The organism is Parablautia sp. Marseille-Q6255 (genome assembly GCF_951230155.1).
Classification (GTDB): Bacteria; Bacillota; Clostridia; order Lachnospirales; family Lachnospiraceae; genus Choladousia.
Genome location: NZ_CATNVD010000021.1, coordinates 1 through 57137, shown reverse-complemented (window position 1 = coordinate 57137; position 57137 = coordinate 1). Strand labels below are relative to the sequence as shown.

Genomic DNA, 57137 nt, shown 5'->3' with positions numbered 1-57137 from the left:
ACACTGAATTTCACTATTTTTGGCGTGGAGACGCGTCCGGCAAATCGTTCTATAGAATTTGTCAGCGAGACGACAGGGCAGACAGATCCGGCGCAGAATATCAAGCTTGTGGCAAAGACGGATCAGAATGTCGGCTACCTGGCGCAGGTGCAGTCCCCGCATCAGGGGCTGTCGGCAGTGCTCTGGAAAAATATCTATTACGACGGTGTTCTTTCTGAGACAATACAGGTGAACAGCAGCAATTATCAGGCGTCTCCGGCGATCTATGAGGTCGGAGTTGTGACAGATAATCAGGCGCTCGCAACGGCACTCTACGGGGCGATCGGGCAGAACAACCTTTCTCAGGTGCAGAGCATTCTGGCAAATGGCGTACAGCCGCAGACAGAAGCGCCGCAGTCAGAGACGACACAGACAGATGCGCCTCAGACGGATGCGCCTCAGACAGACGCACCACAGACCGAGGCGCCGCAGACAAACGCGCCTCAGACGGATGCACCTCAGGCAGATCCGCCGGAGGTATGGGATGAAGGCGGCGTGACAGTGATCGGCTAGGGCAATACAAAGAACAGAGCGTGCCGGAAAGGACCAACAGGGCGAAGCGTGTTTGCCCGGGCGAGGATACAGTAAGGGATGGGTGAGAGCATGCGGACAGGAAAGCTTGCAGAGGCAGTGCTTTTGCACAGCATTTTGAGACAACTGGATACAGAGACAGCGGATCATGCAGACCGGTATGGAGCCGACTGTGCGTTTCTTCCGCACAAAGGCGGCTGCGTATCTGCATATACAGCGGTGAGCGCGGTGCCTGGACTTGCATACAGGCCGGGTGCGCTTGCGGTTGCGGCAGCGAATAACCTGTCTGCTGCGGGTGCGCAGCCGGAGGCGCTTATGGTCCATGCAGTGCTTCCGACAGACTGCAGCGAGGCGGTGCTAAGGGAAGATATGCGCGGGCTGATCCGGGCCGCAAAGGCAGAAGGGATGCAGGTGCTCGGAGGGCATACACAGGTGTCCTCCGGTGTGAAGCGTCCCATGTACCATGTGACCGGGATCGGAAGCGCAGCGCAGCAGGGAGAGTGCGGCAGTGCGTCTGACCTGACCGGGGTGCGTCTCCTCAGGCCGGGAGATGCGCTTGTTATGACAAAGTGGATCGCGCTGGCCGGGACGGCGGCTCTCGCACTTTCTCATGCGGATGAGCTTGGCAGGAGATTCCCTGTCTCGCTTTTGGATCATGCCAGAGCGTTCGAGCAGCTGATGTCTGTGACAAAGGAGGCAAGAGCCGCCGGCAGCTTCGGTTCGTGTGCGATGCATGATCTGTCACAGGGCGGTATTTTTACGGCTTTGTGGGAGATGGCGCACAGAGCGGGCGTCGGGCTCGAGGTGGATCTGAAAAAGATCCCGATCCGGCAGGAAACCGTAGAGCTGTGTGAATATTTTGATATCAATCCATACAATCTGTATTCGGCAGGGGCTCTGCTGATCGGTACGGCGCAGCCGGAAGGACTCATTGCAGCGCTTGCAGAAGAGGGAGTGCCGGCAGCAGTGATCGGAAGGGCGACAGATGAGAACGGGCGCGTCATCCGAAATGGCGCAGAGATGCGTTTTCTTGACCGGCCGCAGCAGGATGAGTGGTACAGGAGGTTTGAGGAATGAGAGAACAGATTTTGACATTTCTGGAGAAAAACAGCAAGATCGATCTGCAGGAGCTGGCGATCCTGCTTGGGTCAAGCGAAGAGGTGATCGCAAATGAGGTGGCAAAGATGGAGCAGGAACAGGTCATCTGCGGCTATCATACACTGATTGACTGGGAGAAGACTTCCTCGGAAAAGGTGACGGCACTGATCGAGGTCCGCGTGACGCCGCAGAGAGGGCAGGGCTTTGACTCTATCGCAGAGCGGATTTACAATTACCCGGAGGTACAGTCCGTATATCTGATCTCAGGCGCATACGATCTGCTCGTGATCCTGGAGGGCAGGACACTTCGCGATGTCTCTGCATTTGTGAGCGACAAGCTCTCTACGCTTGATACGGTACTGAGCACAGCGACACATTTTATTTTGAAAAAATACAAAGACTATGGCACGATCCTGGGAAAGAAAGTCAAAGATGAAAGGATGCTGGTGACACCGTGAGAAATCCATTATCACAGAAAGTAATGTCTATTGAACCGTCCGGTATCCGCAAATTTTTTGATATTGCAAATGAGATGGAGGATGTCGTCTCTCTTGGCGTAGGGGAACCGGATTTTGATACGCCGTGGCATATCCGCGATGAGGGGATCTACTCTCTGGAAAAGGGGCGCACCTTTTACACCTCCAATTCCGGGTTAAAGGAGCTGCGCCAGGAGATCAGCCGCTATCTGAAGCGCCGCTGTCATCTCGACTACGATCCGCTCCATGAGATACTTGTGACGGTAGGAGGCAGCGAGGGTATCGATATTGCGCTGCGTGCGATGCTTGACCCCGGCGATGAGGTCCTGATCCCGCAGCCGTGCTACGTATCCTACCTGCCGTGTGTCGTGCTGGCGGACGGAGTGCCGGTGACGATAGAGCTGAAAGAAGAAAATCAGTTCCGGCTGACAAAAGAGGAGCTGCTTGAAAAGATTACAGACAAAACAAAGGTGCTGGTGCTCCCGTTTCCGAATAATCCGACAGGAGCAGTGCTGCGCAGAGAGGATCTGGAGGCGATCGCCGAGGTAGTGATCGAGCATGATCTGTTTGTGCTTTCAGACGAGATCTACTCAGAGCTTACCTATGGGGAGGATCATGTATCGATTGCAAGTCTTCCCGGCATGAAGGAGCGGACGCTGACGATCAATGGCTTTTCAAAGTCATTTGCAATGACCGGATGGAGACTTGGATATATCTGCGGACCGCAGGTGATCGTGGAGCAGATGACAAAAATCCACCAGTTTGCGATCATGTGTGCTCCTACGACGAGCCAGTATGCTGCTGTGCAGGCGCTGCGTCACGGAGATGAGGATGTGGCGCGCATGCGCGAATCCTACAACCAGCGCAGACGGTATCTGATGCATGCGTTTGCACAGATGGGGCTGAAATGCTTTGAGCCGTTTGGCGCATTTTATGTATTTCCGTGCATCAGGGAGTTCGGCTTAAGCTCTGATGAATTTGCAATGAGACTTTTGGAGGAAGAGCATGTGGCAGTCGTTCCGGGTACAGCATTCGGCGCCTGCGGCGAGGGATTTTTGCGTATCTCCTATGCATATTCGATCGAGGCGCTGAAAGTGGCCCTGGAGCGTCTGGAGCGGTTTATCCGCCGGCTGAGGGCGCAAAAGCAGGAGTGTTAGAAAATGGGACTGAACATTGTACTTTATGAGCCGGAGATACCGGCAAATACAGGAAATATCGGGCGCACCTGCGTAGCGACAGGCACCAGGCTCCATCTGATCGAGCCGCTGGGGTTTCAGCTGACTGAGAAAGCCCTCAAGCGGGCGGGAATGGATTACTGGCCGCAGCTTGACGTGACGCGCTACATAGACTACCAGGATTTTCTGGAGAAAAATCCCGGTGCAAAGGTCTATATGGCGACGACAAAGGGGCGCAGGGTTTATACAGAGGTGGCTTATGAGCCGGACTGTTTTTTGATGTTCGGCAAAGAGAGCGCCGGGATTCCGGAGGAGATCTTAAAAGAGCATCCGGGTGAGGCGATCCGCATCCCGATGCTTGGTGATACGCGCTCGCTGAATTTAAGCAATGCAGCAGCGATCGTACTTTATGAGGCGCTGCGGCAGAATGGTTTTTCACAGATGAAGCTGCATGGAGAGCTGACAAGATACAGCTGGGACTGATCCAGGAAGATGACGGCCAGGAGACGCGGTGCCAGAGAGGCGGAGCAGCTGCAGCAAGGAGACACAGCGCCAGGGAAGCGGAACAGCTGCAGCAAGGAGATACAGCGCCAGAGAAGTGGAGCAGCGGCAGAGAAGCGGAGCAGCGGCAGAGAAGCGGAGCAATATCAGATAAAGGGTAAGGTATCAAAAAGGAGGAAACGGTATGGAACTTCCACGGGAATTTCTTGAACGGATGAAAAATCTGCTTGGAGCGGAGTATGGAGCATTTCTGGCATCCTATGAAGAACCGCGCAGGTTTGGTCTTCGTGTAAATACACTCAAGATCAGCGTGGAAGAATTCATAAAGCTCGTACCGTTTCACCTGACAAAGATCCCATGGCTGGAGAACGGTTTTTATTATGAGAAAGAGGATGATCCGGCAAGACATCCTTTTTATTATGCCGGGCTGTATTATCTCCAGGAGCCGAGTGCGATGACGCCGGCTCACATCCTTCCGGTCACGCCGGGAGACTATGTGCTCGACCTGTGCGCAGCGCCCGGAGGCAAGGCAACCGCACTGGCGGCAAAGCTTCAGGGACAGGGGCTTCTTGTGGCTAATGACATCAGTGCATCGCGCGCAAAGGCGCTTCTGAAAAATATCGAGGTATTTGGTACAAAAAATGCATTTGTTACAAACGCTGTTCCTGCAAAGATGGCAGAACAGTTTGAAGAGACGTTTGATAAGATCCTTGTTGATGCCCCGTGTTCGGGCGAGGGTATGTTCCGCAAGGATATAGCAAATGCGAGGGCGTGGAGCCTGGAAAAGGTCGCATCCTGTGCAAAGATTCAAAGAGACATCACACAGCAGGCAGTGCGGATGCTGCGCCCCGGAGGATGGATGCTGTATTCTACCTGCACCTTCGCTCCGGAAGAAAACGAGGGGACGATCGCATACCTCCTGGAGCACTGTCCGGAGATGGAGCTCGTGGATATTCCCTGGCAGGAAGGTTTCGTACATGGCGGCGCCAGATGGCTAAATGACAGCTTGCAGGAGGTAAAGGGAGTGTCTGATCTGCAAAAATGTGTGCGTATCTTTCCACACAGGATGGGCGGCGAGGGACATTTCCTTGCATTGCTGCGCAAAAGGGGAGAGCTTTCCGGCATCCATACACAGGTGCAGCGAAAGGGCGGAAGACCCTCCAGAGAAGAAAAGGTACTGTGCGACTTTTTCAGTGATGTGACAATGGACTGGAAAATGGAGCAGATCGAGGTGCGTGCCGGTCAGGTGTACTTTGTGCCGCAGCCTCCGCATATGATGGGAAAGCTTCCTTTCCTGAGGAACGGACTGTATTTAGGCGAGATAAAGCGCGGACGTTTTGAGCCTGCGCAGGCATTCGCGATGGCGCTGCGCAGCAGCGAATACGCTTCGATCCTTGATTTTGACCAGAAAGACCCGCGTGTACGCCGCTACCTGAGCGGTGAGACCGTGGAGGCAGACGATATGTCGCCTGCCCGGACAAAGGGCTGGCAGCTGGTATGCGTCAACGGCTATCCGCTTGGCTGGGGGAAGCTTGTGAACGGTACGCTTAAAAATAAATACCATCCAGGCTGGCGAATGGTACAGTGATGGTTTTTGCGCAGGGGAGACGGTTTGCTGCCAGAGCAGCTTCCGTCTGCTGCCTGTACTGAGCTGCTGTAAAATCCTGTTGAAAAAAACTGCAAAAAATAAAAAAAATTTAAAAAAGTGCTTGACTTTTCTGGAAAGGAATGATAAACTAAACAAGCTGAAACGTGAGAGACACAAAACAGCAAAACAAAATAACGATGCGTGGCTCAGCTTGGTAGAGCGCTGCGTTCGGGACGCAGAGGTCGCAGGTTCAAATCCTGTCGCATCGACTTCATTTAGGAAGTGCCGGAAATACTGATTTTATCAGTGTTTCCGGCGTTTTTCATATCTTTCTTTCGATGATATAAGTCCTCCGGTTCTCATCTTTTTCAAGGCGTTACCCAAAACGTTACCCAAAAAACTAATCAAATAAATCTGCCGTAGCCAGAGAAATTTCCGGACGACCAAATTTTATCATTGCCTTTCTGAAAAGATGATATATGTAATCCGGTCAATATAAAGTGCCATCTTCCCACGTGAAAACATACCCAGCCGTATTTTATAGGCATTTTTGAAAAATGCTTTGTTTACTTCCTGCTCCTGCCGGATTTGCAATAAGCATTTTCTGGCTGTTTCAAAAAGAACAAGATCCCGTTTGCCTGCAACTGTTTTTGCAGAATCTTCTGCATGAATCTGTTTTACAGATGTAACGGTATGCTGAATGTGAAGAATGTCTTTCTGAAAATCAATAGCAGACCATTTTAAGCCTAAAATTTCGGAACGCCGTAACCCATAATAAGCGGCCATAAATGCGATTCCTACTAAACGCGGATAGTGTTCTGACAGAAAATGCAGAAGATCCGCGATTTCTTCTTCCGTCATGAACAACAGTTCTTCCTGATAATCCTTATCTTTATGCCCGTGAACGGATACATTGTCAACCGGATTTATTTGGATCAGTCCGTCAACTACAACATGTTAATAAATTGGACAAAAGAAAGCGAGCCTCTCGGTCCATTCTTTTGGGGGTATTTTTGAGTTTTTATAAAATTATTGACGAGGGAATAATAATAACATATAATAAAAGTACGAAAAACAATACGATTTTTGATACGGAAAGGAGTGCTTTATATGTTAGCTGTAAAGAGCATGGATGTTAGAGATAATTTCAAGAGTTTATGCGATAAAGTTTTTAGAGGCGAAACATTGATTATATCAAGACCCAAAAATGAAAATGTTGTCATGCTGTCTGAACAAGAATACAATGAAATGATGAAAATCAAGAGAAATGCAGATTATCTTGCCATGATAGATAAATCTATGGAAGAAGCCGAGACAGGCGGATTTATTGCAAAGACTATTGCAGAGTTGGAGGCTTGCAAGTAAATGAACATAGTATTCACGCCTACTGCGTGGGAGCAATACACCGAATGGCAGAAAGAAGATAAAAAGATAGTAAAGCGGATCAATGAACTTATCAAAGATATTGACCGCAGTGGACTTTTGAACGGTATTGGTAAACCTGAGCTGTTAAAATACCGTAAGGCGTGTAGCAGGCGCATTACAGATGAGCATAGGCTAGTATATAATATGGATAGTAATCAAAACCTGATTATATATGCGTGTAAATATCATTATGAGGATTAGGACAAAGAAAAACCGGAAATCAAAGATTTCCGGTTTTTCTTTGTCCTGATCCAGGATCGCCAAATCATTTCAAATCACCGCCGTACCCCAAGAATTGTATTCCTCTCCTTCAAGAGATACAGCGGATATTATGGCTGTTTCGGTTACCGGTCTTTGATCTCCAATAGCTCCTCCAAAGAGATTCCTATCATACTGGCTAATTCCAGATCGGAGAAAGTTCCTTTTTCGATATTTTCTTTATCACGCATTAGCAATATCATATATTCTTGCCTTCATTCCCCGTTACGCTTTGCATTTTTTCTATCTGTCAAATCAATCTGGAGAAGCGAGCGAGCCAAGCTTTTCAGTAATCGCTTTTCCGGTCTCTGTTACAATTGCAATGTTTTTTTCCATGTTTTCCAGCATACGGGAAGAAGGCCCCGAGATACTGATTGCAGCAATCGCCTGACCGTTATGGCTCAGGACAGGAGCAGCAACACAGATCAGGCCATATTCACTTTCTTCGTTATCAATAGCATATCCCCGTTTTTTGATTGTTTCCAGTTCGACGAGCAGCTCCTTTGCAGAAGGGATGCTGTGGCGTGTCATGGAGGAAAATGGAACATTTCGGACATAATTATCCCGGGTTATTTCTGATCCATAGGCAAGGAGGACCTTGCCGCAGGCTACGTAATGTGAATGGCGGAAAAAGCCGGGGTGAGAGTCCATATGGATAGTAGCGCTGCTGACAACCTTATCAATAAAGCGGACATAAACTGCCCGGTAAGGAACTGCCAGATGGGATGTCTCGCCGGATCGCTCGGTCAATGTTTCCAGATAAGGGTGTCCGTATTTGATCAGGTTATTCTGCTCCATGGCTGCCTGCCCCAGATAGGAAAGTCTGATATCTAACGAGTAACGGGCAGACTCTGATTTCTGCACATAATTTTTTGATTCAAGAGTGGCAAGGATACGAAAAACAGAACTTTTTCCCAAGCCGGATTTTTCAGAAATTTCAGGAACGCTCAGATTCTGCTGTTCTGCAAGAAGGTCAAGAATATCTAAAGTATTTGCAACTGACTGCAAAATATATTTTTCGTTTGTTTCCATCGTAACTTTTCTCCCTCCCTTATTGATTTCTACGGAATTACCATTTTTAGAATAGCATATTTATTTCTCTGTGTGAAGCAAAAAGAAATGGATGAATAGTTCGTATAGAGAAAAGTAAAATTCAACAAAAATAAACTTGACGATTTGTAAACTACTTATAATGACAAAATATGGTTTTATAAGTATAATACAGATCATAGTATTTCTATATACGAAGTAAATAATTCATATAAAGAATTAAAGGAGGAAGGAAAATGAAAAAAATTAAATTTTACGGGATAGGAGGGCAGGGTGCCGTTACAGCCGCCAAGATTTTGTCGATCGCTGTATCGCTGCATCAGGACGAGTATGCCATCACAGTTCCGGCCTATGGGCATGAGAGAAGAGGAGCACCTGTCTATGCGCATATTATTGTGGATGAGAAACCGGTGCTGCTTAATTGTTATGTATATGAGCCGGATATTATTGTTGTTTTTGATGAAAATCTGCTCGATATGGGAGTCGATGTGAAAGAAGGGTGCACACAGGAGACGGTTCTCGTTCTGAATACATCGAGCAAAGAAATGGCAGAGCGGTATAAAAAGGCGTGTGGCCTTAAAACGGTATATGCGTGTGATGCGACAACAGCAGCGCTGGAGAATATCGGCTTGAATATTCCAAACAGCGCCATGCTTGGAGCACTTGCAAAAAGCGGAGTAGTAACACTGGATGCGATAGAAAAGGCTGTAACAGAAAGTTTTGGAAAGGTTGGTGAAAAGAATGCAAAAGCAGCAAGATATGCATACGAGCACACCTGGGAAGCGTAGAGTACTTGGACCGTGTTCTCACATTTTAGTGGCGTACAATACAGGAAGCTGGAGGCTGGTCAGACCAGAGGTTGACAATGATGTCTGCATCCGGTGTGGAATCTGTGAAAAATACTGCCCTACTGCCTGTATTACGGTGGACAAAGATAAAAAAACGCTGGAGTTTGACTGGAATTACTGTAAAGGCTGTGGGATTTGCGCCAATGAATGTCCGAAGCAGGCGCTTACCATGGTGCCGGAAGGGAGTGAAAAGTAATGGCGATCAAAATGTTTGATGGTAATGGTGCAGCGGTGGAGGCGATCCGGCTGGCGCGCCCGGGTGTGATAGCGGCTTATCCGATCACACCACAGAGTTCAATTGCGGAGCATTTGGCGGATGAAGTTGCGGAAGGAAGAATCCAGGCAGAATATGTGCGTGTAGAATCAGAACATTCTGCTATGTCTGTTTCGATCGGAGCGCAGCTGACAGGGGTGCGTGTTGCTACGGCGACCGCATCGGTAGGTCTGGCGCTGATGCATGAGGTGTGCGGCGTGGCGGCAGGCTGCCGTGTTCCGATCGTTATGCCGGTCGTGAACCGTTCTCTTGTGGCGCCGTGGTCCCTGTGGTGCGATCATTCTGACACAATGGCTGAGAGAGATACAGGATGGCTGCAGTTTTATTGCTCTACAGTACAGGAAATTCTGGATCTGCAGTTATGTGCATATCGTATCAGTGAACACGAGGAAGTAATGACGCCGTCGATGGTCTGCTTTGATGGATTTTACCTGTCACATTCCATGCAGCGTGTGGATACGCCGTCTGATGAAGAGGCATGGGATTTTGTCAGGCCGTATGTGCGTAAAAACATGTATCTTGATCCAAAAGATGTCATGTTTATCAACGATTTATGCCCGACTGTGGAGCATACAGAAATGAAATACCAGCAAAAGACAGGATTTGATAAAGCGGCAGTTGTAGCGAAAGAGGTATTTGCTGAATATGAGGAACGTTTTGGCAGAAAGCTGCAGGCTGTAGAAACATATCGTCTGGAGGATGCCCAGGTTGCAGTGGTGACAATTGGTTCAATGTCCGGTACTGGAAAATATGTCGTAGATCAGCTTCGTGAAAAAGGAGTCCGGGCAGGGCTTCTCAGGATCTGCATGTTCCGCCCGTTCCCGGCAGAGGAGATAAGGGAAGCGCTCAAAAATATCCCGGTGATCGGTGTAGTAGATCGCTCCAGTGGTCTGGGAGCAGCTCAGGGACCGGTCTGTACGGAGGTAAAGGCAGCACTTTGCGGTCTGCCGGCAAAGGTGTTTGGATTTCACGGAGGTATTGCAGGACGTGATATTTCCGATGGCTCTTTCCATAAGATATTTGGAGAATTGTTTGATGTATACCATGGAAAAGCGGAGCAGGTACATTCCTGGTTTGATGTAAGACCGGATGCGATGGATATCAGGGAGGTGGAAACGTATGTTAACGTATAAAGTTCAGCCAAAGGGGGCAGTGTCTCCTGGTATCAATACATGCCAGGGCTGTATGATCGATGTGATTTTCAGAAATGTACTGGATATTATGGGGGAGGATACTATTCTTGTTATTCCGCCAGGATGCGCGGCTCAGTTTTCTGGATGCGGACCGGAATCCTCCGTAACAGTGCCCGGTATCCAGGGAAACCTGGAAAACTCAGCGGCGATCGCGGCAGGTATTGCGGCAGGATTGAAACATCAGGGTAACGAACATACGCAGGTCGTAGCGATTGCCGGTGATGGGGGAACAGTGGATATCGGTATTCAGTCCTTAAGTGGAGCGATGGAGCGTAATGATAACATCTTGTACATCTGTTACGATAATGAGGCGTATATGAACACGGGGGTACAGGGAAGCAGCTCGACGCCACTGGGGGCAAGCACGACAACAACGCCTGCCGGTAAGCCGGTAAATAATAAGGATCTGATTCAGATCGTGATGGCTCATCATGTGCCGTATGCAGCTACCGCATCCGTTGCCAACCTTTCTGATCTGAGAAAGAAGGTACAGAAGGCAAAAGAAGTAAAGGGATGCCGTGTGCTTCATATTATGAGTCCGTGTCCGACTGGCTGGGGATACAAAATGAACAAGACCGTTGAAGTGGCGAGAGAGGCGATTGAGAGCGGAGCCTGGGTTTTATTGGAATATGAAAATGGAAAAATAAAACTTGGGAAAAAGCCGTCAAAACTTGGGGATATAGAAAATTATTTTTCTCTGCAAAAGAGATTTCGGGGTGCTTCAGAAGAAGAGAAGCAGGCGACCAGAGAACATCTGATTTCCCGGTATGAATACCTGGAAAAGCTTGCTGCCATGTAGCAAAGTTTTGAAAAGAGGGAGGTTTTACTTAAGTATGAAGAAGTCTGCAAAAATATATATTGAGTTGCTTGTAGCAGTTGCTTTTTATCTTATTTTTTCAAATATGGCGCCGCCGTTCGGATTATCAGAAAATGGATGGAAAGCCTTGCTCCTTATGATCTGCTGTGTTTATACGTGGGTGACGGAATTTATCCCGATCGGGATTTCCTCCTGTTTTTTGCTCTTTTTACCGGGATTTCTTGGCATTGAAAAAACACCTGCGGTTCTGGGCAATTTTGGTATCGCGACCATGTTTTTTGTTATGGCATCACTGATTATCGCGAAGGTATTTATCAGCAGCGGGCTTGGCTATCGTATTTCCCTGTATATTACTCCGCTGTTTGGTGCGAAAAGCAATATGGTCCTTTTAAGTATCATGCTATGCGGATGTCTGATCTCTTCTGTTTTGGTAGATATTCCGACGGCGATCATTCTGGCCGGGATTGCACTGCCGCTTTTAAAAGAGAGCGGATGTGAACCGGGGAAGAGTAAATACGGAAAAGCGGTCATGATCGGCATTCCGATCTCAGCGGCTCTTGGGGGTATTGCGACACCGGCGGGAAGCGGACTGAATATTTTGACGATCAACCTGTTGAATAATGTAGCAGGAAAAAATATTACATTTTTGCAGTGGACTGCGATTGGCTTTCCGATGGCAATCGTTTTGGTGCTGATTGCATGGTTTGTCATCACTCTTGTATTTAAACCGGAAATTGAAACGGTAAAGGGTCTGGATGATATTAAGGCCAAGAGACGTGAAATCGGACCGATGACAACAAATGAAAAAAAGTTTCTGGTCATTTTTATTATTGTTATGGTGCTTTGGTTTACGCAGTCAATGACTGGGATTGAGACGGCATTTGCATCTTTGCTGGCAGTTTGCGTCTTTTTCCTGCCAGGTATGGATCTTATGGACTGGAAAACTGCAAAAGATGCGATCAGTTGGGAGTCTGTTTTGCTGATTGGGTCTGCGAATGCGATCGCAATGATATTAAGCACACAGGGAACAGCCGAGTGGATTTCGAACAGTATATTAGGGTCTGTGGAAGGCGCGTCCCTGATCGTATTACTTATGGTAGTGACAGCGTTTGGAATTTTCAGTCATCTGCTTGTTCCGGTAGCGAATGCCGTTTTGGCAGTTTGCGTACCGATCGTAACCGTACTTGCCACCTCGATCGGCGTAAATCCGCTTTATCTCGTACTGCCGCTTGGATTTACAGCGTCTGCCGTATTCATTATTCCGCTTGACCCGATTCCGCTTACCACGTACGGATACGGTTACTGGAAGCTTGGCGAGATGGCAAAGCCGGGTATTATTATTTCACTGATCTGGATTCCAGTCTGCGCATTATCTATGCTGCTGGGTAAGTCAATAGGGATCATCTGACGAGGAGGAACGTAAATGAAAAAAATTGTAGCAATTAACCTGGGCTCAACGTCTACGAAGATTGCTTATTATGAGGATGAAAGGTGCGTTTTTAAGGATAATATCAAACACGAGGCATCCGTCATCCGCGCTTTTGACAGTATCTGGGATCAGCTGGATTACAGGACGAAGCAGATTGAGCAGTATCTGGAGCAAAAGGGGATCAAAATAGAAGAACTGGATGCGGTAGCGACAAGAGGCGGGCATACGCAGCCGATCACAGGCGGCATCTACCGCGTGACGGAAAAAATGCTGGAACAGTCAAGGAGTGAGAAATATGGGAATCATCCGACCGACCTCGGTCTGCAGATTGTAACAGAATTTGCAAAAAGAGGAGTTCAGGCATTTACCGTTGATCCGCCGTCTACGGATGAATTTGAACCGCTGGCCCGTTACAGCGGTATCCCGGGTATGGAAAGAAGAAGCAGTTTCCACGTACTCAATCACCGTGCAGTAGGCAGACAGTATGCGAAGGATCAGGGGAAAAGATATGAGGATCTGAATCTGATCGGCGTACATATGGGAGGCGGCATCAGTGTTGCGGTGCATAAAAAAGGAAAGTTGGTGGATGCAAATAATGCTCTGGATGGAGACGGCCCGTTTTCTGCAAACCGCTGCTGTACGGTTCCGGTTGGTGAGCTTGTGAGACTTTGCTATTCAGGAGACTATACCTATCCGGAGATGAAAAAGCTGATCAATGGAAATTCAGGATTAGTCGGATATCTTGGAGAAAATGATGCAAAGACGATCGAAGAACGAGCCAAGGCAGGCGATGAGATGTGCCAGGAAGTGATGCAGGCCATGTGCTATCAGGTTGCAAAAGAGATTGGAGCGGATGCAACGGTACTCAAAGGAGAGGTAGATGCCATACTGTTTACGGGAGGAATGTCTTATTCTGAGTGGATTGTCGGTATGATTGCAGATGCAGTCAGGTTTATTGCACCGATCGCCGTATATCCGGGAGAGTACGAGATGCAGGCACTCGGCCTTAATACACTTGCCGCTCTGAATGGCGAGATCGAGATCAGGGAACTGAAATAAACAATTTCAGAACATGTAGAGCAGATTACGATAGGAGAGAACGATGTTTCATTGTTTTAAAGAAATCGAAGCATATATTTTAGATCAGAAAATCAAAAAGAGGCTTGTACTTGCGAATGCGCAGGATGAGGATACACTTTCTGCTGTTGTCATGGCAGCGAAAAGAGGCGTTATTGAGCCGGTACTCATTGGCATTCCGGAAAAAATCGCGGATCTTCTCGAAAAAATGGGGGAAGATCGGAATGCGTATGAAATAATCGAAGAAGCAGATGAGCGGAAAGCCGGTATGCTGGCCTGCCAGATGGTGAAAGACGGAAAAGCGGATATGCCGATGAAGGGACTGATGCAGACAGCGACCTTTATGCGCTGTATTCTGGATAAGGAACGATATGGTTTTGTCCCGGACGGAGCGCTTTTGAGCCAGGCAACGGTGATGGAGTTTCAGGATCGGATGATGATCGTGACAGACTGCGCAGTGAATGTGACGCCGGACTATAATGACAAGCTGAAGCTGATTAAAAACGCAGTCAGGCTGGCAGGTGCACTTCATATTGAATGCCCGAAGGTGGCAGTTGTCTGCGCTCTGGAAACAGTCAATCCGAAAATGCCATCCACGGTAGATGCGGCGCTCCTTGCAAAGGCCTGTGACAGAGGCCAGATCAGGGGCTGCATCGTAGACGGACCATTCGGGCTTGATAATGCGATTTCGCAGGAGGCTGCCAGATGTAAAGGAATCCACAGTCCGGTTGCAGGAAAGCCGGATATCCTTCTGATGCCGGATCTGTGCGCCGGAAATATCTTTACAAAATCAATTCACTATTTTGCGAATATTGTATCCTCTGGAACGCTTTGCGGTACGACGGTTCCTGTTGTTATGACGAGCAGGACGGACTCTCCGGAAGATAAATATTATTCGATTCTGACCGCTATTATGCAGTGCATGTAGCTGTAAGGGAGAGGCGGCGCCTCTCCCTTTTCAGACTGGAGTACGATAAAATCACATACAGTAAAAAATCAGCAGAAAAGGAAAAATCATAATGAAAAAAAAGGTAGATGATTTAAGAAGTGCGCTGGAGCTTTTGCGGAAGCTGGATGGGGAGCTGCTTGAGACAGAGATTGAAGTGGATCCAGATGCGGAGCTTGCAGGCGTATATCGATACATAGGTGCCGGAGGGACCGTAAAGCGACCGACAAAAGAGGGACCGGCTATGCTTTTTCACTGTGTAAAGGGGCATCCGGATGCGAAGGTAGTCATTGGAGTGCTGGCGAGCCGTAAACGTGTAGCGGCGCTTTTAGACTGCCCGCCTCAGGATCTGGGGAAAAGATTGCATGCCTGTCTGGAACATCCGATACAGCCGGTTGTGACAGAAGAAAAGGCACAGTGTCAGGAAGTGATACATCTGGCATCTGATGAGGATTTTGACCTGTATAAGCTGATCCCGGCACCGACAAATACACCGGACGATGCAGGGCCTTATATTACGATGGGGATGTGCTATGCCACGCACCCGGAGACAGGGAAGAGCGATGTGACGATCCATCGTATGTGTATTCAGAGCAGGGATGAACTGTCCATTTACTTTGTGCCAGGTGCAAGACACATCGGAGCGATGGCAGAGTGTGCAGAAAGAAGAGGAGAACCGCTGCCGATTTCGGTCAGCATTGGTGTGGATCCGGCTATTGAGATTGGGTCATGTTTTGAGCCGCCGTCTACACCGATGGGGTATGATGAGCTGGCGATCGCAGGAGCTCTGCGGGGAGAGCCGGTGAAGCTGTGCCGCTGTATGACGGTACAACAGCGGGCGATTGCGAACGCAGAATACGTAATCGAAGGGGAAGTTGTCCCAAATGTCCGGGTGCAGGAAGATCAGAACAGCCACAGCGGTTATGCGATGCCGGAATTTCCCGGGTATACGGGACCGGCAAGCGGCCAGTGCTGGCTGATTAAAGTAAAAGCGGTGACCCATCGCAGGCATCCGATCATGCAGACGTGTATCGGACCAAGTGAGGAGCACGTTTCGATGGCAGGCATTCCGACAGAAGCAAGTATTTATGGGATGGTGGAAAAAGCAATGCCCGGAAAGCTAAAAAATGTATACTGTGCTTCATCGGGAGGCGGGAAATACATGGCTGTTTTACAGTTTCAGAAAACGGTACAAAGTGATGAAGGACGCCAGCGTCAGGCTGCCCTTTTAGCATTTGCTGCTTTTGGAGAGCTGAAGCATGTCTTTCTTGTCGATGAGGATGTGGACTGTTTTGACATGAATGATGTATTGTGGGCGATGAATACAAGATTTCAGGGAGACGCTGATATCATCACAATCCCGGGAGTGCGCTGTCATCCCCTGGATCCGTCAAATGATCCATCCTGCTCACCATGGATTCGGGATCATGGTATTGCATGCAAGACAATTTTTGATTGTACCGTACCATTTGATCAGAAGGAACGGTTCCGACGCGCTGCTTTTCTGGAAACCGATGTTTCCAAATGGCTGCAACAAAGCAGATAAGGAGAATTCTGTATGAGGATCATAGTAGGAGTAACGGGAGCTACCGGAGTAGAAATGAGCTATTATCTGGTAAAAGCATTAACATGCGAAGCAGGCTGTCAGGCAGACTTGATCGTAAGCAACGGGGCAAGAACGACCTGGGAGCTGGAAAGTAAAATCCCATTTGAGGAGCTTTTAGAGCTGGCAGATTCCGTTTACCGCGTAGAGGACATGGCGGCAGATATTTCCAGCGGCTCCTGTGTGACAGATGGCATGATCATTATGCCATGTACAATGAAAACGCTGGCGGGAATTGCAACCGGATATGCGGAGAACCTGATCTTGCGTGCAGCAGACGTCTGCCTGAAGGAGGGACGTAAGGTGGTACTTGTACCGCGGGAGATGCCTTTTGGAAAAGTACATATCCGAAATCTGAAAGAGGTATCAGATCTGGGCTGTGTCATTGTTCCTCCTGTGCTGACTTTCTATAATCATCCGAAAACAGTCGAGGATATGATCTGGCATGTCGTAGGAAAGGTTCTGCTGCAGTTTGGGATTACCTGCGGTCGTTTTGTGCCGTGGACGGGGATGGAGGCAGAGGATGACAGTTGAGCTATTTGATGGTTATATTCTGACTTGTGATGTGATTCAGATGGGAAGGGATTATACACTTGCCGTATATGGGGGCAGCTGTCCCCACATAGGGAGCACAGTTTTATCCGTAGCCCGGCCGAGTCTTACCGGAGAGGGCGTGAGCGTGACTACATCGGTGCTGTCCTGCATGGGACATAAGGAAGAAGCAGTGGCAAGGCTGTTTGCAGAGACATTTGCCAGAGAAAAAGCGTGTACTGCAGTCTGTACGTGTGGGATTCATATCGACGCACTTACGCCGGATAAAATCAAGCTGATACACGAAAAAAGCAGGCAGCTTCTGAGAAAACTGTTATAAAGCTCTTCAGAAGCCATATAGGGGTAAACAAAAACGCTAAGTCAGGAGGGGAACCTGTGACTTAGCGTTTTAAATATTGTTTGCTCTGGAACCTTAAAAAGCTCTTATTCTACATTTTCAAATGCAGGAATAGAGATGACTTCTCCGCCTCGCATTGCGGATTCGTGTGCGCAGATTCCAGTTCCCGTCCAGTACGCGCCCATAATATCATCTATAGCCGGTTTACGGTTTTCGATGATAGAGCGGACAAAATCATGGACTAAATGTGGGTGTGAGCCGCCGTGTCCGCCGCCCTGCGTAAAGGAGAGGTGAGTATTCTCATTATTATAAACAGTATTTGTTGTAAAGGATGCAATTTCATCAGGCAGAAGATATGCATAATCACTTTGCTGTGCAGAATCGCGTAGCCGGATCCTTCGTATTGTAATAGATAGGTGTCAAGAGAAATAATGAGAGATATATCATTTATCAGAATATTGACAGTTGGTGTTGTCACAGGAAAATGCAGATGCTACAATTAAGAAAGTATTTCAGCCCGGTGGACAGGAAGTAATGCGCTTTATACACAGGGGCTGGGTGAACGGAGTGGAAAACATACGATGAATACGATCATGATGTGGATTATGGCAGCCGGGGCTGTACTCGGAGGGACAGACCGGATACTGGGCAACCGGTTGGGATTTGGAAAACGGTTTGAAGAGGGATTTATGCTCCTTGGAGCCACGGCGCTTTCTATGACGGGGATTATCTGTCTGGCGCCTGTACTTGCAGACTTTCTGGAACGCGTTGCTGCGCCCTTGTGGCTGGCGGCCGGGCTGGACCCGGCGACATTGGGAGGCATACTGGCAATTGATATGGGCGGATATCAGCTTGCCGGAGAACTTGCGAGAAAGAGTGCGATGGCAAGCTATGCCGGGCTTGTGATCGGGGCGACGTTTGGCTGTACGATTACATTTACGATCCCTGTTGGTATGGGGATGCTGGAACAGGAGGATCGTCCGCTGTTTGCCAGGGGTATTCTGACGGGGCTTGGCGTCATGCCGCTGGCACTTCTTGTGGGCGGCCTCTTCTGCGGGCTGCGTGTGAGCACGGTGCTGCTTCAGAGTCTCCCCATTTTCCTTCTGTCATTTTTACTCATGGCAGGGATCGGCAGATTTCAGGAAAAAATGATTCGCGGGTTCGGTTGGTTTGCAGGAGCGATCAGGATCCTTACTACGATCGGACTGATCGCGGGAGCAGTCCGATATATGACTGGCGTGTCGTTAGCCGGGGATCTGGCGCCAATAGAGGAGGCGATGGGAGTGGTGTCTTCTATTGGTATTGTGATGCTGGGCAGCCTTCCGGTCGCAGAGCTTCTAAAACGGATGCTCGGACGCCCGCTTCGGTGGGCGGGCAAAGTGACCGGGATGAATGAAACCAGTATCGCCGGGCTTCTGATCGGAATTGTAAGCCCGGTGCCGGCGATGGCTATGATGAGGGATATGGATGACAGAGGCAAGATCGTCAATGCAGCGTTTCTTGTGTGCGGTGCTTCAGCACTGGCTGCGCATATGGGCTTTACTTTTGGCACAGAGCCTGACATGGTCGTTCCACTGCTTGTGTCTAAGCTGATCGGCGGTGCAGCGGCGGCAATAGCCGCGCTTATAGTAACGAAAAAGCCTGTTGCAGTCTCTGGCAGGCGTTGAAATGAATAGGTCGGGAAGATAAGAAAACCGTACCGCGTATAGAAGGTCGGATGAGGACAGGAAAACGGAGGGGACCGGTAGAAAAATGAAAATAAAGGATTTATCAATTAGAAAAAAATTTATACTGATACTGATCATCTTTATATTGGTACCGACCTGCGCCGTCTCTGCATGGGTATATCAGACTGCAAGCACGACCTGGATCGAGCAGGAATACAGCAATCAGTCCAATGAGCTGGGAAATATTTTAAAAACAACAGAGCTGCAGCTTAAGCGTTATGAGAATATTATCTATCAGATATATGAGGATACTAGTATTGTCGAGATGATACGTGAAGAGGAGGACGAGCGGATCCCTCTGGATTATGTAAGGATGACAGACTATCTGCGGGGGATTCAAAGTGAGGGAGAGTATGTGGAATCTGTTTATCTGTTTGCAGATGATGGAGAAGTTTTCTTTCAGGACTCAACAGTCACTGGAAATTTTAAGACGCTTTACATCAATAACGTACACTGGCAGGAGCAGATACGGGAAAAGAATGGGGCGGCAGCATGGCTTTCCACGTATGAAGTGAAAAGTGTGAGAAATCAGGAAAAATATTTTTCCTGTGCGTTTGTAGTGAAAGACCTGGCGTCTACATGGGAACCGCAGGGAGTGCTGGTACTGAATATAGATCTGGACTTGTTTGAAAACCTGTTTGAGCTTCTTGGACAGCAGGATGATCATTCGACCTATCTGATCGTGGATGATGAAGGGAGTATCATCTGGAGTAATCATCTGGAAGCAGCAAATATGCTTGATAAAGACTTTTTTCAGGCAGTACAGTCTTCGGAGCGGACATGCAGTGAACAGGAGTATGAGGGCGAACAATATGTAGTGACGAGATTGCGATCTGAGTATAATGACTGGAATTACATTTCTATGAAAAGTCGTGAGGAAGTGTTGAAATCAGGGAGGTGGGTGGTTCAGATGACCGTTGTCCTGCTGATGTTTATTATACTATTCTCAGTATCCGGGGCGCTGATGATCCAAAAATATATGATTCATCCAATACAGAAGATGGTGGTGGCAATGAGCGTGCCGGAAAAAGAGCTGTTAGGAAAACGACTGTATATTGATCAGGAGGATGAGATCGGAAAGCTGTATCAGAGCTTTAATGAAATGAACCAGAAAATAGAAAGCTATATACAGAAGAATAATGAAATGAATAAAAGAGAAAAGGAGTATCAGATACAGGCGTTAAATGCACAGATCAATCCACATTTTATATACAACACACTGGATACACTGCATTGGATGGCTCTTGACATCCCGGCGCCGGATATCTGTCGCATGATCACGTCCTTTTCTGAGATACTCAGGTACTCGATCAGCAAAAAAGAAAGCATCGTAACGCTGAAGGATGAGCTTTCGTGTATCCGAAATTATATCAACATTTATGAAGAACGGTACGAAATGCACTTTGGGAGATTTTCAGTAGATGAACGTGTATATCCATATAAAACATTTCGAATGCTGCTGCAGCCGATCGTAGAAAACTGTATTGTGCATGGGTTTGCGCAGGATATGGAACATGCGGTGATCGAGGTGAGAGCGGAGCTGGAAGAGGAAGAAGCAGTGCTGCGGATCATTGATAATGGGGCAGGGATATCGCAGGAACGGATCACCTATGTGCTGTCACAGGACAGCGATCGCGTGGGACTTAGTAATATCAATCAGAGACTGAAGCTTTTGTATGGAGAACAGTATGGGCTGGAAATTATCAGCGCCAGGGGAGAGGGAACTGCGGTCGTGCTGCGTTTTCCCAAAGAGTCGCTGAATCTGTGATTATAAAAAATTTCCAGAATATTCCGCTGGAAGACGGAGGACATTATGCTTAAAATAGTAGTGGTAGATGATGAACCAAAGGTCAGACGAGGGGTAGCGCGGCTGATAGAAATGTATCCGGATAAATATGAGCTGATGGGAAGCTGTCAGAGCGCTGTAGCTGTAATAGAAATGCTTGGAAAGCGGGTGCCGGATGTGATCGTGACAGACATCCGTATGCCAAAGCAGGACGGGCTTGAGCTGATCGGATATCTGAAGCACCGATATCATAATCTGGATTTTATTATTCTCAGTGGATACAGTGATTTTGAATATGCAAAAAAGGCGTTGCAATATCAGGTGTATGACTTTATCTTGAAGCCTCTGAAGGCAGAAGAATTGTATGCTGCTTTGGATGGTGTTGCCGCAAAGCGGGAAAACAGTCAGATGACGCGGACGCAGAGTATGGAAGACAATCATTTTTTTAATCTGATCCGGGCATCGCAGCCGCAGGAGGAAAGAAACAATCTGGAGAAGCTTGGTCTTTCAGACAGAGAAGGCAGCTATCGTATCGCTGTGCTGGATATGGGAGATATTCCAGAAAAAATGCAGCAGGAATCAGGAATATGGAAGCAAAGGGTGCGGGAATTGTTCCCGCAGACACTGGCTGCATATGTATGCTTTGGTTATCAGATGATTCTCGTATGGGAGCAGGAGCCGGATATCCGGGCTGTTCCGGCCGCACTGGAAGAGCTGGAGAGCTGTCTTGAGGGAAAGCTTTACCTTGGAATAAGCCGGAGATGGGAAAGCTTTTCTGATATGAAAGCAGCATATTTTGAGGCGCTGGAAGCAGCGAAGCAATACATTTATGCGCAGGATGAACAGCTACACGTTGCAGGGCAATGTAAGACGGATAGAGTGATTTTTTCGGAAGAAGCCTGTAGAAGGTTATGAATGCAGTAAAAACCGGGAATGCAGAGCGTATGGAAGAAGCGCTGGAGGAATTTCTCGAAAGCTATCGCGTCCACCGGTGCGGCATTTTGCGTCTGAAGCGTCATTTATTGCTGTTTCAGAAAAATATTGAGACAGTGGCGGAGGAATTGGGGATGGATCTGCACTGCAGCGATGCAATCCTGGGATTTGTAAGAAATGTAGAGGAGATCCGGGACTTTCGCGAGATTTCGGAGTCGTTGTTGAAAAGTCTTACAGAGATGACGCAGGAGGCAGATGCAGTTGCGAGGAACAGAATGAGTTCCTTCTATATCAACCAGATCCTGGAATATGTGCAGCTAAATTATGCAAAGGAACTGTCTCTTGAGCAGGTTGCGGAGCATGTACATCTGTCTGTCTGCTATCTGAGTAATTATTTTAAGAATAAGATGGGGATGAATTTTACGGATTATCTGACAAATTTTCGTATGGAGAAGGCGAAGGAGCTTCTGATCCATACGAATGAAAAAATTTATCGCGTCGCTGAACTGACCGGATATCAGAATTCGCAGTATTTTGTAACAGCATTTAAGAAGAAGATGGGGATTACACCTGCGGAGTACAGAAAATGTTTGACAAAATAGAAAGAGAAATGGGAAAAATCGTCATACAAAATGGCGGTTTTTTCTCTTTATAAAGAAAGACTATTATGCAAAATGATTAAGAGAAAAAGAAAGTATAATGAATATAAAATAATTAAAATGGAAAATTAACAAAACACACTTTATAATAAATATATCAATAAGGTTACGAAGCAAATCCAGAGGCGCCGTTTTTGCTTCAGCAAAAATGGGAGGGTTATCTTATGAAGAAAAGACTTTTAAGTATCATTCTGTGTGCAGCAATGGCGATGCCGGGAATGGCAGTTTCTGCGAAGGACGATAAAGAAGAGCTGAAATTCTGGGTATTTCATTCAGACAAAGAACTTGAATTTTTTCAGAATTGTGTAGACCAGTATAATTCCGAGCAGAGCAACGTGGAAGTAGTGCTTGAGCAGATTCCGTGGGACGATTATAACGGAACAAAGATGGCGACTGCGTTTGCTTCGGGGGAAGGTCCGGATGTATTCCTCGTAGCGCCGGGACTTTTTCTGAAATATGCAAACTCTGATGTGCTGATGCCGCTAAACGACTATATCAAGCCGGAGGTCCTGGAGGATTTCTCGGAGTCTTCTATCGAAGGTGTGAGCGTAGATGATGAGATTCTTGCCATTCCGTTTGAGATGGAGCTGTTCGGATTGTATTATGACAAAGCGGCTCTGGAAGAGGCAAGTGTAGAAGTACCGAAGACATGGGATGAGTTGTATGAGGCAGCAAAAGCGCTTACGACAGATTCCAGATATGGATTTACGATGGAGACAGTAAAGGGCACACATCAGCTTTTCGAGTGGTATCCGTTCCTGTGGCAGACTGGAAATGATATATATAATGAGGACAAGACAGCAGCAGCTCTGAACAAAGAAGGCGTTCTTAATAATCTTGAGATTAAGCGCAAGATGTTTGAAGAAGGGTATGCAAACATTAAACCGAGCCGCGGAAATACAGAGATTGGTATGCTCTGTGAGGGTGAAACAGCTATGCAGATCAACGGTACGTGGGCAATTTCGCAGATGCAGAATAATTATCCAGAAATGGCAGAGCAGATCGGTGTAGCACCGCTTCCGGTTCCGGAAGGCGGAGAAGCTGCTTCGGTTGCAGGCGGATGGAAGATCTGTGCAAATGCAAATTCTAAAAACGCAGAAGAGGCAGCAAAATTTGCAGTATGGATGTTTGGCGATGATCCGGCGAGAATGGAGCAGTGGTGTACACAGACGAAGTTTGCTTTTGCTCCGAGACAGTCCATTATTGATGCAAACGAAGAAGTTTATCAGCAGGGGCTGTGTGCGGAATTTACAAATAATATTCTCGGTACAGAGCAGCCGGAGAAAAGGCTTCCGGCAGAGGTTTCTACAATTCTTCAGGATATGCTGCAGTCAGCGTACTTTGACACAAGTGTAAGCCTGGAAGATACAGTGACGCTGGCAGAAGAAAGTATCAACGATTTCCTGAGCAGTTACGACGGTGCATTATAATATGGGGTCTTAGGAAGGGGGCTGCTGCAATATGCAGCCCTTTCATAAAGGAGTGAAAACTGTATGAAAAAGAAAAGAATGGCGAAGGGAAAGAAAAAAGAAGCTCTGACCGCATATCTCATGCTGCTGCCGGATGTGGCCGGATTGCTGATTTTTGTATTTATTCCGATTATCTACGCATTTTTTATCAGTCTGCACAGTTGGAATGGGTTATCAGAGATGGAATTTATTGGAATCCAGAATTATATTAAGATGGCGAAAGATTCCAAATTCATTAACAGTATTATTGTGACAGTAAAATATGCGCTTATGTATGTGCCAAGTGTATTTGTGCTTTCTCTTTTACTGGCCTGCCTGCTACATGCACTGCACGGGAAACTCCAGTCTTTTTTCAGAACGGCGTTTTTCCTGCCGTATGCGATTTCCACAGTCATTGCAGGTATTGTGTGGTCATTTATTTACAATCCGATGAATGGATTTCTAAACCAGCTCCTCGCATTGGCAGGTGGTGAAAAACAGCGCTTCCTCGCATCAACGACGCAGGCGCTTCCGTCCACTGTGGTTGTAGGCGTATGGCTCGTGTTGGGATATAATACGATCCTGTTTCTTGCTGCGATCAAGGATATCCCGCATAACTATTATGAAGCGGCAGAGATCGACGGTGCGGGACCGATTCAGAAATTTTTCAAGATTACGCTTCCTCTTGTGAAAGATACGAGTGTGTTCGTTCTTGTTATGTGTGCGATCGGTTCATTTCAGGCATTTGACCAAATCAACGTCATGACGGCAGGAGGACCGGCAAGTGCTACCACTACTTCTGTGCTGTACATATACGATCAGGCGTTTCGAACCTTTGAGATGGGGTATTCTTCCGCACTGGCGTTTGTATTGTTTATTATTATCATGGTGCTGACGCTCATTCAGATGAAGCTGATGAAAGGAAAGGAAGATTAGGAGGTGACGCAGTATGACAAAAAAGAAAGTATGTAATGCTCTGCTGGTGCTTCTGGCACTGGCGATCGCGGTCGTGATCGTATTTCCGGTTTACCTGTTGATCATCAGCTCCTTTAAAGAGTCGCAGGATGTATTTAATATGAATCTGTTTCCGAACCCTTCGACTTTGACTCTGGAAAATTATAAGACAGTATTTACGGAAGAAAACTTTGGAGGTAATATTTTTAATTCTTTTTATGTTGCAACGATTGTAACGGTAGTAGCTCTGCTGTTCCATGCAATGTCCGGTTATGCGTTGGCACGTCTGAACTTCAGAGGAAGAAAGGTGATTTTCACCTGGATTATCAGTACGCTGATGATTCCATTCTCCGTTATTATGATCCCTCTTTTTATCATCATTAAAAATATGGGACTGATCAACAATCTGTGGGGAATCATTATTCCGATGATCCCAAATGCATACGGCATTTTCCTGTTTCACCAGTTCTTCCTCGGTATTCCAAAGGAACTGGAGGAATCGGCAAAAATAGATGGAGCATCGTATTTTGGTGTGTTCTGGAGAATTGTACTGCCGCTTTCCAAGCCAATTGCGGTAACGCTCGCAGTAGCATTTTTTCTTGCGAACTGGAACAACTATCTGTGGCCGCTGATTGTGGCACAGGATCGTGAGCTTTGGCTGGTACAGATTGCAATTGCGAACTTTAAGAGTGCACAGGCCGTTGAGTGGAATCTCGTGCTTGCGGCATCGTGCGTATCAGCACTCCCGATCATCATATTATTCTTCGTATTCCAGAAGCAGATTACTGAAGGAGTAAAAACAGCGGGAATCAAGGGCTGACAACGATACAAAAACAGACGATACAAAAGCAGATAGAAAATGGAGGTATATTATGGCAAACACTATTTTACCGGCATCGCTTTCTACGATCGCGGTTGCCAGAGACTCAAAAAGAATGAGAGTATCCAGTTACGACAGAACGGGAGGAAACGATGACAGGATCCATATCCAGCCGGGAGAGACGTTTACCCTGTGTGATATTCATGCGGCAGGCTGTATTAATCATATCTGGTTTACGCTGGCGAATGATGACGTGGTGGAAGAGAAGCATTATTTGAGAAAGTCTGTGCTTCGTATGTACTGGGATGGTGAAAAAGAGCCGAGTGTGCTTGCTCCGACCGGAGACTTTTTTGGCATGGGTCATGCCATGAGTAAAAACTTTGTGAGTGAGCCACTTCAGATGAGTCCCGAGGATGGCAGAGGATTTAACTGTTGGTTCCCGATGCCGTTTGCGACACAGGCAAGAATCACCGTGACTAATGAAAGCGGCAGAGAACTGCTTCTGTATTATTATATTGACTATGAGGAGTATAAGGCGCTTCCAGAGGATATGCTTCGCTTCCATGCAAAATGGCACCGTGAGCTGCCGACACAGGGCAGGGAGGAACAGGAATTCAAAACACACAGAGACTGGTGTTTTGGCGGTGAGAATACTACGGGAGAGGAGAACTATGTGCTGATGGAGGCAGAGGGAAAGGGCCATTATGTCGGCTGCAATGTAAATATCCATAATCTGCATCAGAATGCGCTTTGGGACTGGCCGGGGGAAGGCGATGATATGATCTTTATTGACGGGGAACCCTGGCCGCCGAGACTGCATGGGACCGGCACGGAGGATTATGTCAATATGGCATGGTGTCCGACGCAGGAGTACAGCGCTCCGTATCATGGTCTGATCCTCGGGGGAAAGGATAACTGGAAGGGAAAGATCACGTATTACCGGTATCATATAACGGATCCGGTTATGTTTGAAAAATCCATAAAGGTGACGATCGAGCATGGCCATGCAAATCACCGCAGTGACGACTGGTCTTCGACGGCATACTGGTATCAGACGGAACCGCATAAGGCTTTTGAAGAGATACTGCCGGTGGAAAAACGGCTTCCCGTGGAGGAAGGAAGCTTTCAGTGGGAAGGAGAGCTGGAGGATAAATAAGCCTGCAGCTCCAGAAAGATAATGACAGAAGAATTTTATCAGACAGGATAATGCAAAGAAGCATAGAAAAAGAAAACCTCTGCGTCATACGGCTTATAGGGAAAGCAGTATGGCGCGGAGGTTTTTATATTTTAGCATACGGCGGCTTAATAACATCTTTTGCACGGCTCATAGCCCATCGAGATAGCTTCACTGCGAGATACCTGAGTCGGTGAATTCATACCGCTGCAGTCAGGAGTCCGGTGGTATTTGGATCCGGTCCGCGGGATCCAGACGCTGTCTCCGACAGAGGGGCTTTGTGTTGGAGTATCAGGATCCGGTCTGTTCTGTGCGTGGCTTCCCGATTGATTTCCAGGGTTTTTGTTATTTGAAGCAGCTTTTTTGACAATTACCCTGCAGGTAAGCTTTTTCTTTCCAAACTTTGCAGTAATAATGGCAGTACCGCTTTTCTTTGCGGTGACTTTTCCTTTTGCAGTGACAGATGCCACAGATTTTTTACTGCTTGACCATTTGATCTTTTTGCTTGTTCCGGTGACTTTCAGTCTGACCGATTCGCCTCTGGACAGTGTGACGGACTTTTTACTGATCCTGGAAGCGGCAGAGACGGCCGCTACCTCTCCGGCAGCAGGAAAAACTGCTGGTACAACAAGTGACAATGCAAGTGCCAGACAAAACGTCTGAAGTGCCTTTTTCAAGGTTTTCATAACAACATCCTCCCGTTCCTGTTTTTTACAGAACAAAATCTGCATGATTATCATATAGGATAGCTGCAGATATTGCAAGAGGAAGACCTGTGCCGGGGGGGCGGCCGGGAAGGATTCTGCTATATGATTGACTTTCCGCCTTGAAACGGATATACTGGAACTGCCGTATCATACATAAAAGCGGATGGTGCGGCGGTTGAATTATGAAGATCCAGGAGGGTAACAGTATGACGGATGTATATAGTATTGGAGAAATGCTGATTGATTTTATCCCGGGCAGTGAACCGGCAAGCTATATCAGAAAAGCAGGAGGAGCTCCGACAAATGTGGCGATCGCAGTGGCGAAGAATGGTCTTTCGGCAAGCATGTGCTGCAAGGTGGGAGAGGATGATTTTGGACATTTTCTGATGGATACGCTGGCGGAGCATCATGTGACGGCGGCCTGCCCGGATCTGTGTAAAGAGGCTGTGACGACGATGGCCTTTGTGACGCTCAAGGAAGACGGGGAGCGTGTATTTACGTTTGCAAGAAAGCCGGGTGCAGATCTGTTTCTCTCAGAGGCGGATGTAAAAGAAGAAGATATCCGCGATTCTGCGATCGTACATGCAGGATCTTTCACACTTTCCTCCGGACCGGCCGTGGACGCAACGGTAAAGGCGATGCGTGTAGGACATGAGCTGGGCAGACTTGTGAGCTTTGACGTGAATTACCGCAACGTAGTCTGGAATGATGATGTACAGGCATGTACGGATGCGGTTATGGATGTTTTAAAATATGTAGATCTGCTCAAGATCTCTGATGAGGAGGTCGAGATGATGGGCGGAGTGGAGGCGCTTCCGGCCCTGATGAAGAAGCATGGTATCACGGTTTTGGTAGAGACGCTCGGGGCAGACGGCGCGCAGGCATTTTTCGGAGACGAGGTGATCCGTATCCAGGGACGCAAGGTAAAGGCAGTGGACGCAACTGGTGCGGGCGATGCCTTCTGGGGCGGCTTCCTTTCCAGTCTGAGGATCCAGGGAGTTGAGAAAGCGGAGGATCTTACCGCAGATATTATCCGCAACGCGATGGAGTATGGCAATGTATCCGGATGCATTTGCGTACAGAGCAAGGGCGCTATCGCCTCGATTCCTACGCGCGAGCAGATTGAAGCGTACATGAAAGAAAATGCCTGAAGGCAGAATTGACAGACAAAAGAGCAGCAGGGGAGCTTTCCGGGCGGCATCAGGCATCGGAGGCACCTGGCTGCTTTTTTCATAGTATTTAGATGATTTGTTCAGGCAAATCCGGGTAAATTTGTTTAAGAAAATTTTATAGGATTTCCTATGGAAATTTAAAAGAACCTGTGATATAATAAAAATGATTATTATTATTGAAAAACTCACAGGAGGGAAAGACATGTATTGCTACAGAAAAGTGACAGATGACCTGTATTGGGTCGGCAGTAATGACCGTCGCCTTGCGATGTTTGAGGGCGTATATTCCGTACCGGATGGAGTTTCCTACAACTCCTACCTGCTGCTGGATGAAAAGACCGTTCTTTTTGATACAGTGGATAAAGCTGTAAAGGGTACATTCTTTGAGAACATTGCAGAGGTTCTTGACGGACGTAAGCTTGACTACATGGTGATCCACCATATGGAGCCGGACCATTCAGAGGCGATCCAGGAAGTTGTGATGCGTTATCCTGAGGTACAGATCATCTGTAACCAGAAGATCGCGAATATGATGAAGCAGTATTTTGAGTTTGACATTGATTCCCGTGCGATCCTGATGAACGAGGGCGACAGCTTCAGCTTTGGAAAGCACAATCTGGTATTCGTGATGGCTCCGATGGTTCACTGGCCGGAGGTTATGGTTTCTTACGATACAACGGACAAGATCCTGTTTTCAGCAGATGGCTTTGGTACATTCGGTGCGCTCAATGGCGCTCTGTTCGCAGATGAGGTGGACTTTGAGCGTGACTACCTCGATGAAGCAAGAAGATATTATACAAATATCGTAGGAAAATACGGTGATCAGGTACAGGCTCTCCTCAAAAAGGCAGCTACTTTGGAGATCAACATGATCTGTCCGCTGCATGGCTTTGTATGGAGAAGAAATATCGGTGACTTTATCGGCAAGTACATGCACTGGAGCTCCTATGCGCCGGAAGAGTATGGCGTAGTGATCGCGTATGCGTCTGTTTACGGACATACAGAGAATGTAGCTGAGATCCTTGCATGCCGTCTGCGTGAGCGCGGTGTGAAGACGGTGATGTTCGATGTCTCTGTGACTCCTGCGTCTGATATTATTGCAGCTGCGTTTAAGTGGAGCCATCTTGTATTTGCGTCTACGACGTACAATGCAGGCATTTTCGTAAATATGGAAGCGCTGATCTACGATCTCGTAGCACATAATATCCAGAACCGTACGATCGCCCTGATCGAGAATGGTTCATGGGCGCCGACAAGCGGCAGCCTGATGCGTGAGCAGTTTGAAAAGTGCAAGAATATGACGATTCTGGAGAATACGCTGACAGTGATCTCTTCTCTGAAGAAAGATCAGCTGGCACAGGTAGACGCACTTGCAGATGCGATCGCAGAATCTGTTCCGGGCGCAGCTAAGACGCTGCCGATGCCGGAGGCGAAGAAAGAAGAGATCGCAGTGAAGGCAGAGATCGATCCGAATGCGATGTTCAAGCTTTCCTATGGTCTGTTTGTACTGAGTGCAAACGACGGAAGCAAGGATAACGGCTGCATTATCAATACAGTGATGCAGGTGACAGACGTGAAGAAGCGTATTGCGATCGCAGTTAACAAGGCAAACTATACGCATGATATTATCAAGAAAACAGGCGAGTTTAACGTATCTGTTCTGACGACAGACGTTCCGTTCAAGGTATTCCAGCAGTTCGGTTTCCAGAGCGGACGCGATGTGGACAAGTTTGCTCAGGCCGGATCAGAAGCTCGTACAGCAAACGGTCTGCGCTACGTACCGGAGTACTCAAATGCTGTAATTTCCGGAAAGGTGACAGAAGAGTACGATTACGATACGCATACGCTGTTTGTAGCAGATGTGACAGAGTCAGCAGTTCTCTCAAACGTGCCGAGCGTGACGTATCAGTACTATTTTGACCACATTAAGCCGAAGCCACAGCCGACGACCGATAAGACAGGCTACGTATGTAAGATCTGCGGATTTATCTATGAAGGCGATGAGCTTCCGGCAGATTATATCTGTCCGCTTTGCAAGCATGGCGTAGAGGATTTTGAGAAGCTGTGATCTGCAGATCGCATGAAAAACAGAAATTAAAAAAATTCTGAAAGTGAGCAGAAGCCTTTGCTGTGAGCAGCAGAGGCTTCTGTTTTCTACGGATAGAGGTTTATACTAGTAAATGAAAAGTTATACACATAAAAGGATTGCAGAGTATCTTGATGAGATGGTATGATGCTTATTATAAGAATGTAAGGTAAATAGATTATTTGTGCCGGACATCAAAAAGATAAAAAATAGTCAGTAAAGGCTGATAAAAAGTAAAGTGAGTGTAGAGGAAATGGCGGGAATCAGAGAGGTGGCCGCTTATGCGGGCGTTGGAGTAGGAACAGTATCAAGAGCGTTAAATAAAACTGGGTATGTGTCGGAAGAAACGAGGAAAAAAATTGAAGAGGCAGTTAAAGTATTGAACTATCAGCCAAATGAGCTGGCAAGAAATTTATATCGAAACAAGAGCGGTGTGATTGGCGTGATTGTTCCAGATCTGGAAAATCCGTTTTTTGCAAAGTTTATGAAATACACAGAGATGGAACTGTTTCGCTATGGATATCGCGCGCTTGTATGTAATACGATTGAAATAAGTAATCGAGTGGAAGAATTGATTGATCTGATGGAAAAAAATGTAATGGACGGTCTGATTGTTGGAGTAGATCCGCCATCAGAAAAAATCCTGAAGAGGGTAAAAAAACCGATTGTCAGCATGGACCGAAACTGGGGGAAGGGAATTCCAATTATTACATCAGATAATAAAAAAGGAGCACAGCTGATTGCAGATCAGATTATTCAGGCAGGTTGTAAAAAAATTCTGACTTTGGAAGGAAAAACGTATATACATCATCCGTTTGAGGAACGTGGACTCGGTATGAAACAGATTTTAAACAAAAATGGTATTTCTGTCATTTCTGCCGAGGTGGAGTGGAATGTATTGAGTTATGAATATTATATGTGGATAGTTGAAAAGTATTTAGATTTGTTTGATGATGTGGATGCGGTATACGCGGGAGATCTTCTGGCAGTAGCATGTATGGCAGTGGTTAAAAAGAGGGGAATTCGTGTTCCAGAGGACTTAAAGATCATAGGATATGATGGATTGGATCTTGGAAAGCTTGTAAGTCCTCCTCTGACAACTGTAAAACAGGATATCCCTAAAATGGCAAAATGTTGTGTGGATACGATTATGCGACTTTTGGACGGTGATACTCATGTGGAGGAAAAACAGGTCTGTGATGTAGAATTAATTAAGGGTGGAACAATTTGAAGTGTTCCACACAAACTATAAGGCAGAGCTAGCTATATTGACGATAAGAAAACAATATAGTTAGCTCTGTTTTGTGTGTTTCTCATATTTAACTGTTGCCTTCCGATTGTAGGTGCAATTAAACAAAAATGTGTTATACAGATACTCCTAAAAATTATGAAAGAGTTTTGAATAATATAGTAATGATTCAGATATAAAATTTCTGAAAGTTAATATTGACAGAACAACTGAGACGATGTATAATTCAGATATGGAACGGGTTCCACTTTTGGAAAGAGGAGATGAAAATGAAGTTTTACAGCAGAAGTTATAAAAAGGTAGAGTTGTTTATTCGAAAAACTGGAAAGCGGAATGGAACATTTTTACTGGAATGCGCAGGTAAGCGTGTATTTGGCACGGAGGTGTCAAATGAATTGTTTCACAGAGTTACAATCGTGCTGTCTGAGCATACGGCATATCATGTGGTATGGGAGAATTCACAGATCAGTCAGATGTATCTGTGCGGAAATGAAGAAATAGAAGAGACTGGAATTGAATATCTGATTGTCAATAATGAACAACCACAGCCCTCAGAAGTGTTGGACACTCCTTACAGGGAACAGTTTCATTTTACGCCATATGTAAATTGGAACAATGATCCGAACGGATTGTGTTGGATGAATGGAAAATATCATTTGTATTATCAGGCAAATCCACATGATCAGAAATGGGATAATATGTATTGGGGACATGCAGTGAGTACAGATCTTGTTCACTGGAAGCATCTCCCGTATGCACTGGAGCCTCAAGCTGAAATTCTTGCTTCTTCAGATCTGATAGGGGGTGCATTTTCAGGTTCGGCGGTGGTATTGCCGGAAGGAATGCGTATATTTTTTACCCGTGATATTGAAAAAAGAGGGGGTGCAGGAGATGTTCGCCAGTCTCAGGCAACTGCATGGAGTACAGATGGGATCAGTTTTGTGGAAGAAAAAGAAATTTTACCAGCTTATGCGGTAAAAGGAATTGACATGAACTTTCGGGATCCAAAAGTGAATAGGATTGAAGATAAGTGGTATATGGTGGTGGCTTCCAACTATTGTGGTAAGGGAAGCGTGTTGTTATTTTCTTCAGAGGATATGATTCAATGGAGCTTTTGTAAGCCATTGCTTCAGGAGGAGGATCCGCAGATTCCGAGCATGGAATGTCCAGATTTTTTTCCGCTGGATAATACTTGGGTGCTTTTGGCATCGGTTATGGGGGTTCGTACCAAATATGGAGTATATCAGCCGGTAATGTACTATACAGGAGAATGGAAGAACGAGACATTCACAGTCCAAAGCAGGGAGGTATGTGATTTTGGTTGCAATTTTTATGCGCCACAGACTTTGGAACACGATGGCAAGAGAATTATGATTGCATGGATTTGTGACTGGGCAGAAGAACGGATTGCAACTAAGCATGGTGCCTGCGGTGGTTTTACTCTTCCAAGAGAGTTGTCTATCAGAGATGGAAAGCTTTATCAGAAGCCAATTGATGCAGTTTACGCGCTTCAAAGAGAAGTTTTGCTTGAATGGCAGACTGGGAAGTTTGCAGAACTGGAAATTCCGGGAAATAGCTATTATTGCTGTATGGAATTTAACGGGAAAACAGAATTTGCGGTAACTCTTTTTGATGACGGAAGCGATTTCCTAAGAGTAGTTGGAAAAAAATCGATAGTGGAATTGCAGTCAAGTAAGAGTAAAGATAAGCAGGCAAGATATATTGCAGAGATAGAAAAACTGGAAAAGCTGGAAATCTTTATGGATCGCAGAACAGTAGAACTTTATATAAATGATGGCGAAAAGGCTGGAACAAAGATTTTCATGTATCCAACTAAAACGGGAAGGATTTCTTTTTGGTTTGCAAATGAGGACAGGGTTTCACACGTTATCGTGCGGCGGATGGAGGCAATATGGGGAGAGTAAAGAAAAACAAATATAAAAAGCTGATGATACATAATTGGCGCTTATATGTACTGATGCTTCCGGCATTGATATGGTTGATTATTTTTGCGTATTATCCAATGTATGGATTGTTAATTAGTTTTAAAGATTATAAAGGATCGTTGGGAATCCTTGGATCTCCTTGGGCAACACCGATCTGGAAGCATTTTTCAGCATTTTTCAGCACAAGTATTGCAAAAAATGTAATTGTAAATACTGTAGTACTGAGCATTTTGACTATTTTGTTTTCGTTCCCGATCCCAATTATTTTTGCGCTTCTTTTGAATCAGATTCAGGGGAAAAGAAAAAGAAAACTTGTACAGACGATCTCTTATGCACCGTACTTTGTATCTAATGTAGTAGTTGTCAGCATTATGAATGTAATCTGTGCACCGAGTGGATTTGTGAATACGATTATTCAGCAGTTCATTGGGAGACCACTTCTCTTGATGTCGTCTGCAGAATATTTCAGAACGATGTATATTGTCTCAAATATATGGCAGACTATGGGGTTTTCGGCGATCGTATATATCGCAGCTCTGACTGGAATTAGTCCTGAATATCATGAGGCAGCCATTATGGATGGTGCGACAAAATTCCAGCGAATTCTTCATGTAGATATTCCGCTGATTATGCCGACGATTATTATTATGCTGATTCTTGCACTGGGAAATATTATGACAGTGGGGTACGAGAAGGTATATCTGATGCAGGCAGGAACAAATACACAGGTTAGTGAGATTATTTCTACTTATGTATATAAGGTTGGTTTGCAAAATGCACAATACAGTTTTGCAACAGCAGTAGGATTTTTTAATGCACTAGTAAATTTTGTGATTCTTGTTATTGCAAATCAGATTACAAAAAAGACCTCTGATATCAGTATTTTCTAATATCAGAGTCTGACGAGGAAAAAACAATGAAAAAAGCAAAATCACGTAACGACAAAATCTTTGATTTGATAAATACACTTATTATGATTGTTGTCTGTGTATTTATCGCCTATCCGCTCTACTATGTATTGATGGCTTCTTTTACGGATCCGGCAATTGTAAATTCCGGAAAGCTGCTTTTATATCCGGAAAAGCTGTTTGCGGCCGGATATCAGAAGATTATTTCCTATAAGCCTTTGTGGACTGGATTTTTAAATACGATTTTATATACGGTGACTGGAACTATGGTTGCGATTGCGGTGACAGTCCCATGTGCTTATGCCCTGTCAAGAAAGGATCTTGCAGGAAGACGTTTACTGAACTTTTTATTTACATTCACCATGTTTTTTAACGGTGGAATTATTCCTCTCTATTTGGTGATCAATAAACTTGGCATTTACAACACAATTTTTGCAATGATTTTGCCTACAGCGGTTAGTGTATATAATTTGATCGTGAGTCGTTCTTTCTTTGACAGTACGATATCGGATGATTTAGTTGAAGCAGCAAAGCTGGATGGGGCATCTGATTTCGGTATTTTCTTCAAAATTGTAATGCCGATTTCAAAAACGATTATAGCAGTAATGGTTCTGTTTTATGCGACTTCTATCTGGAACTCCTTTATGAATGCTCTAATGTTTATGGGAGAACAGGATAAGATGCCGCTTCAGGTTATACTAAGAAACATTGTACTGTCAAATCAGGCCTCTTCGGTATTGTCAGGAGGAGCGGATATGATAGAACGACAGAAGCTAGCCGAGCAGTTAAAGTATGGAGTAATTGTTGTTTCAACATTGCCGCTTTTGGTTGTGTATCCTTTTGTGCAGAAGTATTTTACAAAGGGAGTTATGGTTGGAGCTGTTAAGGGATGAGTTTACTGCAGAAACTATCCCTAGCGATATAAGCTTTATACAAGGAGGAAGAACATGAAAAAGAATCGAAAACTAACAAGAACACTCAGTATGGCAACAGCAGCAGTATGTACAATGGCATGTTTTCCATTTGCAGCATTTGCCGAGGAGTCGAAAGACAGTAATTTTAATCTGGATGGAACACTTCCCATCGTGAAAAATGCGGATGAAATGGATCCAATTGAAATTGCAATCGTCGTTCCGCCAGAACGGACAACGGCAACGGAAGATATCGTGATGGTAAAAAAAATTGTAGAAGATACCGGTATTCCGATTGAGTGGGTGGAAATTCCTTCTGACGGTTCTGTAGAAAAAATTAATCTGATGCTAAATAGTGGGGATTATCCAGATGTATTTTGGAATGGAATCTCATCTGATATTGCAGTTCAGTATAGTGATCAGGACGTATTTATACCAACGGAAGATTTGATTGAGAAATACTGTCCGAAACTTACAGAAATTTTTAAGGAGCATCCAGAGTATAAGGGAGGGTCAACAGCACCAAATGGTCATAGCTATGGATTTCCGTATGTAGAGGAAATGTATGGTCTCGTTCTGACACCTGGTCCGTTCCTGATTAATAAAACATGGTTGGATGCAGTAGGCAAAGAAGTTCCGACAACAGTAGATGAGTGGGTTGACTGTTTACGAGCATTTAAAGAAGCGGGAGACTTAAATGGAAACGGTGTAGATGATGAGGTTCCGTATTCCTTTGGTATGGGCTGTGATGGTCTCTTTAATTCTTATGATACCTTCTATTATTTCACAGGCGCATTCGGATCAGCAGATTCTGTGTGCTCAGGCAATCCACAGGCAAATCATTTGAGAATTGTAGATGGAAAAGTACATTTCACAGCTGCAGATGACGCGTTCCGGAAGACGGCAGACTTCTTTAATATGTTATACAACGAGAATCTTATAGATATGGATTCATTCTCTCCGGGTCCAAATGCAGATACGCCACTTTATATCAGCAAAATGGCAGGAAGCGATGCGGTGATAGGCTGTTTTGGAACATGGGCGCCAGTAAATGAGATTATTGATCCTAATGTAAGAAGTCAGTATGTTGCGATTCCCAGATTGAAGGGTGAGGCAGGAGAAGGAGGAGTAGAAGTAAATTACTCTGAGATGCAGGAAACATCTATGGTTGCCATTACAAATAAGTGTAAATATCCGGAAGTAATTGCAGCACTCGTAGAGTACTGCATGGATCCGGAAATCTCAGTTACATTGAACTGGGGACCGGAAGGATACACATATTATAAAGGTGATGACGGAGTGCTCCATTTCAATCTGGACGAAAATAACAATATGATTCTGCAGGATGGGTATCAGTCTTTCACAGAGCAACGTGCAAACACGACACCAGGTCGCGGATCCCTGATTGTTCTGAGTGATTACTATGGTACCGTAGCAGATTATACGTGGGATGCAGTAGATCTTCTGGCTGGTCAGAAAGAAAACGGTAAGGAAGCGATCATGGAAGATATTGAAACAGTACCGAAGATGATGCTTACACTGGATGAACAGCAGAAAATTGCACAGATTTATCCGCAGATTGCAAATATTGTGGATGCATTCCAGATGAACGGCATTATGCAGGGAACCACAGATGATATGTGGGAGCAGTATCAGAGCGATTTGAAAGCGGCGGGCGTAGAAGAGCTTGTTGCGACTTATCAGAGTGCATATGAGCGGTTCTGTGAATCTTCAAAATAACAAAAGTGAATAAAGAATAAACAGATTCCTCCAAAACGGTTAAGTGAAAAGACGTTTTGGAGGAATTATTTGTTTTATAGGATAAGGGGGTGAGAGACGGTCAATGCCTTTTGCCCTCCCTTATCGTCATAGGAAAGCTCTTGTCACGCAGATACGTTTATGATAGTTCGGAGTCAATAAAAGGACTGCCGCGCCTGCAGCAGTCCCTGTGGATGTTCTCTATACTCTTTATAAAGTCATCAAAGCTTTACGACATTAGCTGCCTGCATACCGCGAGCGCCTTCTGTCAAGTCATAAGAAACAGCCTGTCCCTCTTCGAGAGTCTTGAATCCTTCACCCTGAATTGCGGAGAAATGTACGAATACGTCGGAACCATTCTCACCTGTGATGAAACCATAACCTTTTTCTGCGTTGAACCACTTTACTGTACCCTTATTCATTCTCGGTACCTCCTAACTAGATTGCTGAAAAGACTGTTAAAAAAATTCCACTAACTGTTATAGAATACAAAGGCGTTGATTTTATACCCTATAATAGTTAGTGAAATATATTAACCAGTGAACCTTTTGCAGTTTTATTATAACACAATCTTTATCTCTGTCAAGCGAAATGAATGAAATCTGCGCATTTTTTGTAACAGTCCAGCCATGTACCAGACTGCAAAAATCTGAGCTCCAGACTGTCTGAAAAGAAGATTTTTGTATAGACGGTATATGGCTGAACTGTCTTTGAACAGTTGTGCTGTCAGGACACTTGATTATTCTTCTTCCGTGGAAGTTTCCAGTTCGGAGGACGGCTCTTCCTCTGTGGAGGTCTCTGTCATCTCAGAGGATGGCTCTTCTGCCTGGTCGCCATCGAGAGATATGCCGTCTGCGATCTCACTGTCCGGCTCGGCTGTCTCAAGCTCAGAAACATCGATCTCCTCGACATCAAGGTCATCAAACTGCTCTTCCACGTAGGCTTCCTCGGAAATTTTGGCATTCTCATACAGATAGTCGCCGGCTTTGGACTCAAACAGGGACCAGATGAGCGCAGTGCGCGAATTATCCTGCTCGAACTGAAGGGCGCTTTCGTAACCATAATAAGCAGCGTATTCAGAAACGTAAGCGGTGTATTCATCCTCTGTAATGGTCAGGTCATTTTTTTCGCAGATCGCGCTGGCAAGCAGGCGGCGGTTGACCATGGCGAGGATCTCTGCATCCACATCTTCTTTGGAAAGGCCGAATGCTTCATAGATCTCATTTTCATCATCTGTATCAGCAAAGGTGCGGTAGAAGGCAAGGACCTCCTCTTTGCACAGGTCATAAAGCTCCTGCGGATAACCGGAGAAAACGGCATTGCCCTCAGCAGCCAGATACAGCTCCTCCACTGCGTCTGTGTAGCTGGTCTGGGCGTATTCTGCTTCCATCGCTTCGCGAAGCGACGCCTCATATTCATCTGTAGTCGTATATTCCGTATTTTCAGCTACAAAGTCATCCCCGTATTCTGGAAGGCTGACCTCGCAGATATTCGTCACGGTTACATCGAAATCGACCGTCTGGTTCATCCACTCCTCCATCCAGATGTCTTCGTCGAAGCTGACGGAGAAGGACAGCTTATCACCGGAAGAAACGCCAGTAAGCTCTTTGTCAAAGTCAGCGCCGTACTCTTCATCTCCAAGCGTAATGTACGTGCTTTCTGTGTACTCAGAGTCCGGATCGCCCTGAATCGTAGAAGTGATATCGGCATAAACGACGTCTCCTGCCTGACTCTTGCGGTCCACCTCTGTTTCCTGCGAGTACATGGAAAGCTCCATGTCTATACGCTCCTGCACCATTTCGTCTGTGATCTCATACGTATACTGTGTGACTGGAAGTCCGGAGATCTCCCCGAGTGTGACGTAATCATCTATATCTTTTACAAGGTAATCAGATGGTGTGATCGGATCGAGCTGCGCTTCTGTCTGGGCTGCAGTTTCTTCCTCTGCGATCGTCACGTCCTCGTCTGCGGATGCCGGAGGGGCTTCTGTGGTGAATTCTGCTTCCGTTTCTTTTTCTTTGTTATTTCCACAGCCGGATACAGTCACAGCTGCGATCAGGCCTAAAAGTATCAGAAGATTTTTCTTTTTCATAATGCTTCCTTTCTGAAATATAAATTTAACACAAATATAACATTTATAGGCGGGGAATGTAAATAGTTTTTCCACAGGACACAGATTTTTCACTTTTCCTTTTTCAGGACTTTTCAGAAAAAGGCGGTTGTGTTATGATGAAATCACTAGCGGGCAGAAGGCGGTTGCGGTATATCTGCCGGCAGAAGAGAAGGGAAAATACAATGGCGTATATCGAAATTCCAGAAAAAGCAGGATGGATTTTGAAGGTTTTGCGTGAAAATGGATATGAGGCATATATTGTAGGAGGCTGTGTCCGTGATTCGATCATGGGAAGAGTGCCGGAGGATTGGGATATTACCACGTCTGCGGCTCCGCAGCAGGTAAAGGCGCTGTTTGCGCGTACTGTGGATACAGGGATCGAGCACGGGACTGTGACGGTGCTGGTGGATAAAGAGGCATTTGAGGTGACAACATACCGGATCGATGGCGAATATGAGGACTGCCGTCATCCAAAGGATGTCATATTTACGTCCAATCTGATCGAGGATCTCAAACGGCGCGATTTCACGATCAATGCGATGGCGTACGCACCGGAAACGGGACTGGTGGATGTGTTTGGCGGTATCGAGGATCTTAAGGATAAGACGATCCGGTGCGTCGGTGATCCGAAGGAGCGGTTCTCCGAGGATGCGCTTCGGATGATGCGTGCGGTGCGTTTTGCAGCACAGCTTGGCTTTTCTCTTGCGCAGGATGTGCGCGGCGCGATCCGTGAGATGGCAGATGCGCTTGATCATATCAGTGCCGAGCGGATCCAGACAGAGCTTGTGAAGCTGCTTATTTCCCCGAATCCACATTGGTTTCGGCTGGCCTATGAATGCGGCATTACCTCTGTGATCATGCCGGAATTTGACCGGATCATGGTACAGCGCCAGAACAATCCGCATCATGCGTTTACGACAGGAGACCATACCCTGTGTGCGCTGCAGCATATTCCGGCAGAAAAGCGCCTGCGTCTTGCGATATTATTTCATGATATGGGAAAACCGGAGGTTTTCACAACGGATGAGACGGGAAAGGATCATTTCCGCGGTCATGCGGCTTACAGTGAGAAAATTGCACGGCGGATCATGAAAAATCTGAAGTTTGACAACGACACGCTCTATGCAGTCTGCAATCTCGTCCGCAATCATTCGTGGTATCCGCAGCTTTCCGGGACCGGCGTGCGCAGATGTGCATATTTGATCGGACCGGATGCGTTTGATGATTTTCTGCTGGTAAAGCGTGCAGATATCATGGCGCAGCACCCGGATGTGGTAGAGGAAAAGCTGGATTATTTAAAAGAAGTAGAGCATATCTGGCGGGATGTCAGGCTGCACGGAGACTGTCTGACGTTAAAAGAGCTGGATCTAAATGGCAGAGATCTGATCGCAGATGGCATGGAGCCGGGATCCAGACTGGGAGAAGTGCTGGAGAGGCTTTTACAGGATGTTCTGGAATATCCGGAGCATAATCAGCGGGAATATCTGCTGAAAAAGAGCCGGGAGCTGCGCGGGGAAGCGTGACCGTCTGGCGGGATCAGGAAAGAAAAGAAACGGAGGCGCGGGTACTGTGAAATCACCGCTTACAACACTTTGTTATATAGAAAAGGATGGAAAATATCTGATGCTGCACCGCGTCAGCAAGAAGCATGATGTCAATAAGGATAAGTGGATCGGCATTGGCGGACATTTTGAAGAGGGAGAGAGCCCGGAGGAATGTCTGCTGCGTGAAGCCAGGGAGGAGACAGGGCTTACGCTGACCTCATGGAGATTTCGCGGCATTGTGACTTTTATGGCAGAGGGATGGCAGACAGAGTATATGTGTCTGTACACTGCAGACGGATTTGAGGGTGAGCTGTGTGCGTGCGATGAGGGGACGCTGGAATGGGTCGCAAAGGAAGATCTGATGAACCTGAATCTATGGGAGGGGGATAAGATCTTTTTGAAGCTGCTCGCACAGGACGCTCCGTTTTTTTCTCTGAAGCTGTCGTATCGGGGAGACGTTTTGCAGTATGCGGCGCTGGATGGAAAGCAGCTGGAGCTGTTTGATATTTGCGATGAGAAGGGAGAACCGACCGGACTTGTGACAGAGCGCAGTGTGGCGCATTATCTGGGGATCCGCCACCGGACCGTATATGTATGGGTCGTACGCCGCAGCGGCGGCAGATGGCAGGTCCTGCTGCAGAAGCGAAGTGCGCAAAAGACATACCCTGGCTGCTATGGAACATCTGCGTCCGGGCATATCATGGCAGGGGATGATTATGAAGAGTCTGCCTACCGTGAGCTGAAAGAAGAGATCGGCATTGATGCCGCACCGGGCGAGCTGCACTGTGCCGGGATATTGACTTCGTATGACTGCACAGAGTTTGGCGGGGAGCCATTTTCTGACCGGGAGATATCCCGGGTCTATGTATATCATCAGGCGGTTGATGAGACCTCCCTGCAGTTACAGGAGGAAGAGGTAGAGAGTGTGCGGTGGATGGATTATGAAGAATGTCTGCGCCATGCCGAGCAGGGGGACGACGCCTTTTGTATCAATATCCGGGGGATGAAGCTGCTGGAGGCGTACCTGGAACGTCTGGAAAGCTGTTAAGACGCTGCGCCGTTATTTTAAAAAATATAGGGCTTAAATTATGAGGAGACTGTTATGAAAAAGGTATCATGGAAAAATCCTCTGTTGCTGTTTCTGACAGCCGCAATATGGGGGATTGCTTTTGTTGCGCAGAGCGTGAGTATGGATTATATCGGACCGTTTACGTTTAACTTTATGCGATGCATGATCGGAGGGGCGGTATTGCTCCCCTGTATTTTTTTGCTCGATAAAATACGCGGCGGGAAGAAGGAGAAGAGTCTGTCGCAGAGTCTGTACACATGGAAGAAAAAAGAAGTGTTCACAGGCGGCATCTGCTGCGGCGCGGCTTTGTTTGTGGCAGGCAATCTGCAGCAGTTCGGCATTAAATACACAACAGTGGGGAAGGCAGGATTTATTACTGCGCTGTATATCGTGATCGTGCCTCTGCTTGGCATTTTCCTGAAAAAGAAAGTAGGACTTAAAGTGTGGGGAAGTGTTGCATTAGCAGTTGTCGGGCTGTATCTGCTGTGTATGAACGGCGGGCTGTCTATCGGAAAGGGAGACTTTCTCGTATTACTGTGCGCACTGATGTTTTCTGTACATATTTTAGTGATCGATCATTTTTCACCTCAGGTGGACGGAGTGCGGATGTCGTGCATCCAGTTTTTTGTCTGCGGTCTGCTCTCAGGGGTGGGAATGATTCTGACAGAGGATTTCTCGTGGCAGATGATCCTCGGAGCATGGATGCCGGTGCTGTATGCAGGAGTCATGTCCTGCGGTGTGGCTTATACGCTCCAGATCGTGGGACAAAAGGATATGGATCCGACGATCGCTTCCCTGATCCTGAGCCTGGAATCAGTCGTGTCCGTACTGGCCGGCTGGCTGCTGCTGGGACAGACGCTCAGTGCGAGGGAGATGTCAGGCTGTGTACTGATGTTTGTGGCGATCATTCTGGCGCAGCTGCCGGCACGAAAGCCAAAAAGCAGAGAATAAAAAACGCTGCAAATAAATATGGTAAGAACCGTTCGGCAGGAAAGAGACGGAGCGGTACGAAGAGAACAGGAAGGCGCCGGAAAATTACAGGCAGGCAAGAAACGATGCAGGCAGGAAACGATGCAGGCAAGAAACGATGCAGGTAGGAACGATGCAGCGTGAAGAGGGACCGTTATGCAGGAAAGAAGACAGGATTTACAGGGAAAACGAGAGTATGCTGCGAGAAGCGCCGCGGCATCTGAGCTGTGTATGCTCTGCCCGCGGGAATGCGGTGCGGACCGCAGGGCGGGAAAAAAGGGAGTCTGCCATACGAGTGACGAGCTTCTGGTTGCGCGCGCAGCGCTCCATATGTGGGAAGAGCCGTGTATCTCCGGCACGCAGGGATCCGGGACAGTATTCTTTTCCGGCTGTTCGCTGGGATGTATCTACTGTCAGAATCAGGAAATCTCCCGTGGGCACAGCGGAAAGGTCATAACCGTAGAACGTCTCGCAGAGATTTTTCTGGAGCTTCAGGAGAAGGGGGCAAACAATATTAATCTGGTGACTGCCGGCCATTATGTGCCGCAGGTATGCGCAGCGCTGCTTCTGGCAAAACGCCGGGGACTTTGCATCCCGATCGTCTATAACAGCAGTGGCTATGAAAAAGCAGAGACAGTAAGACAGCTGGAAGGTCTGGTGGATATTTATCTGCCGGACTTTAAATATATGGATGGACAGCTTGCACAGCGTTATTCACAGGCTGCAGACTATCCGCAGGTTGCGAAGGCGGCAGTCCGCGAGATGGTCCGGCAGTGCCCTGTGCCGGTATTTGACGGACAGGGACTGATGCAAAAGGGTGTGATCGTACGTCATCTGCTTTTGCCGGGACATGTGCGGGAAGCAAAGGCAGTTGTGCAGTACCTGTATGAGACGTATGGAGATCAGATCTATATCAGCATGATGAATCAATATACGCCAATGGCGGCAGCGGCGACGCAGGATCCTTTGCTTGGCAGAAGAGTGACTGCCCGGGAGTACGGGCGGCTGCTTGACTTTGCTGCAGAACTTGGTGTGACGCAGGGATTTTATCAGGAGGGAGAGACCGCGATGGAGAGCTTTATACCGCCCTTTGACTGTGAGGGCGTACTGCCGGAACAGAATACATGATAACGCCGGGGCAGGCAGGAGCCGCAGAGGATTGTGGAAGAACAGGAGACAGAAAAGCAGGACCGGGTTTTTGGTACGGCTGCGGGATAAGAATGGAGAACAATATGAGACAGAACCTCAGAAGCAGATCAGGAAAAAAGAATGGACTTGAAAACGGGAAAAGAGCCGGACAGAGCAGTAAGGAAGAAAGCAGAAGAAGAGATACACAAAGTAACAGATCAGGGGCAAGACAGGAAAGAGGGGCAGGAAGCAGAGAAGAGGTCAGGACAGACAGAAAAGACAGCAGAGTAAGGGGAAAAGCAGGAAAAGTGAGCGAAAAAGGATCAGCAAAATGCCCTGCGCAGAACGTATGCGGCGGCTGTCAGTATCTGCACCTGACAAATCAGCAGCAGCTGGCAGTAAAACAAAAGCAGGCAGAGGCGCTTTTGCAGTCCTTTTGTCCTGTACATAAGATAACCGGGATGGAGGATCCATACCATTACAGAAATAAGGTACATGCCGTTTTTTCGCATCATCGCGGCGAGGTAATCTCTGGCACGTATGCACAGGGGACGCACGAGGTGGTTCCGGTAGAGACGTGCCTTCTGGAGGATCAGCGGGCAGATGCGATCCTCGCGACAATCAGAAAGCTTTTGAAATCCTTTAAGATCAAGACGTACAATGAAGATACGGGATACGGACTGTTTCGCCATGCACTGATCCGTACGGCGCATGCGACGGGAGAGATCATGGTGGTGCTCGTGCTGGGCTCCCCGATCCTGCCTTCTAAAAATAATTTTGTCAGAGCGCTTCGAAAGGAACATCCGGAAATTACGACCATTATCTTAAATATCAATGATAAAAACACGAGTATGGTGCTCGGGGAAAAGGAAAGTATTTTATATGGAAAGGGATATATTGAAGACGTTCTGTGCGGGTGCAGATTCCGCATATCGGCAAAATCCTTTTATCAGATTAATTCCATTCAGACGGAGCAGCTGTACACGAAGGCAATGGAGCTGGCAGCTCTGACCGGAAAAGAGCGGGTGATCGACGCATACTGCGGGATCGGAACGATCGGAATGGTAGCTGCAAAACAGGCAGGAGAAGTGATCGGTGTAGAATTAAATCATGATGCGGTGCGTGATGCGATACGAAATGCAAAAATGAACGGGATGAAAAATATCCGGTTTTACGAGAATGACGCAGGCATTTTCATGACAGAGATGGCGCAGGCAGGCGGGCATGCAGACGTCGTATTTATGGATCCGCCGCGCGCAGGCAGCGATGAGGCGTTTCTTTCATCGGTTGTTTGCCTTTCACCAGACAGAATTATTTATATTTCCTGCAATCCGGAGACACAGGCGAGAGATCTCAGCTACCTGACCGACCACGGGTACCAGGTCAGGGGGGCGTGGCCGTATGACCTGTTTCCGTTTACAGGGCATGTGGAGACGATATGTTTATTGTCAAAACTTTAAAATCGGCAGCATCGAGGAATACAAAACGCCTGACTAAGATTTTGCCGTCGCAGGATTATCCTGCGGCGGTATTTTTACGCGTTCAGCCTGTGACTAAACTGCTGGTTCAAAAATATCTGAACTAATTATACCTGCGATACCTTCTTTATTCACAAATTCGTAGTACAATATAGATGCAAAGAAAAAAGGGGGTAGAAGAAAATGAAGTTATCACTTCCTGCTAATATAAGCAAATTACGAAAAGAACACTCCATGACACAGGAGCAGTTAGCGGAAGCCCTGGGTGTTACCTTCGCTTCTGTTTCAAAGTGGGAGCGTGGCGTAGCAACACCAGAATTAAATCTGATTGCAGAAATGGCGGATTTATTTGGTGTATCATTTGATGCACTTGTTGGTTATGAGATACAAAACGGAAGTGTGACTGCACTTGAAGAAAGAATACATCAGCTACAGCGTGAAAAGAAATACGATGAAGCTATCACGGAAGCAGAAAAAGCACTGATTCGTTATCCGAATGATTTTCGTATCGTTTATCGTGCCGGAGAATTGTATGCTGTTGCAAGTATTGAGCGAAGCAACGAAAAACTCCTGTTGCGCTGTATCGAACTGTTAGACCAATCCATTTTGCTTTTATCACAAAATAACGATCCTGATATTAGTGAGGTATCCATACAAAACGAGATTGCTCAATGTTATATTGGTCTCGGCAAACACAAAGAAGGAATTGAAATTCTAAAAAAGTATAATGTTGGCGGAGTCCACAACGCTCTCATTGCTATGGCCTATACAGGCAATCCTGGTTTTGACGTCAAAGATGCAGAGCCGTATATGGCAGGGGCATTCGGAAATATCCTTACATCAGCAGCTCGCACCATGATGGCTTATGCCAATTATTATTTTAAAAAAGAGAACTATGCATCAAGCCGTGATGCGCTGCTTTGGTTGGTGGATTTGCTTCAGGGAATTAAGATTGATAAAAATACGGTCGCATATGTCGATAAAGTGATTGCACCCTGTTATTCCGAGTGCGCAAACCTTTCCCTTCTTCTTGGTGAGTGGGAAAAAGTTGAACCATATTTGTGCCGTGCTTACGAGATTGCCAAAAGCTTTGATGCAGAACCCACTTATAAAGTCGGAAATATAAAGTTTTGCGTTGGTGACTTTGAAAAAGCCACTGCATACGACGATCTTGGTGAATCTGCCATTTCTTCGGTGGTAAAACAAATCACGCAAGAAAACAGAGACAAGCGGTTGATTCAAATTTGGAAAACGCTCGCCCAAGAAGAATCCTCGGAGGTAAAATGAAAAATACAAAGTCGGCTATTCGCCCATTCACAAAACAGTTTTATAAAGGAAATATCGCGAATTTTATTTTCACGTTGTGTGAAACCCTGCTCGGAGCGATTGAGGCTTTGCTCGTTTCGTGGTTGATACAACAGTTAATTGATCTGATCGGCGGATATGAGACCGGATTTAATCTGCTTCAGCTCACCATGATTACTCTGGTATTGATTGGAGGAATTGCAGTTGCCAATATCATCTCTTACCACTCCAAGCCGAAATTTATTACACGAGGAATTTCTCAATATAAGGAATATGTCTTTGGTGAACTCACAAAGAAAAACATATCCGCCTTTTCTGGTGAAAATTCTTCGACCTACATATCCGCACTTACAAATGATATTCAGACCATAGAGCAAGGCTACCTTTGGAATACCTTCTTAATGCTTGACAGTTTGCTTACCTTTATCGGTGCGATGGCTCTGATGGTATGGTACAGCCCACTGCTCACTTTGGCTGCGATTGGACTTTCTCTTTTGCCGCTGATTGCTTCCATTCTGACAGGCAATACGGTTGCAATGGAAGAAAAGAAGGTCTCGGACAGAAACGAAGCATACACTTCAACGTTAAGGGATAGCTTGGGCGGCTTCTCTGTTATCAAATCCTTTAAGGCTGAAGAACAGATGATTCGCCTTTTCAAAGAAAATGTACGGGAGCTTGCAAAGGCACAATGCAGAAAACACAAAATGCGTATCCTTGTTCAGATGTTTGGCTCTGTTGCAGGCATCACAGCACAGCTTGGCGTTTTCATTTTTGGAGCGTATCTTGCTTTATCTGGCAAAGGAGTTACCGCAGGTACGACAATGATATTTGTGCAGCTCATGAACTATGTCCTCAGTCCCATTGGCACGATACCTACTTGCATTGCAGAGAGAAAAGCGGCAAAAGCATTGATTGAAAAAATCGCAACTGCCCTCAATGCGAATGTCAGAGAAGAAAGCGAATCTGAACACAAAGAGCTTGCACATAGTATCACAGTAAAAGCTCTCTCTTTCGGCTATGAACCCGAAAAGCAAGTTCTTACAAATATCAATTACACTTTTGAACTTGGTAAAAAGTACGCCGTCGTTGGTGCATCGGGCAGCGGCAAATCGACATTGTTGAACCTGCTCATGGCGTCATATCAGAATTATGACGGAAAGATACTCTATGATGATACGGAACTGAGAAATATCAGTAGCAGTAACCTTTATGAAATCGAAAGTATCATTCAGCAGAATGTATTCGTGTTCAATGCAACGATTAAGGACAATATCACAATGTTCCGTGATTTCCCCGAAAAACAGATTAACGAGGCAATTCGTCTTTCCGGATTGTCAGCGTTGATTGAGGAAAAGGGAGCAGATTATCTGTGCGGTGAAAACGGAAGTGGACTCAGCGGCGGTGAGAAACAGCGTATTTCCATTGCACGTAGCTTGCTGAAAAAATCTCAGGTGCTTCTTGTGGACGAAGCCACGGCAGCCCTGGACGCCAAAACTGCATATCAAGTGTCAAGTGCAATTCTTTGTCTTAATGGTGTCACAAGCATCGTTGTTACTCATGCCCTCGATGAAGCTTTGCTAAAACGATACGATGGCATTATCACTTTGAAGAATGGTTCCATTGTTGAGACTGGCACATTTGATGAATTGATTGCGAAAAAAGGATATTTCTATTCGCTGTTCACGATTTCTCAATAACGCTCCTCTCATGAGCATCGGAGGCGATGCGGAAATTTTGACGCAGACAGTTTTTTGAAAATCCGTGAGTGCGTCAAATATGGGGGTTCCAAAGGGGCGAGCAGCATATCCTTTGGCACACGATTTTCCTTGGAAAGTCTGGTGTGTTATACCTTTGATGGCCGCTGACGCTGGAAAATGGGTGGAATGCTTCTTTACGAGTTCCTTCGGCGGCAGTAGAACAGGCTGATTTTGTCTGGCGAAAACTCTAAATGCAGGATTTCGCAGGGACAAGATCAGTCTGTTTGCGTGTAGGTGCTGTTTGATATTTTATGATGAAATAAACACTTTAACAGCACCAGAGAAAACAAAGGGATATATAAAGTAGATACAACAGCCATAGAGCAGGAGATTTCTAATTATGAGAAACAGTTTAGACAGAACTATTCTGTGAAATCCAGACTGATGGATGAGATTGATTCCCTTGACCCGGATGATAAACATTACATAAAACGAAAGTTAGACCTTGATGACCGGTTGTACAAGATGTATGATAAAATTGAAGATGCAGAAAATCTCTTGATCACAGCCAGAGCAAAGAAGATGATCATAGAAGCAGAAAAACTGACTAGATAATATCTATTGGGTACTGATATCAATGTCAAAGTCGAGTTTGGCGAGGGTGAGGGCAAAATACCGCATATATTTCGGAGGTAAAAAGGGATTTAGGCTTGCCAATGTATGATGCTCCTAACGCAGTAGAAGAACTGAAATAACCAAGGAAACATCCGATGGCCGAGAAAGTGGAAGCGATAAAGGATGTTTTGAGGTATTTTGGAATATAGGGAACGTAATTCTCCAATACAGCCAATGGGGAAACAAATTTGTTGAAACATTATCAAAAGATTTAAAAATGACTTATCCGAGTAGGGAAGGATACTCTGTTAGAAATCTTAACTATATGAAGCAATTTGCACGTCGAATACCATCTGAAGAAATTTTGCATCAGGGTGGTGCAAAATTGGTGGAACTCCGATGAATCAAAGGATTTTGTCAATGCAGAGTGATATAGTTTGGTGAAAGTGTATGTTTTCGCAAAAGCAAAGAGTTTGATAATAGAAACATAAAAATATGTTGCACCGTAAGATGCTTCATAAAGACGAAGATAAAAACGCAACGTATGTCTTGAAAGACGTACCAGAGCCGGTAGGTAGCCCGGCCGTCCTGTCTGCTATGGCAGGGTAAGTAACCTGCCCCTCCGGGTTGTCCATTCTTTGTCCATAACACATTTTAAGGAGGGAATGTTATGGATAGGACGTACGGGAAACTGACAGTGTATTTTGAAAATCCTTTTTGGGTAGGAGTCTTTGAGAGAATATCCAATGGAAAATTGTCAGTCTGCAAGGTCACATTTGGTGCAGAACCGAAAGATTATGAAGTTTGGGTATTCATCCTCAAACACTACTACGAGTTGAGCTTTAGTTCACCTATTGAAAATGTGGTAAAGCAAACGGCGGATAACCCAAAACGCAGACAGCGTAATGCCAGAAAACAATTACAGAATTTTGGTGTTGGAACAAAATCGCAGCAGGCTCTGCAGATGCAACGGGAGGAAAAGAAAGCCAGGCGTAAACAAATCAGCAAAGAACAGCGAGAGGCCAGACAGCAGCGCAAGTTTAATCAGAAACAGCAGAGGAGAAAAGAGAGGCACAGAGGTCATTGACAAGGAAAAGGCTTTCGCGAACCAGCATTCAGACAGGGATCAATCATTTGAAAGGAGTCAGTCTCTATGGCATTTGACTTTAAAAAGGAATACAAGGAATTCTATATGCCCAAGAATAAACCCGGTATTGTTACAGTACCGCCCATGAATTACATAGCAGTTCGGGGGCAGGGTGATCCGAACAGGGAGGATGGCGAATATAAGCAGTCTATCGGACTTTTGTATGGGATCGCTTTTACAATTAAGATGAGTAAAAAGGGCAGTCATCAGATAAAGGGGTATTTTGATTATGTGGTACCTCCGCTGGAAGGTTTCTGGTGGCAGGAGGGCACAGAGGGTATCGACTATACCCACAAAGAAAATTTCAAGTGGATTTCTGCGATCCGTCTGCCTGATTTTGTAACAAATGAAGATTTTGAATGGGCGGTACATGAGGCTGAGATTAAGAAGAAAACCGATTATTCAAAGGTGGAATTTATGACCTGTGACGAGGGGCTGTGTGTGCAGTGTATGCACATTGGCTCATATGACGAAGAGCCGGGGACGGTTTCACTTATGCATGAGTTTATGGAGAAAGAGGGATATGCGCTTGACATTACAGACAAACGTCTGCATCATGAAATCTACCTTTCTGATGCGAGGAGGGTTGCGCCTGAACGTCTCAAAACCGTGATCAGGCACCCGATCAAACGGAGGTGATTGGAGCATGAAAACAGTTTTGCTGTATGGATCAGGCGAAACGGCGAGGAGGCGGACGGCTTGAAGGATTTTAGGAGAGCAGATTTATTATTTTCCCTATGCGGTTTAAACTGTGGCTTATGTCCCATGCACTTGGACGGGCATTGCCCCGGATGCGGCGGCGGAGAGGGAAACCAGTCATGTAAAATAGCCAGATGCAGCCTGCAGCACGGGAAGGTGGAATATTGCAGTCGGTGTCAGGAATTTCCCTGCGAAAAATATGAGGAGATTGATACATTCGATTCATTTATCACACACCAGAACCAGAAAAGGGATCTGGTACGGCAGAAGGAAGCAGGCGCAGAGGCGTATCGGGCAGAACAGGAAGAAAAGCTGCGCTGCCTGCAGTGGCTGTTGAAGAATTGCAATGATGGGCGGAAAAAGACTTTTTTCTGTGTGGCTGTCAACCTTTTGCGCGCGGAGGATGTGAGGAATGTGCTGAAGCAGGCAGAATCTGACGGTGATTTTGAGGCGCTGTCATTAAAAGAGAAAGCTGCTTATATGGCAGGAAAATTTTAGAAGATAGCGGATGAGCAGGGCATTTTGCTGAAGCTAAGGAAGAAAAAGTGATCTTGCCCCTGATATCATTTCGATGAAAGGAAATTTTCAGGGGGAGGGGTAACAGACATGATTGAAGTATTATTTGGAGAAAGTGAAGCGGCATCCATGAAAGCGGCAAAAAGTAAGGCAGCAGTTGTCCATGTGGACCACCGTACTGCGGTAACCTATGGAACGCAGAAACGCCCGTAAAATAAGGGTTTCACAAACTTTCCTGACTATACAGATGAAACGAAAGAGTATTCTCTTTGCGGTTCCACACGATCTCCTCAACAACAGAGCGTATAAATACTCCTTTTATCTCATAATCGATAGCATCATTTTTCAGCACATCATACACGCTTTTGATCTGCTTGAGCATATCATTCTGACTGACAGTCTGGCTTGGCGCTTCAGTAGCCGCTGCATCATCAAGCAGAGCAGCGATCCGTCCCCGTTCAGCTGCGAGACGTTCTTTTCCGTACCGATATTCTTCGAGGGTGTCCACGCCTGCCTCATACGCTTCACGCAGCCTCTTTTCCCTGAAAGACAGCTTCTCAAGCTCTTTGCGGTACATATCAACTTCATCAAATTCCTGCATAGGGGCAGAAGAGCGGACTGTAAAAGAAAATTCTTCACCGTCGAGCAGACGTTCAAAGTATTCCAGTACACCGTCTATCAAAACTTTTTCTGTGATCCATGAGCTGCCCGGATGCATGCCCTTCGCATACTTCCAACATTGGAAGAACGGCTGCGTCGCCCTATTGTATCCGAGAGATGCGCCGCAGGTCGAGCATTTTACCAGACCGGACAGCCAATGCGCACAGGCAGATACATTGCGGCGTTTCTTTGGCGCGTAGGACGCGCTGAGACGGTCATTTGCAGCCTGAAACAGCTCAGGTGATATAAACGTATCATGTACACCATCACGCTCTATATCGTTCCATATAACCTTCCCGATGTAAAATCTGTTCTTTAAAATGTATGTCACGTTCCGCTTTTCAAAGGTGTTCCCTCTTTTGGTGAGGATATTCCGTCGGTTCAGGCTGCGTGCGATCGCTGTGACGTCGCGGTGTTTGTTTGCATACTGATCGAATATATATTTTACGATATCAGCCTCTTCGGGGACAACGGTAAACGGCAGGTTGTGTCCCGGCGATGCATAGCCAAGGCAGGGCGTTGTCTGGTAACCGCCGCGCATAGCCTTTTCCGTCATGCCGCGTCTCACTTCTCCTGATAGGTTGATCGAATAATATTCGTCCATCCACTCGATGATGCGCTCGATCAGGCTACCAAACGGACCGTCGATCAGCGGCTCGGTGATGCTGATCACGTCCACACCACATTGTCTGTGCAGCATAGATTTGTAGACGATGCTTTCTTCCTGATTGCGGGCAAACCGTGAGAACTTCCACACAAGGATAGCAGAGAAAGGACGGTCATCGGATTTTGCCATTGCGATCATACGCTGAAATTCCGGTCGTTTGTCGGCTTTCCTGCCGGATATACCGGAGTCAATGAAAATGTGATCCGGCTGGATCAGGATATTGTGCTTTTTGGCATATTCCAGGCCAAGGCGCTTCTGCGCGTCGGGGGAAAGTTCCTCCTGTTTGTCAGTACTCACGCGCACGTAGAGCGCGCCGTAGCGGAGCGATTCTGTTTGCTGCTGTTTCATATACATCATCCTCCCGTAAAACATATGAAAAAAGAGTATAAAAAATACACCTGTACAGGTGCCGGAGGAATGTGCTATAATCAATGCGTACTCATAAGCTATCATTCCTGCGGGACTGAATAGTTATCAGATTCCGCTCGGTGTTGGTCGCATCGGGCGGTTTTTGTATGTTTAGCAAAAGTAACGTATTTCTCCAAAGTAGGATATCCATTGATTTACTATGTCTGCACTTCTCGCTTCGATCATTCGCATGATATTGCGAAGCGTATGATTCGGTATGCGCGAAGTATTGTTGCATAGAAGGCATTTTCCAGTACTTGTAATCCATACCTTTGTTGCGTTTGCAGTTGGAGCGCCTTTTGCAATATGGACGTGGATGGGTTCAAGCGGTTTGTTTTCGTTTGTCCAGAAATAAATCCAGTATTCGCCCATTCTAAAAACTTGCGGCATTGTCGAATCCCCCTTCCTGCGAGAATTCCATGATTAAATGTGCAGTAGAGCGAATGATTTCTTCGAGTTTTGCAATGTCGTCGTCAGAGTACTGATACACATCTTCCCATTTGTAATCAGGCAGCCAACAGGTTGCATGCCGGAAACAATATTTTTCATCCGGCGTCTCAATATACACCTTCACTTTTCCGTCTGGTTTCATTTCGGAGTGTGTGATTTCGGTATTGTCGTTTAAGGTTAAAAGCGGATACATCATAGCGGCAACTCCTTTCCGATTGAATCATCAAAGTATTGTTCATTCTGCTGCCCGGGTAAGTATATTATTTTCAATGTGCCCCCTGCCGGAGCAGGGGAGTTTTTATTGCATTACTTCAAATTATTCTAAATAGCGTTTGACTACAGCTGTGAGTTGATCTTTGTATAAATAAAGATCATTTAAAGATTCTATTGTGTATTTTACAAATTTCTTATTTTCATCAGGAATTAAAATCCGCTTAATTTTGCGATCAAGATCGATTCGACATATTGGCTTTCGGTTGTTATCTTTATATAAAATTCCAAAATAACTTTCGGTATCTCGATGCACAATATCTTCAACTGGAATCACTCCTGCAAGTAGTCCACGGACTATATAGAACGCTTCAATCTCTTCTTCGGTCGTGAAAATTTTTGATTCTGGCTCTTCGGTATTAACGTCCTCAACGGCATCGGAAGTGCTCTGATTCTTGGAATCAGATGTATCAGAATCTGGAGTTAGGGCAGAAGAAATTTTCTGATTGACGATATCATTAATTAAACCTGTAAATGATTTCTTTACAATAGGGGTGAATTTATCAATTACCTTTTGTGTTTTTTGACCGTCATAAATATTGGTTAATAAAAAACGAACGAAAGAATCTGTTGGAGATTCCAGTTCATCGGTAATTACTTGTTTGATTAGGCTTGAGTATTTTAGTTCTTCTGCGGTACTAAAAATTCGTTCCTGATCAAAATTACTTTTACAAAATTTCTTTAATTCATTGATTTTTGCTTCCTTCAAGTTGAGCATATCCAACTCTAAAAATGGAACTAAATCCATCTTATTTGCTTCCTCGAGGTCTGTGTAAAATTTGTAACAGACACCATTGGTAAGAATCCCAAACTTTGCTGGGGTTGTGGAAAAATAGCGAAACAACTGAGACGAATGCTTGTCCAGAGTGTCACCGCACCACTTACACTCGATTAAAACAATCGGTTTTCCATCCTCTAAAATAGCATAGTCAACTTTTTCACCTTTCTTTATCCCGACATCTGCTGTATATTCCGGACAAAATTCGTCAGGGTTGAAGACATCATACCCTAGTATTTGAAAAAATGGAACAATCAAAGACATTTTAGTTCCCTCTTCAGTTTGAATAGAGGACAAGCGATCCTCAATTTTCGAAGCAAATGATTTAATATCTTCGTTAAAACCCATAATATTTCCTCTCCTTTATCATATAGTTTTTATTAAATCGCTGAAGCGGTTTAATTCGATTTTTTCAATGCCGCATGCGCAGTTCAATCAGCTTCTCATGATACCCGATTGCACGAGAGGCTTGCTCTGTCGTACAGTCGTTATATTCAGCAATCATATCATCAGGGACGAGAAGATACATAGCAAATAAATCTGCCTCTGTTTCGTAACGTGATGATTTGAAATGTGTGCGAGTATCCATAAAAATTGCATTTGTTCCTTTGTGCAGCATCATATGTCCTAATTCATGGGCCAAAACAAATTTTTTCTCATGTTCTGGCAGTTGCTCATCAATATAAATGATATTATTTCTCTGAAAGTATTGATAAAAACCGCGTACCCCGTCGAGTGGATAATAAACAAGTATAACATTCAAGCCCCGGATTATCTCGAACGGATTCCTGCTTTTGAAGAACCGAGCAAGATCGTCGGCTCTTTTTTTAATGTCCATGGGCATCAATCCTTTTTATACTTTTTCGGTGTGTATTTTTCCTTATTCTTTTTCTTCGCCAGTTCCATGCCAATCTGCATTGCAGATATGATGGACTCAACTGCCTCTGGCGAGGCAGGATCGCCGTCAAACATCAGACCTTCTTGATTTAATAGCTGTGTTCTGGTTTGTTCCAGAATTTTCTCAATGTCTCGTTCGTCTCTTGAGGTAAGTGTGTTTTCATCAGCCTCTTTACCCGTCATTAAATTGTCAACAGTCACATCCAAGCGTTCAGCTATTTGCTGAAGCTTTTCAACACTGGGGGTATTTTTATTAAATTTATTTATAGAACTTCTTGCAAATCCTAATTCTTGTTCTAAACGGTTAATTGATAATCCTTTTGTCTTAGCGATGTCTCTTATGTTTTCGTATAGTCCCATATACTACCTCAAAATTTTGCGCAATTATAGCTTGACATACGCAAAATCTTGTGTATAATAAAAATATAAGCTGCGCAAGATATTGCGTATATTGGTTTTTTGGTTTCAGTTGGTGGTACTTCTGATTTTAGAATATTTTACGCAAAAAGTCAATATAAATCTCAAAATTTTGCGCAACATAGAAAAAGAAGGAGGTGAAATTTGTTGATCTACGATAATGTCAAAAAAATATGCTCAGAAAAAAAGATAGCAATTTCCGAAATGGAAAGAGATTTGGGGTTTCCGAGAAGTTATATATGCAAATGGAATGAAAATGAGCCGGGAATTCGTAAAGTACAAAAGGTTGCTGATTACCTAAAAGTATCAATTGAAGAACTTCTGAGTATTGAGGCGGGGTGAGAGATAGAGAAAGTAAAAACTTTCAGAAATGAGGAGTTCGACTCAGTCCGCACAATCATGATAGAAGGTGGATTGTTTTTGATTGGTAACGCGGAACACAGACAACCCAGACAGCATAAAACAGTAGAGGGGTGGTGAAGTGGAAAAACCTACAATCATCAGCATGATCAAGATCAATGACGAATGGATCAATCAGAACGATGCGCCGCCGGATATCGCACATCAGATGATTGCTCAGACGATCATCCGTGCGGCGGCGAACATTGGATTTAAAGCTACAAGAAAAGAGAAAACCGCCTGATGGCGGAAAAGGAGGACAAACATTGTTAAAGAAACTGATCACGCTGCATGCTATCGCAGCGGCAGCAACAACGATCATCTACACGTGGATGACAAAAGGCGACTGGGCGTACATATTCGCGATGATGGCGCTTTATAACTGGGTGCTGGGGACGGCGGCGATCGCGGCGGACATACATCAGGACAGAAAGGTGAGGCATCATGGAAGAATCA

The 57137-nt window shown here is 45.9% G+C and carries 62 protein-coding genes, 1 tRNA gene and 1 pseudogene (1 of these 64 running past the window's edge); 53 read left to right on the top strand and 11 right to left on the bottom strand.

What is annotated here, in order from left to right:
- From QOX44_RS15815 to QOX44_RS15780, 8 genes are all read left to right on the top strand, one after another.
- On the top strand, positions 1 to 552 hold the final stretch of the coding sequence (locus QOX44_RS15815) for a VanW family protein (protein ID WP_283684561.1). Its footprint begins 1056 nt before the window's first position; only the last 552 of its 1608 coding nucleotides appear in the window; its start codon lies off the left edge, out of view; its stop codon occupies positions 550 to 552.
- Positions 553 to 630: 78 nt separating this feature from the next.
- Positions 631 to 1647 (top strand): AIR synthase-related protein, encoded by a 1017-nt coding sequence (locus QOX44_RS15810; RefSeq protein WP_283684558.1) that lies wholly within the window; start codon positions 631 to 633, stop codon positions 1645 to 1647.
- Positions 1644 to 2126, top strand: coding sequence for an Lrp/AsnC family transcriptional regulator (locus QOX44_RS15805; RefSeq protein WP_283684554.1), 483 nt, complete (start codon positions 1644 to 1646; stop codon positions 2124 to 2126). Before QOX44_RS15810 ends, QOX44_RS15805 begins: the two co-directional genes overlap by 4 nt.
- The gene (locus QOX44_RS15800; RefSeq protein ID WP_283684552.1) at positions 2123 to 3301 is read left to right on the top strand and encodes a pyridoxal phosphate-dependent aminotransferase; all 1179 of its coding nucleotides are present in this window, start codon (positions 2123 to 2125) and stop codon (positions 3299 to 3301) included. Before QOX44_RS15805 ends, QOX44_RS15800 begins: the two co-directional genes overlap by 4 nt.
- 3 nt (positions 3302 to 3304) lie before the next feature.
- The gene (locus QOX44_RS15795; RefSeq protein WP_283684550.1) at positions 3305 to 3802 is read left to right on the top strand and encodes a tRNA (cytidine(34)-2'-O)-methyltransferase; all 498 of its coding nucleotides are present in this window, start codon (positions 3305 to 3307) and stop codon (positions 3800 to 3802) included.
- Between the two features lie 28 nt (positions 3803 to 3830).
- The gene (locus QOX44_RS15790; RefSeq protein ID WP_283684547.1) at positions 3831 to 3974 is read left to right on the top strand and encodes a hypothetical protein; all 144 of its coding nucleotides are present in this window, start codon (positions 3831 to 3833) and stop codon (positions 3972 to 3974) included.
- A gap of 30 nt (positions 3975 to 4004) precedes the next feature.
- Positions 4005 to 5408, top strand: a complete 1404-nt coding sequence (locus QOX44_RS15785) for an RsmB/NOP family class I SAM-dependent RNA methyltransferase (protein ID WP_283684544.1) — start codon at positions 4005 to 4007, stop codon at positions 5406 to 5408.
- A gap of 195 nt (positions 5409 to 5603) precedes the next feature.
- A tRNA-Pro gene (locus QOX44_RS15780) sits at positions 5604 to 5677 on the top strand.
- A 184-nt stretch (positions 5678 to 5861) separates the two neighbouring features.
- Here the strand turns inward: QOX44_RS15780 and QOX44_RS15775 are convergent.
- A complete protein-coding gene (locus tag QOX44_RS15775; RefSeq protein ID WP_283684542.1) occupies positions 5862 to 6269 on the bottom strand; it encodes a tyrosine-type recombinase/integrase in 408 nt (135 codons plus the stop codon).
- A gap of 249 nt (positions 6270 to 6518) precedes the next feature.
- On the opposite strand from QOX44_RS15775, the gene QOX44_RS15770 reads away from it, so the two are divergent.
- Entirely contained in the window at positions 6519 to 6773 is a 255-nt protein-coding gene (locus QOX44_RS15770; protein WP_283684540.1) for a type II toxin-antitoxin system Phd/YefM family antitoxin, read from the top strand.
- Entirely contained in the window at positions 6774 to 7034 is a 261-nt protein-coding gene (locus QOX44_RS15765; protein WP_283684538.1) for a Txe/YoeB family addiction module toxin, read from the top strand.
- A gap of 312 nt (positions 7035 to 7346) precedes the next feature.
- Here QOX44_RS15765 and QOX44_RS15760 read toward each other — a convergent pair whose 3' ends face one another.
- Positions 7347 to 8123, bottom strand: a complete 777-nt coding sequence (locus QOX44_RS15760) for an IclR family transcriptional regulator (protein ID WP_283684536.1) — start codon at positions 8121 to 8123, stop codon at positions 7347 to 7349.
- 254 nt (positions 8124 to 8377) lie between these two features.
- On the opposite strand from QOX44_RS15760, the gene QOX44_RS15755 reads away from it, so the two are divergent.
- The 18 genes from QOX44_RS15755 to QOX44_RS15670 all read left to right on the top strand — a co-directional run bounded on the left by QOX44_RS15755 (position 8378) and on the right by QOX44_RS15670 (position 26700).
- Complete coding sequence (locus tag QOX44_RS15755; RefSeq protein ID WP_283684533.1) at positions 8378 to 8929, top strand: 2-oxoacid:acceptor oxidoreductase family protein; 552 nt, start codon at positions 8378 to 8380, stop codon at positions 8927 to 8929.
- Complete coding sequence (locus QOX44_RS15750; RefSeq protein ID WP_283684530.1) at positions 8901 to 9185, top strand: 4Fe-4S binding protein; 285 nt, start codon at positions 8901 to 8903, stop codon at positions 9183 to 9185. Before QOX44_RS15755 ends, QOX44_RS15750 begins: the two co-directional genes overlap by 29 nt.
- Positions 9185 to 10396: a pyruvate ferredoxin oxidoreductase gene (porA, locus tag QOX44_RS15745; protein WP_283684528.1), complete on the top strand. Its 1212-nt coding sequence runs from the start codon at positions 9185 to 9187 to the stop codon at positions 10394 to 10396. Before QOX44_RS15750 ends, porA begins: the two co-directional genes overlap by 1 nt.
- Entirely contained in the window at positions 10383 to 11255 is an 873-nt protein-coding gene (locus QOX44_RS15740; protein ID WP_283684525.1) for a thiamine pyrophosphate-dependent enzyme, read from the top strand. Before porA ends, QOX44_RS15740 begins: the two co-directional genes overlap by 14 nt.
- A 34-nt stretch (positions 11256 to 11289) precedes the next feature.
- Complete coding sequence (locus tag QOX44_RS15735) at positions 11290 to 12681, top strand: SLC13 family permease (RefSeq protein ID WP_283684523.1); 1392 nt, start codon at positions 11290 to 11292, stop codon at positions 12679 to 12681.
- A 15-nt stretch (positions 12682 to 12696) separates the two neighbouring features.
- Positions 12697 to 13761 carry a butyrate kinase gene (gene buk, locus QOX44_RS15730; protein WP_283684521.1) on the top strand — a complete coding sequence of 355 codons (1065 nt, stop codon included), beginning with the start codon at positions 12697 to 12699 and terminating at the stop codon, positions 13759 to 13761.
- A gap of 43 nt (positions 13762 to 13804) precedes the next feature.
- The gene (locus QOX44_RS15725; RefSeq protein WP_283684518.1) at positions 13805 to 14707 is read left to right on the top strand and encodes a phosphate acyltransferase; all 903 of its coding nucleotides are present in this window, start codon (positions 13805 to 13807) and stop codon (positions 14705 to 14707) included.
- 91 nt (positions 14708 to 14798) lie between these two features.
- Positions 14799 to 16271 (top strand): UbiD family decarboxylase, encoded by a 1473-nt coding sequence (locus tag QOX44_RS15720; RefSeq protein WP_283684515.1) that lies wholly within the window; start codon positions 14799 to 14801, stop codon positions 16269 to 16271.
- 12 nt (positions 16272 to 16283) lie between these two features.
- Positions 16284 to 16862 (top strand): UbiX family flavin prenyltransferase, encoded by a 579-nt coding sequence (locus QOX44_RS15715; RefSeq protein WP_283684513.1) that lies wholly within the window; start codon positions 16284 to 16286, stop codon positions 16860 to 16862.
- Positions 16852 to 17199, top strand: coding sequence for a prenylated flavin chaperone LpdD (locus QOX44_RS15710; RefSeq protein ID WP_283684511.1), 348 nt, complete (start codon positions 16852 to 16854; stop codon positions 17197 to 17199). Before QOX44_RS15715 ends, QOX44_RS15710 begins: the two co-directional genes overlap by 11 nt.
- A 599-nt stretch (positions 17200 to 17798) precedes the next feature.
- The gene (locus QOX44_RS15705; RefSeq protein ID WP_283684509.1) at positions 17799 to 18884 is read left to right on the top strand and encodes an ethanolamine utilization protein EutH; all 1086 of its coding nucleotides are present in this window, start codon (positions 17799 to 17801) and stop codon (positions 18882 to 18884) included.
- Between the two features lie 85 nt (positions 18885 to 18969).
- Positions 18970 to 20712 (top strand): cache domain-containing sensor histidine kinase, encoded by a 1743-nt coding sequence (locus tag QOX44_RS15700; protein ID WP_283684507.1) that lies wholly within the window; start codon positions 18970 to 18972, stop codon positions 20710 to 20712.
- Between the two features lie 45 nt (positions 20713 to 20757).
- Entirely contained in the window at positions 20758 to 21645 is an 888-nt protein-coding gene (locus QOX44_RS15695) for a response regulator (RefSeq protein WP_283684504.1), read from the top strand.
- Positions 21642 to 22265, top strand: coding sequence for a helix-turn-helix domain-containing protein (locus QOX44_RS15690; RefSeq protein WP_283684502.1), 624 nt, complete (start codon positions 21642 to 21644; stop codon positions 22263 to 22265). Before QOX44_RS15695 ends, QOX44_RS15690 begins: the two co-directional genes overlap by 4 nt.
- Before the next feature lie 221 nt (positions 22266 to 22486).
- A complete protein-coding gene (locus QOX44_RS15685) occupies positions 22487 to 23752 on the top strand; it encodes an ABC transporter substrate-binding protein (RefSeq protein WP_283684499.1) in 1266 nt (421 codons plus the stop codon).
- A 63-nt stretch (positions 23753 to 23815) separates the two neighbouring features.
- A complete protein-coding gene (locus QOX44_RS15680; protein ID WP_283684497.1) occupies positions 23816 to 24706 on the top strand; it encodes a carbohydrate ABC transporter permease in 891 nt (296 codons plus the stop codon).
- A 13-nt stretch (positions 24707 to 24719) separates the two neighbouring features.
- Entirely contained in the window at positions 24720 to 25544 is an 825-nt protein-coding gene (locus QOX44_RS15675) for a carbohydrate ABC transporter permease (protein ID WP_283684495.1), read from the top strand.
- Positions 25545 to 25596: 52 nt separating this feature from the next.
- Positions 25597 to 26700, top strand: coding sequence for a glycoside hydrolase family 172 protein (locus QOX44_RS15670; protein ID WP_283684492.1), 1104 nt, complete (start codon positions 25597 to 25599; stop codon positions 26698 to 26700).
- Between the two features lie 146 nt (positions 26701 to 26846).
- Here the strand turns inward: QOX44_RS15670 and QOX44_RS15665 are convergent, their stop codons facing one another.
- Positions 26847 to 27404, bottom strand: a complete 558-nt coding sequence (locus tag QOX44_RS15665) for an Ig-like domain-containing protein (protein WP_283684490.1) — start codon at positions 27402 to 27404, stop codon at positions 26847 to 26849.
- Positions 27405 to 27631: 227 nt separating this feature from the next.
- On the opposite strand from QOX44_RS15665, the gene QOX44_RS15660 reads away from it, so the two are divergent.
- The 7 genes from QOX44_RS15660 to QOX44_RS15630 all read left to right on the top strand — a co-directional run bounded on the left by QOX44_RS15660 (position 27632) and on the right by QOX44_RS15630 (position 37437).
- Entirely contained in the window at positions 27632 to 28576 is a 945-nt protein-coding gene (locus QOX44_RS15660; protein WP_283684487.1) for a carbohydrate kinase family protein, read from the top strand.
- Between the two features lie 223 nt (positions 28577 to 28799).
- Complete coding sequence (locus QOX44_RS15655; protein ID WP_283684485.1) at positions 28800 to 30665, top strand: flavin reductase; 1866 nt, start codon at positions 28800 to 28802, stop codon at positions 30663 to 30665.
- Positions 30666 to 30936: 271 nt separating this feature from the next.
- Positions 30937 to 31914 (top strand): LacI family DNA-binding transcriptional regulator, encoded by a 978-nt coding sequence (locus QOX44_RS15650; protein ID WP_283684482.1) that lies wholly within the window; start codon positions 30937 to 30939, stop codon positions 31912 to 31914.
- A gap of 281 nt (positions 31915 to 32195) precedes the next feature.
- Positions 32196 to 33857 (top strand): GH32 C-terminal domain-containing protein, encoded by a 1662-nt coding sequence (locus QOX44_RS15645; protein ID WP_331488436.1) that lies wholly within the window; start codon positions 32196 to 32198, stop codon positions 33855 to 33857.
- On the top strand, positions 33845 to 34768 hold the full coding sequence (locus QOX44_RS15640; protein WP_283684481.1) for an ABC transporter permease: 924 nt from the start codon (positions 33845 to 33847) through the stop codon (positions 34766 to 34768). The genes QOX44_RS15645 and QOX44_RS15640 overlap by 13 nt, the downstream gene beginning before the upstream one ends.
- Positions 34769 to 34794: 26 nt before the next feature.
- Positions 34795 to 35679, top strand: a complete 885-nt coding sequence (locus QOX44_RS15635) for a carbohydrate ABC transporter permease (protein WP_283684479.1) — start codon at positions 34795 to 34797, stop codon at positions 35677 to 35679.
- A 54-nt stretch (positions 35680 to 35733) separates the two neighbouring features.
- Positions 35734 to 37437 (top strand): extracellular solute-binding protein, encoded by a 1704-nt coding sequence (locus QOX44_RS15630; RefSeq protein ID WP_283684476.1) that lies wholly within the window; start codon positions 35734 to 35736, stop codon positions 37435 to 37437.
- A gap of 239 nt (positions 37438 to 37676) precedes the next feature.
- On the opposite strand, the gene QOX44_RS15625 is transcribed toward QOX44_RS15630, so the two are convergent.
- Entirely contained in the window at positions 37677 to 37877 is a 201-nt protein-coding gene (locus QOX44_RS15625; protein ID WP_158432148.1) for a cold-shock protein, read from the bottom strand.
- Positions 37878 to 38194: 317 nt separating this feature from the next.
- Entirely contained in the window at positions 38195 to 39547 is a 1353-nt protein-coding gene (locus tag QOX44_RS15620; protein WP_283684472.1) for a hypothetical protein, read from the bottom strand.
- A gap of 134 nt (positions 39548 to 39681) precedes the next feature.
- Between QOX44_RS15620 and QOX44_RS15615 the strand changes: the two genes are divergently transcribed.
- The 15 genes and pseudogenes from QOX44_RS15615 to QOX44_RS15550 all read left to right on the top strand — a co-directional run bounded on the left by QOX44_RS15615 (position 39682) and on the right by QOX44_RS15550 (position 51948).
- Positions 39682 to 41091, top strand: coding sequence for a CCA tRNA nucleotidyltransferase (locus QOX44_RS15615; RefSeq protein ID WP_283684469.1), 1410 nt, complete (start codon positions 39682 to 39684; stop codon positions 41089 to 41091).
- A gap of 46 nt (positions 41092 to 41137) precedes the next feature.
- On the top strand, positions 41138 to 42160 hold the full coding sequence (locus tag QOX44_RS15610) for an NUDIX domain-containing protein (RefSeq protein ID WP_283684466.1): 1023 nt from the start codon (positions 41138 to 41140) through the stop codon (positions 42158 to 42160).
- A 54-nt stretch (positions 42161 to 42214) separates the two neighbouring features.
- Positions 42215 to 43132 carry a DMT family transporter gene (locus QOX44_RS15605; RefSeq protein ID WP_283684464.1) on the top strand — a complete coding sequence of 306 codons (918 nt, stop codon included), beginning with the start codon at positions 42215 to 42217 and terminating at the stop codon, positions 43130 to 43132.
- Positions 43133 to 43150: 18 nt separating this feature from the next.
- Entirely contained in the window at positions 43151 to 43294 is a 144-nt protein-coding gene (locus QOX44_RS15600) for a hypothetical protein (RefSeq protein ID WP_283684462.1), read from the top strand.
- Between the two features lie 12 nt (positions 43295 to 43306).
- Entirely contained in the window at positions 43307 to 44278 is a 972-nt protein-coding gene (locus QOX44_RS15595) for a radical SAM protein (RefSeq protein ID WP_331488435.1), read from the top strand.
- 104 nt (positions 44279 to 44382) lie between these two features.
- Complete coding sequence (rlmD, locus tag QOX44_RS15590) at positions 44383 to 45738, top strand: 23S rRNA (uracil(1939)-C(5))-methyltransferase RlmD (protein WP_283684460.1); 1356 nt, start codon at positions 44383 to 44385, stop codon at positions 45736 to 45738.
- Positions 45739 to 45939: 201 nt separating this feature from the next.
- On the top strand, positions 45940 to 47043 hold the full coding sequence (locus QOX44_RS15585) for a helix-turn-helix transcriptional regulator (protein ID WP_283684459.1): 1104 nt from the start codon (positions 45940 to 45942) through the stop codon (positions 47041 to 47043).
- On the top strand, positions 47040 to 48758 hold the full coding sequence (locus tag QOX44_RS15580) for an ABC transporter ATP-binding protein (protein WP_283684458.1): 1719 nt from the start codon (positions 47040 to 47042) through the stop codon (positions 48756 to 48758). Before QOX44_RS15585 ends, QOX44_RS15580 begins: the two co-directional genes overlap by 4 nt.
- A 429-nt stretch (positions 48759 to 49187) precedes the next feature.
- Positions 49188 to 49373 carry a hypothetical protein gene (locus tag QOX44_RS18345; RefSeq protein WP_331488434.1) on the top strand — a complete coding sequence of 62 codons (186 nt, stop codon included), beginning with the start codon at positions 49188 to 49190 and terminating at the stop codon, positions 49371 to 49373.
- Between the two features lie 56 nt (positions 49374 to 49429).
- Positions 49430 to 49582: pseudogene (locus QOX44_RS18340) on the top strand (RNA methyltransferase); the annotation flags it as partial.
- On the top strand, positions 49579 to 49776 hold the full coding sequence (locus tag QOX44_RS18270) for a DUF1016 N-terminal domain-containing protein (RefSeq protein WP_334305528.1): 198 nt from the start codon (positions 49579 to 49581) through the stop codon (positions 49774 to 49776). The pseudogene QOX44_RS18340 and the gene QOX44_RS18270, both read left to right, overlap by 4 nt.
- A 267-nt stretch (positions 49777 to 50043) precedes the next feature.
- Positions 50044 to 50460, top strand: a complete 417-nt coding sequence (locus QOX44_RS15565; RefSeq protein WP_283684456.1) for a YjdF family protein — start codon at positions 50044 to 50046, stop codon at positions 50458 to 50460.
- Between the two features lie 66 nt (positions 50461 to 50526).
- The gene (locus QOX44_RS15560) at positions 50527 to 51159 is read left to right on the top strand and encodes a GyrI-like domain-containing protein (protein ID WP_283684453.1); all 633 of its coding nucleotides are present in this window, start codon (positions 50527 to 50529) and stop codon (positions 51157 to 51159) included.
- 60 nt (positions 51160 to 51219) lie between these two features.
- Complete coding sequence (locus QOX44_RS15555) at positions 51220 to 51717, top strand: DUF3795 domain-containing protein (protein WP_283684451.1); 498 nt, start codon at positions 51220 to 51222, stop codon at positions 51715 to 51717.
- 108 nt (positions 51718 to 51825) lie between these two features.
- The gene (locus QOX44_RS15550) at positions 51826 to 51948 is read left to right on the top strand and encodes a hypothetical protein (RefSeq protein ID WP_283684448.1); all 123 of its coding nucleotides are present in this window, start codon (positions 51826 to 51828) and stop codon (positions 51946 to 51948) included.
- A gap of 10 nt (positions 51949 to 51958) precedes the next feature.
- Here QOX44_RS15550 and QOX44_RS15545 read toward each other — a convergent pair whose 3' ends face one another.
- The 6 genes from QOX44_RS15545 to QOX44_RS15520 form a co-directional block, all read right to left on the bottom strand.
- Positions 51959 to 53410, bottom strand: a complete 1452-nt coding sequence (locus QOX44_RS15545) for a recombinase family protein (RefSeq protein WP_283683307.1) — start codon at positions 53408 to 53410, stop codon at positions 51959 to 51961.
- A gap of 171 nt (positions 53411 to 53581) precedes the next feature.
- A complete protein-coding gene (locus QOX44_RS18265) occupies positions 53582 to 53842 on the bottom strand; it encodes a DUF4160 domain-containing protein (protein ID WP_334305527.1) in 261 nt (86 codons plus the stop codon).
- Between the two features lies 1 nt (position 53843).
- A complete protein-coding gene (locus QOX44_RS15535) occupies positions 53844 to 54116 on the bottom strand; it encodes a hypothetical protein (RefSeq protein ID WP_283684444.1) in 273 nt (90 codons plus the stop codon).
- Positions 54117 to 54236: 120 nt separating this feature from the next.
- Positions 54237 to 55316: a type I restriction endonuclease gene (locus QOX44_RS15530; protein WP_283684443.1), complete on the bottom strand. Its 1080-nt coding sequence runs from the start codon at positions 55314 to 55316 to the stop codon at positions 54237 to 54239.
- A gap of 64 nt (positions 55317 to 55380) precedes the next feature.
- Positions 55381 to 55806 (bottom strand): ImmA/IrrE family metallo-endopeptidase, encoded by a 426-nt coding sequence (locus tag QOX44_RS15525; protein WP_283684442.1) that lies wholly within the window; start codon positions 55804 to 55806, stop codon positions 55381 to 55383.
- Positions 55807 to 55811: 5 nt separating this feature from the next.
- Positions 55812 to 56225 carry a helix-turn-helix domain-containing protein gene (locus QOX44_RS15520; RefSeq protein ID WP_283684440.1) on the bottom strand — a complete coding sequence of 138 codons (414 nt, stop codon included), beginning with the start codon at positions 56223 to 56225 and terminating at the stop codon, positions 55812 to 55814.
- Between the two features lie 204 nt (positions 56226 to 56429).
- On the opposite strand from QOX44_RS15520, the gene QOX44_RS15515 reads away from it, so the two are divergent.
- From QOX44_RS15515 to QOX44_RS15505, 3 genes are all read left to right on the top strand, one after another.
- The gene (locus tag QOX44_RS15515; protein WP_283684438.1) at positions 56430 to 56624 is read left to right on the top strand and encodes a helix-turn-helix domain-containing protein; all 195 of its coding nucleotides are present in this window, start codon (positions 56430 to 56432) and stop codon (positions 56622 to 56624) included.
- Between the two features lie 139 nt (positions 56625 to 56763).
- Positions 56764 to 56925 (top strand): hypothetical protein, encoded by a 162-nt coding sequence (locus QOX44_RS15510; protein ID WP_283684436.1) that lies wholly within the window; start codon positions 56764 to 56766, stop codon positions 56923 to 56925.
- A 22-nt stretch (positions 56926 to 56947) separates the two neighbouring features.
- A partial coding sequence (locus tag QOX44_RS15505; protein WP_283683426.1) for a hypothetical protein occupies positions 56948 to 57137 on the top strand: 190 nt, incomplete at its 3' end.

What these genes read in the sequence shown, in the direction of transcription:
- QOX44_RS15765 (WP_283684538.1), top strand. Translation starts at nt 6,774, where the DNA reads ATGAACATAGTATTCACGCCTACTGCGTGGGAGCAATACACCGAATGG.
- QOX44_RS15600 (WP_283684462.1), top strand. Translation starts at nt 43,151, where the DNA reads ATGGTAAGAACCGTTCGGCAGGAAAGAGACGGAGCGGTACGAAGAGAA.
- QOX44_RS15550 (WP_283684448.1), top strand. Translation starts at nt 51,826, where the DNA reads ATGATTGAAGTATTATTTGGAGAAAGTGAAGCGGCATCCATGAAAGCG.
- QOX44_RS15810 (WP_283684558.1), top strand. Translation starts at nt 631, where the DNA reads ATGGGTGAGAGCATGCGGACAGGAAAGCTTGCAGAGGCAGTGCTTTTG.
- QOX44_RS15545 (WP_283683307.1), bottom strand. Translation starts at nt 53,410, where the DNA reads ATGAAACAGCAGCAAACAGAATCGCTCCGCTACGGCGCGCTCTACGTG.
- QOX44_RS15755 (WP_283684533.1), top strand. Translation starts at nt 8,378, where the DNA reads ATGAAAAAAATTAAATTTTACGGGATAGGAGGGCAGGGTGCCGTTACA.
- QOX44_RS15655 (WP_283684485.1), top strand. Translation starts at nt 28,800, where the DNA reads ATGTATTGCTACAGAAAAGTGACAGATGACCTGTATTGGGTCGGCAGT.
- QOX44_RS15635 (WP_283684479.1), top strand. Translation starts at nt 34,795, where the DNA reads ATGAAAAAAGCAAAATCACGTAACGACAAAATCTTTGATTTGATAAAT.
- QOX44_RS15720 (WP_283684515.1), top strand. Translation starts at nt 14,799, where the DNA reads ATGAAAAAAAAGGTAGATGATTTAAGAAGTGCGCTGGAGCTTTTGCGG.
- QOX44_RS15760 (WP_283684536.1), bottom strand. Translation starts at nt 8,123, where the DNA reads ATGGAAACAAACGAAAAATATATTTTGCAGTCAGTTGCAAATACTTTA.
- QOX44_RS15700 (WP_283684507.1), top strand. Translation starts at nt 18,970, where the DNA reads ATGAAAATAAAGGATTTATCAATTAGAAAAAAATTTATACTGATACTG.
- QOX44_RS15660 (WP_283684487.1), top strand. Translation starts at nt 27,632, where the DNA reads ATGACGGATGTATATAGTATTGGAGAAATGCTGATTGATTTTATCCCG.
- QOX44_RS15690 (WP_283684502.1), top strand. Translation starts at nt 21,642, where the DNA reads ATGAATGCAGTAAAAACCGGGAATGCAGAGCGTATGGAAGAAGCGCTG.
- QOX44_RS15725 (WP_283684518.1), top strand. Translation starts at nt 13,805, where the DNA reads ATGTTTCATTGTTTTAAAGAAATCGAAGCATATATTTTAGATCAGAAA.
- QOX44_RS15630 (WP_283684476.1), top strand. Translation starts at nt 35,734, where the DNA reads ATGAAAAAGAATCGAAAACTAACAAGAACACTCAGTATGGCAACAGCA.
- QOX44_RS15750 (WP_283684530.1), top strand. Translation starts at nt 8,901, where the DNA reads ATGCATACGAGCACACCTGGGAAGCGTAGAGTACTTGGACCGTGTTCT.
- QOX44_RS15615 (WP_283684469.1), top strand. Translation starts at nt 39,682, where the DNA reads ATGATGAAATCACTAGCGGGCAGAAGGCGGTTGCGGTATATCTGCCGG.
- QOX44_RS15770 (WP_283684540.1), top strand. Translation starts at nt 6,519, where the DNA reads ATGTTAGCTGTAAAGAGCATGGATGTTAGAGATAATTTCAAGAGTTTA.
- QOX44_RS15605 (WP_283684464.1), top strand. Translation starts at nt 42,215, where the DNA reads ATGAAAAAGGTATCATGGAAAAATCCTCTGTTGCTGTTTCTGACAGCC.
- QOX44_RS15585 (WP_283684459.1), top strand. Translation starts at nt 45,940, where the DNA reads ATGAAGTTATCACTTCCTGCTAATATAAGCAAATTACGAAAAGAACAC.
- QOX44_RS15675 (WP_283684495.1), top strand. Translation starts at nt 24,720, where the DNA reads ATGACAAAAAAGAAAGTATGTAATGCTCTGCTGGTGCTTCTGGCACTG.
- QOX44_RS15650 (WP_283684482.1), top strand. Translation starts at nt 30,937, where the DNA reads ATGGCGGGAATCAGAGAGGTGGCCGCTTATGCGGGCGTTGGAGTAGGA.
- QOX44_RS15625 (WP_158432148.1), bottom strand. Translation starts at nt 37,877, where the DNA reads ATGAATAAGGGTACAGTAAAGTGGTTCAACGCAGAAAAAGGTTATGGT.
- QOX44_RS15520 (WP_283684440.1), bottom strand. Translation starts at nt 56,225, where the DNA reads ATGGGACTATACGAAAACATAAGAGACATCGCTAAGACAAAAGGATTA.
- QOX44_RS15665 (WP_283684490.1), bottom strand. Translation starts at nt 27,404, where the DNA reads ATGAAAACCTTGAAAAAGGCACTTCAGACGTTTTGTCTGGCACTTGCA.
- QOX44_RS15580 (WP_283684458.1), top strand. Translation starts at nt 47,040, where the DNA reads ATGAAAAATACAAAGTCGGCTATTCGCCCATTCACAAAACAGTTTTAT.
- QOX44_RS15695 (WP_283684504.1), top strand. Translation starts at nt 20,758, where the DNA reads ATGCTTAAAATAGTAGTGGTAGATGATGAACCAAAGGTCAGACGAGGG.
- QOX44_RS15685 (WP_283684499.1), top strand. Translation starts at nt 22,487, where the DNA reads ATGAAGAAAAGACTTTTAAGTATCATTCTGTGTGCAGCAATGGCGATG.
- QOX44_RS15530 (WP_283684443.1), bottom strand. Translation starts at nt 55,316, where the DNA reads ATGGGTTTTAACGAAGATATTAAATCATTTGCTTCGAAAATTGAGGAT.
- QOX44_RS15805 (WP_283684554.1), top strand. Translation starts at nt 1,644, where the DNA reads ATGAGAGAACAGATTTTGACATTTCTGGAGAAAAACAGCAAGATCGAT.
- QOX44_RS15565 (WP_283684456.1), top strand. Translation starts at nt 50,044, where the DNA reads ATGGATAGGACGTACGGGAAACTGACAGTGTATTTTGAAAATCCTTTT.
- QOX44_RS15705 (WP_283684509.1), top strand. Translation starts at nt 17,799, where the DNA reads ATGAATACGATCATGATGTGGATTATGGCAGCCGGGGCTGTACTCGGA.
- QOX44_RS15715 (WP_283684513.1), top strand. Translation starts at nt 16,284, where the DNA reads ATGAGGATCATAGTAGGAGTAACGGGAGCTACCGGAGTAGAAATGAGC.
- QOX44_RS15740 (WP_283684525.1), top strand. Translation starts at nt 10,383, where the DNA reads ATGTTAACGTATAAAGTTCAGCCAAAGGGGGCAGTGTCTCCTGGTATC.
- QOX44_RS15560 (WP_283684453.1), top strand. Translation starts at nt 50,527, where the DNA reads ATGGCATTTGACTTTAAAAAGGAATACAAGGAATTCTATATGCCCAAG.
- porA (WP_283684528.1), top strand. Translation starts at nt 9,185, where the DNA reads ATGGCGATCAAAATGTTTGATGGTAATGGTGCAGCGGTGGAGGCGATC.
- QOX44_RS15640 (WP_283684481.1), top strand. Translation starts at nt 33,845, where the DNA reads ATGGGGAGAGTAAAGAAAAACAAATATAAAAAGCTGATGATACATAAT.
- QOX44_RS15620 (WP_283684472.1), bottom strand. Translation starts at nt 39,547, where the DNA reads ATGAAAAAGAAAAATCTTCTGATACTTTTAGGCCTGATCGCAGCTGTG.
- QOX44_RS15710 (WP_283684511.1), top strand. Translation starts at nt 16,852, where the DNA reads ATGACAGTTGAGCTATTTGATGGTTATATTCTGACTTGTGATGTGATT.
- QOX44_RS15670 (WP_283684492.1), top strand. Translation starts at nt 25,597, where the DNA reads ATGGCAAACACTATTTTACCGGCATCGCTTTCTACGATCGCGGTTGCC.
- QOX44_RS15785 (WP_283684544.1), top strand. Translation starts at nt 4,005, where the DNA reads ATGGAACTTCCACGGGAATTTCTTGAACGGATGAAAAATCTGCTTGGA.
- QOX44_RS15680 (WP_283684497.1), top strand. Translation starts at nt 23,816, where the DNA reads ATGAAAAAGAAAAGAATGGCGAAGGGAAAGAAAAAAGAAGCTCTGACC.
- QOX44_RS15735 (WP_283684523.1), top strand. Translation starts at nt 11,290, where the DNA reads ATGAAGAAGTCTGCAAAAATATATATTGAGTTGCTTGTAGCAGTTGCT.
- QOX44_RS15795 (WP_283684550.1), top strand. Translation starts at nt 3,305, where the DNA reads ATGGGACTGAACATTGTACTTTATGAGCCGGAGATACCGGCAAATACA.
- QOX44_RS15645 (WP_331488436.1), top strand. Translation starts at nt 32,196, where the DNA reads ATGAAAATGAAGTTTTACAGCAGAAGTTATAAAAAGGTAGAGTTGTTT.
- rlmD (WP_283684460.1), top strand. Translation starts at nt 44,383, where the DNA reads ATGAGACAGAACCTCAGAAGCAGATCAGGAAAAAAGAATGGACTTGAA.
- QOX44_RS15535 (WP_283684444.1), bottom strand. Translation starts at nt 54,116, where the DNA reads ATGATGTATCCGCTTTTAACCTTAAACGACAATACCGAAATCACACAC.
- QOX44_RS15525 (WP_283684442.1), bottom strand. Translation starts at nt 55,806, where the DNA reads ATGGACATTAAAAAAAGAGCCGACGATCTTGCTCGGTTCTTCAAAAGC.
- QOX44_RS15595 (WP_331488435.1), top strand. Translation starts at nt 43,307, where the DNA reads ATGCAGGAAAGAAGACAGGATTTACAGGGAAAACGAGAGTATGCTGCG.
- buk (WP_283684521.1), top strand. Translation starts at nt 12,697, where the DNA reads ATGAAAAAAATTGTAGCAATTAACCTGGGCTCAACGTCTACGAAGATT.
- QOX44_RS18265 (WP_334305527.1), bottom strand. Translation starts at nt 53,842, where the DNA reads ATGGGCGAATACTGGATTTATTTCTGGACAAACGAAAACAAACCGCTT.
- QOX44_RS15775 (WP_283684542.1), bottom strand. Translation starts at nt 6,269, where the DNA reads ATGACGGAAGAAGAAATCGCGGATCTTCTGCATTTTCTGTCAGAACAC.